Origin of the sequence: Pandoraea cepalis, from assembly GCF_902459625.1 — a bacterium.
In the GTDB taxonomy this organism is placed as follows: Bacteria; Pseudomonadota; Gammaproteobacteria; order Burkholderiales; family Burkholderiaceae; genus Pandoraea; species Pandoraea cepalis.
In genome coordinates, this window is the sequence record NZ_CABPRY010000001.1 from 230,687 (window position 1) to 288,357 (window position 57,671).

Here is a 57,671-nt window from a genome sequence, read left to right on the forward strand (position 1 = left end):
CCGGGCAACGCCAGAATGACTTCGGCCTGTCCCGCGTCGTCGGCGATGGCGTCCACCGTGCCTGAAAGGCGGTTCGCGGTGGCCAAACCCGCGAGATCGGCGCCGCGCGCGATTTCGATCCACGGGGCCTTGATAAGTGCGAACGCATCGCTGCCGGTCGCCAGCCCCAGCGTCTGCGTGCTGTGGTGCGTGAGCGACGCCGTGATCGCTTCACCGCCGGGCAACGTGAGCGTCACTTCGTCATTCACGCCGCAGCGCCGAATCGCGGTGACCGTGCCGTGCAACTGATTGCGTGCACTGGTCTGCAGTCCCAGCCGCGCGATGATGGGCCACTGCTCGTCGAAATGTTCCAGATCGGTCGCCACGCGCGCGAGGAATTGCCGTTGCGCCACCTCCACCGCCCGGAACGCCGCCACGAGCTTCGCGCCGCGTGCGGTGAGACGGGTGCCACCACCGCCACGACCGCCCGTGCTGCGCGCCACCAGCGGTTCGCCGGCGAGCTGGTTCATCGCATCCACGGCATCCCATGCGGCCTTGTAACTCATGCCGGCGGCTTTCGCGGCGGCCGTGATCGACCCGTGCGCGGCGATCTGTTCGAGCAACGCAATTCTGGCGTGACCGCCAAGCGACGCATTGCCACGATGCACCCAAAGCGATCCGCTCACTTGCAGCGCATCGTCCAGCCCATGATGTGAAACCCCGTTAGGCGTTGAAGGTGGTTCGGAAACCATAAGGATGTTTTCTATTGGACTTGGCAGGTAAGCGCATTGTAGAGGGCCGGCGGACCTGCGAACACCGACGCCGGACACGGAAGTGTTGCCGCGTGCCAACGAAGCCGACGCCGGATTTTTCATTGGGGGACGAATGGGGGACGTTGCTCCTCTACATTGAATTTCGCCGCATGCCGCCCCCTGGCCGGTGAGTCGCGCGTCAGGCCGAAGTCCACGTCTGATGCGGGTCCACCGGGAATGCGACGGTTGTCGAAGTGCCTACTCACCTGACACAACAGAAACGGGGTGAAATGATGCGCGTCAGGAATATCAAGGAAACGGTTGACGGGGCTCGATACTATCGTCTGGTTCGCATGTTGCCCAACGGCAAGCGGCATCAGATGCAAATTTCTTTCTCCGCAGGTGAAATGCGCTTCAGACATTTTGTCGCGCGACGGTTGTGGTTGCTGCGTGCCGAAATGCGTGACAGCACACGGGCGGCCGCCATGCCCACGCCACGCAGCAACATGCCGCAATTGGTCTTCTGACCGGGTTGCGGCGTGAGGCAAGCGCCGGGCCGATGGTCGTCACCGGTCGGGCGCTTTCGGTACGCGCCAGGGCAATGAGCGTTTAGCCTGCCTTGAGCGGCGTGAGTGGCACGACGCTCGCCGATGCCGAGTTCACCGACGCCGGGCCTCTGCCCGCGTGGGCTATCGCAAACTGTACCAACTCGTCGAACGCGATCGGACGCGCGAACAGATATCCCTGGGCGTAGGTGACGTTGCGTTCGCGCAGATAACTCGCCTGCATCTCGTTTTCGACGCCCTCCGCCACGATTGTCATGTCCAGCCGCTCGGCCAGATGGATGATGGAATCGCAGATATTGCGCGTGACCGTATCGTCTTCGGTAACGGGCAGGAACTCCTTGTCGATCTTCAGATAATTGAAGTCGTAGCGCTTCAGATAGCCGATGGAGTTGTTTTCGGCACCGAAGTCGTCTAACGCCGTTTCCACGCCGTGACGCTGGAGTTCCGCCATCACATGGCGCGCCGCCGCGGTGTCGCGAATCACATAACGCTCGGTGATTTCCGCGATCATCGGATACGTCTCGTTGAGCGAACCGTATAGACGTTCGATGTCGTGCACGATGGTCGTGTCGCGCAAATGCCGCTCCGCAAGATTGACCGCAATGTGAAACCCCTGCGGCAGCGCGCCTCGGGAGACGTCGTTGCGAATCTGCTTCAGCAGCGAACGGGTGAGTTCGATGATCAGGCCGTTGCTTTCCGCGATCGGGATGAAGGCGTCGGGGCGCACGAGGCCGGCCTCAGGGTGATGCCAGCGCATCAGCGCTTCGGCCCCGGCGCAGCGGCCCGTGGCCAACTCCATCACCGGCTGGTAGTAGACCTTGAACTCATTGCGTTTGATGCCCAGCGCGATTTTCCGCCGCATGAACTGGGCCGGGCCGAGATGGCGGAACGTCAGGATGCCGAGCAAAATCGAGATCGCCACGCCGAATGCCAGAAAGATCGGCGCCTGCGTGGCGATCAATGAGCGCGTCAGGGTGGCGCTGCCGGCAAGCGACGTCGAGAAATGGTCCGAGTCGAGCGTGACCTGAGCCCCGCGGGTGGCGATGCCGACGGATTCGAGCCGCGGGCCTTCGGACGTCAGCGACACTTTCCCGATGGTCATCGCCGTCCAGGCAAGCTCGTTGGTCTTGACGCTATGCAACGACTCGGTGAGATACACGCTGTCAATGAAGCCCAGGACACCGTCGGTGGCCGACGTCGGGATGAACAATGCCAGTGCGGGGGAATTGCGCACATAGGGCGTGCTGTCGACAAACATTTCGGGCGTGCCGGTCAGCAACGGCACGAGTTCGGCCGGCAAGGGCATTTCGATGGCCTCGTCGGAGCGAATCACCGACGAGCAATACATCTTCCCGTGGGAGACGAGCCAGATGGAACGGAAGTAGGGGCTGAGCGTGCCCGTGGCCTGCAACGAGCTGTTGACCTCGCCGCAAGCGCGGCCGACCCAGGGGGCGGCGCCCTTGAGGGTGTCCTCGGCCGTACCGACAATGCGCTCGAGTGCCGCGCGCTGTCGTTGCGCTTCTCGTTGCAGGAACGCCTGCGACATGTGATGAACGCGCAGCCAGCCAAGGATCAGGACGACAAAGAGCGTGACCGTCACGACGAGCCCGGTCACCAGCCACTGCACGACTCTGGAGTGTTGAATCATGTTCTGCTGCCAACCAAGGAAGGAGGGGGCCCTTTCGTGTGCTTCATGTTGCACGGCACAACTCGTCAATCGACTCTACACGAATCCCTGACGGTCACCAACGCCCGATAAACCCGCACGAGCCGTTGGCGACGTGTGCCCGACATGGGCCCGGCGGATGTCCGGTGGGCGGTTCAAGGCCACCGGCAAACGTCTTTTATCGGTCTTTGTGAGACGTACCGCGGCGGGCCGGATGGCGGAATCGCGACAAAAGTTGGCGTAACCGCAATTTACGCATGCTCTACACTTCACATATTAGATTTCCGGCAAAAAATAGGCCAAGTCCCAAAGTCAGGTCTATTTGCACGAAAACGGCCGGAAGCGTGCTGATTTCCTGAAGCTTTTGACGTCAAATCCCCCTCCCATGTCGAGCCAACCTGTCACGTCCCTTCCCGGCGCCCCCTCGCCGGCCGCCAAAGGCACCGCGTTCCGTGTGCTGTCCGCGATCAGCTTCTCCCATTTGCTCAACGACATGATCCAGTCGTTGATCCTGGCCATCTATCCGCTGCTCAAGGCGAGTTTCGACCTGAGTTTCGCGCAGGTCGGTCTGATTACGCTGACCTACCAGGTCACGGCGTCGTTGCTGCAGCCCGTCGTAGGCCTATACACCGACAAACATCCGAAGCCGTATTCCTTGCCGGTCGGCATGGGCTTTACGCTGGCTGGCCTGCTGTTGCTGGCTGTCGCGCCGAATTTCGGCATGCTGCTCGTGGCCGCCGCGCTGGTCGGCATGGGCTCGTCCGTGTTCCACCCCGAGTCGTCGCGCGTGGCGCGCATGGCCTCGGGCGGACGCCACGGCCTGGCGCAATCGTTCTTCCAGGTCGGTGGCAATGTCGGTTCGTCACTCGGCCCGCTGCTTGCGGCACTTATCATTGCGCCGCACGGCCGTGGCAGCGTGGCGTGGTTTTCCGTGGCGGCGCTCGTCGCGATCTTCGTGCTGTTCCACGTCAGTCGCTGGTACGCCGGGCAGCGCGCCGCAAGCAAGGGCAAACCGGCCGCGCGCCGAGGCGGGCACGCCCACCTGTCGCGCGGCAAGGTGATGTTCGCCATCGGCATTCTGCTGGTGCTGATCTTCTCGAAGTACTTCTATCTCGCGAGCATCAGCAGCTACTTCACGTTCTATCTGATCAGCAAGTTCCATGTGTCGGTGCAAAGCGCCCAGGTGCACCTGTTCGTATTCCTGTTCGCCGTGGCGGCGGGCACGATGATCGGCGGACCGCTGGGCGACAAGATCGGTCGCAAGTATGTGATCTGGGGGTCGATCCTGGGGGCGGCGCCCTTCACGCTGATGCTGCCGTATGCGGACCTGTTCTGGACCGGCATCCTGACGGTGGTGATCGGCTTGATTCTGGCGTCGGCGTTCTCGGCGATTCTCGTCTACGCGCAGGAGTTGATTCCGGGCAAGGTCGGAACGGTGTCGGGGTTGTTCTTCGGCTTCGCATTCGGGATGGGTGGCGTGGGCGCGGCCGTGCTCGGACAACTGGCCGACTCGACGAGTATCGACTTTGTCTACCACGTCTGTGCCTATTTGCCGCTGCTCGGGATCGTGACGATCCTGTTGCCCGACGTCGAAGGCCACAAGAAGATGGCGGCGGCCTGAGGCGGCTGTCGGCACGATTCACCCGTGCCCTGCGCACGGGGGCGCAATGAAAAACCGCTGGTCCCGAAAATCTCGGGCCAGCGGTTTTTTGTCTGGAGGACGACTGAATGCTTACTGAGCGCCGCGCTTTTGCAGTTCCCATTGGCCGTTCTCGCCCTTTTTGCAGGTCGGCAGCTTGAGGGTGACTTCCTGCCCCTTTGCGCCGAGGACCACGATCAGGTCGCGGCAGGTACGGGTGTCGTCCTTCTGGGTGTTGGTCGGCGTGAGTTGCGCTGTAATGGCCACGGGGTTGCCGGTGCCCTTGTTGCTCCAGTCGACGGTTTCGTTGTCCTGCTGATGGGACAGCACGTTGCTGGCCGCTTTGGCGAGCGACGCATTGTCGGCCTTGTGCAGATAGGCCAGCGGCGAGTTGCTCATGAAGAGAAGGTTGGAGGCGGCAAACGCCGGCGCGGCCATGGTGGCACCGACGACGAGCGCCGTGCCAAGCCCGAACGAGCGGGCAAGCGACAGACGGAAAGGCGACATTCGGAGTCCTTGAGAGTGTCGACAGGGAGACGGATCCTGCGCAACGCCGCGTCGGGTCTTGCGCCGACGCCTTCGCCGCAGGCGAGCGCATCGATCATAAAATAAACCGGGGACGGCGTCATCCTGTGCGTCATCGGCGCGCGAGTGCTTTCACGACATCGGCGACCTGCTCGAGCGCGGCCTTGAGCACGGCGTCGCTCTGCGGCGTACCCAGCGCGATGCGGATGGCGGCGGGCGCCGTCTGCCCGGGCGCAGCGAACGCGTCGACAGGCGTCACCGCAATCCCCCGCATTTGCAGGGCCGCAACGACGTCGTCGCAGCGTGTCGGCGCGGGCACGGGCAACAACTGGTGAAACGCCCCGACATACCCCGTAGCGCCAAGGCCCGCGAAGCAGGCCTGCGCGATGGCCTGACGCCGCGCCGCCAACGCGCGCTTGCGCGTCGTCCAGCGATCGATCGTGCCGTCGCCGAGCCAGCGCGACGCCAATTGCGCCATCAACGGCGCCGCACTCCAGGCGCTCGCCCGCATTGCCGCGTGCACACGTGGCAGCAAGGCGGGCGGCGCAACCAGATAGGCGATACGCAGGCCCGGCGCGCCCGGCTTGGAGAGACTGCAAACCTCAACCGTACGCTCGGGCGCGAGCAGGCGAAGGGCGGGCGGGGCGTCGGCGACGAGAAAGCCGTAGGCGCTGTCGTCCACCAGCAGCAGATCGTGACGCCGCGCTACCTCCACTAGCGCCCGCCGCTGTGCGAGCGGCATCACAGCCCCCAGCGGGTTATGCAGCGTGGGCATCGTGTAGACGAGGCGCAAACGTCCCGCAAGCGCGCGACACGCCGTATCGAGTGCCCCCGGATCGAGCCCACCCGGTGTCATCGACACGGCAACGAGTGGAATATCACGCAAGGCCGCGAGCGCTTTCCAGCCGGGATACGTCAGGGCTTCGACGGCTACCGGCTCCCCCGCGCGACACAGCGCCAACTGCAGAACGTCAAGCGCGTGCTGGCCTCCGGCACAAACGACGATCTCATCGGGCGAGACGGGCGTGCCGTCGCGCCGGGATAGCCATTGCGCCGCCGCTCGCCGATCGGACGGATGCCCGTCGTGTGGCGTGTGGGCGAGCAAGGCGCTCAGATCGCCTGCCGCGGCCGTTTCTCGCAGTGCTTGACGCAACGCGTCGGTCTGCTCGGGCAAGACCGGATAGTTGAACGCCAGATCGACACCGCCGATCGCGCCCGGCGCGGGGGCCCATTGCGCGAACGCCGCCGCCGCGCCGACGGCGGGCGAGCGCACGAACGTGCCGCGCCCCACTTCGCCGACGGCTAGACCACGTCGCGCGAGTTCGGTGTAAATCCGTGTAACGGTGGAGATGGCAAGTCCGTGCGCATCGGCGTAATCGCGTTGCGGTGGCAGTCGGGCGCCCGATGCGAGTTCGCCGCCCGCAATGGCTTCGGCGAGACGTTCGACGTGTTCGAGAAAGCGGGCAGGGGCAGCCATGCGAAGCGCGGGGACGGAAATTGATATCAGGACAATTCAATAATTGCACTGGATTCGCGAGCTGGCAATACTTGAAGCCATACCGCGTCCTCCTTGGCCATTTACGGTCGCTTCATTGTTGGCTCACTGCATGTCTCATTCCTCGATCTCAGTCGACACAGACCCTCGCCAGTCACCTCAAATAACGCCGCGCTGGGCGATTCCGTTGCTGGCGCTACAGTTATTCGTCGTCACGTTCGCCGTGAATCTGCAAGCGCCGCTGGTGCCGCACTATGCCGCGGCAAGCGGGCACGGCGCGGGGGCGCAGGCGCTTGCCTTCGCGTGCTATGTCGGCGCGCTCGTGCCGACATTGCTGTTTCTCGCGGGATTGTCCGATCGTGTGGGGCACCGCGTGCCGTTGGCCATCGCGTTGCTGCTTGGTCTGGCAGGCACGGCGCTGACGCTGCACTGGCCGACACTCGTCGCACTTGGCGGCACAAGGGCGTGTTACGGACTGGCGACGGGACTCGTGGCGGGCAGCGGCACCGCGTACATGACCGAGCTATATGGCGCACGCGAAGACGCGGCCACGCGCGGGGCGGCGCTTGTCGCGGCGGCCACATCGCTGGGCTTTGGCACTGGCGCGCTCCTCACCGGCGTGTGCCTCGTGGCGGCACCGTCGACGCTGCCGCCCGTGAGTCTGTGGGCGTATCTGCCGTTCGCCTTTGTGGCGGCCGTTGCGGTGGCGGCGCTGCCCGCGCCGGTGCGTCATCGGAGCACATCGTGGTTGCGCTGGCCGGTGCTTGCGCCCGGCACCGTCCCGCTGGGCGTGGCGATACTACTCGCGTGGGCTGCGGTGGGCGTCGTCATCGGCGTGGTGCCAGCGGCGCTGGCCGCGCGCGGGCACGAGGCGTGGGCGGGATTTGCCACGTTTTTCGTGATCTCGACGGGATTGTTGTTTCAACCTGCCGCGCGACGCATGGCACCCGTGCAGGCGGTGCGCGCCGGACTTTTGCTCGTGCCGCTCGGCTTCGTGGTGCTGTCGTTCGGGGTGGGTTACGCGAATTTGCCCGTATTGCTGGCCGGTGCGGCGATCGCCAGTTCGGCGTGCTACGGCTTCACTTATCTGGGCGGGTTGGCGGCGGTCAATGCGGCGGTCGCGCCGGCCATGCGCGCACGTGCGGTGGCGGGGTACTTCCTGTTCGCGTACTTCGGCTTCTCGGTGCCGGTGGTCACGATTGGCTGGCTCGCGGACCACGTGGGCATGCTCGTCGCCTTGGCCCTGTTGGCTGCGGCGTTGATCGCGGGCAGCGCCGCGCTCGCGGTGACGCTACGCCGCCCGGCCGCTACGCTCACGCGTCCCGTTTGACGCGGGTGCCGCTTGCCGCGCTTCCCTCACTGCCCGTCGGGCTGACGTAAGCGCCAGTGCCGTGCAACTGGTCTTCGGCCAGTTCCAGGGCGCGCACCGCCCCGCGTCCCTTGCGGGCGAGCAGCATTTCCACGAGCGTCTCGACGACGGCGATCCCGGCGGTGATCGACGGAAAGAACGACGGACTCTCATGCGAGAACAGCACCGTCGCATCGGCGTCGAGGGCGAGCGGCGAGACCGTGGAGTCGGTGAGCGCGAGCACACGCGCCCCCGCCGCCCGTGCCGCTCGCGCAACGATCAGCGCTTCGTTCGAATACGGGGCGAAGCTGATGACGACCACCACATCGCGTGCCGAGAGCGCACGCAACTCCATCTCGAGCGTGCCGGCCTCGCCGCGAATCAAATGCACCGTCGGCCGGAACAGCCGATAGATGTATTGGAACGTGAACGCGATGGGAAAGCACGCCCGGAAGCCGGCGACATGCACGGTGCCCGCATTGGCAAGCAAATCGACGGCCGCTCCCAGCGACGCATTCGCGCCCGCTTCGGTCAGGTCGAGATTGTTGTGCTGCACGCGGAACATCTCGGGCACCATGCGGGCGGCATCGCCCTCACGGATGACCTGACGAGCGCGACTCGCATAGGGCTGCGGCCCAAGCCGGATCGATTCGAGAAACAGTTCGCGCAGGCCGTGCCAACCGTCGAAGCCGAGATGCTGCGCGAGTCGCACGAAGGTGGCCGGCTGCACGCCCGCCTCGGCGGCAATCGCACGCATGGAGCTGATCGGAACACGCTGCGGGTGGTCGAGCAAGAAACGCGCGCCCGCCTGAAATTGCGGGCTGAGCTGGGGATAGCGCGCGCGCAGCAACGTGTTGAGCTGTTCGAGCGTCTGCGGCAACGCGGGAGCTTCAGGCATAGGGGATGGCAACACGGCGACGAAGTAATGTAACGATTGTTGCATGAAATGCCCCGACCACGCACGCGCTTTCCCCCGTGGGCCCGGCCGATGCGTAACCGTCGGGCAAGTTCAGGCGATTGAGTAAAATGTTGCGACAACAAAACGAGTGAAACATATGTTGCAAAAACGGCGCAATGCCCCTACACTGAGCCCCATCGTTCGCGTAAATGGGTGGCTGGGCGGTCATCGCGCGACGCGCCATCTTTCCGTCAGAGGTTCAGGCATGACTCATGTGTTTCACCGCAACCCGCGCCAAACCTTGCCCGTCGCGGTCGGCGGCCAGGGCATCGAGCTGATCGACAGCACGGGCCAGCGTTATCTCGACGCGTGCGGCGGCGCCGCCGTCTCATGTCTGGGACACGGTCACCCGCGCGTGATCGAGGCGATGCAGCAGCAGGCGGCGCAACTGGCTTACGCGCATACCTCGTTCTTCACGACGGAAGTCGCCGAGCAATTGGCCGACACGCTGGCCGCGAGCGCGCCCGGCGATTTGAATCACGTGTATTTCGTCAGTGGCGGATCGGAGGGGGTGGAGGCGGCGCTCAAGCTGGCGCGGCAGTACTTCGTGGAGATCGGCCAGCCGCAGCGTCAGTACTTCATTGCGCGTCGTCAGAGCTATCACGGCAACACCCTTGGCGCGCTGGCCATCGGCGGTAACGCGTGGCGGCGTGAGCCGTTCCTGCCGCTGCTGGTGCCGGCCCACCACGTTTCGCCCTGCTTCGCGTATCGCGAGCGGCTTGAGGGCGAGGGTGATGCAGTGTATGTCCAGCGTCTGGCCGACGAACTCGAAGCGAAAATCCTCGAACTCGGTGCCGATCGGGTGATCGCGTTTGTTGCGGAAACCGTGGTGGGTGCGACGGCGGGCGCGGTGCCGCCGGTGGGCGACTATTTCAAACGCATTCGCGCCGTGTGTGACAAGTACGGCGTGCTGCTGCTGCTCGATGAAGTGATGTCGGGCATGGGGCGCACGGGCTACCTGTTCGCGTGCGAGGAAGACGGCGTGGTGCCGGACATTCTCGTCATCGCCAAGGGGCTGGGCGCTGGCTATCAGCCGATCGGGGCGATGCTGTGCACCGATAAAATCTTCGATGCCGTGGTCGGCGGCTCCGGATTCTTCCAGCATGGTCATACGTATCTGGGACACGCGATGGCCTGCGCGGCGGCGTTGGCCGTGCAGCGCACGATTGCCGAGGAGCATCTGCTGGAGAACGTGCAAGCGCGTGGCGAGCAACTGCGGGCGCGCCTGCGCGAAGTCTTCGCCGATCACCCTAACGTGGGTGATGTGCGTGGCCGGGGGCTGTTCGTCGGTGTCGAATTCGTCGCCGACCGTGCGACCAGGCAGACACTCCCGACGGCCGACAAGATGCACGCACGGCTCAAGGCGGCGGCCAAGGCGCGCGGTTTGCTGATCTACCCGATGGGGGGCACGGTCGATGGCGTGCATGGCGATCACGCGTTGATCGCACCGCCGTTCATCTGTCAGCCGGCGGACATCGACCGCATCGTGGAACGGTTGGCGTTGGCGGTGGCCGATGTCACCGGCGTGATGACGGGAGGCGCACGATGACCGGTACGACACGCGCTTTCGCGCTGGCCGTCGCGCCCAACGGCGCCCGCCGCACGCACGTCGATCATCGTGCGCTGCCCATGACGCCGAAGGAACTCGGCGCGTGCGCGAAGGCGTGTCTGGAGGCGGGCGCGGCGATGATTCACCTGCACGTTCGCAAGGCTGATGGCACGCACAGCCTCGAGGTGCCGGATTACATCGCCGGCATCGACGCGGTGCAACGTGCCGTGGGCAACGAACTCGTACTGCAAGTGACGACCGAGGCAGTCGGCTGTTATACCCCCGAGCAACAGATCGCGACGGTGCGTGCCTTGCATCCCGAAGCGATTTCGGTGGCGTTGCGCGAAGTGCTGCCCGACGCCGCGCATGCGCCCGCGGCCGAAGCGTTCTTCGCCTGGCTCTGGCAAGCCGGGATCACGACGCAGTACATCCTGTACGACACCGAGGACGTGGCGCACTACTGGCGCTTGCGAGCGAACGGGGCAATCCGTCCGGGCCGTCATTGGGTCTTGTTCGTACTGGGCCGGTACAGCAAGGGGCAGTTGTCGTCGCCGTCGGACCTGCTACCGTTTCTCGCGGCCTGGCAGACGGGGGCACAAGCGCTGGGCGAGGCGACCACGGCCACACCGTGGGCGATGTGCGCGTTCGGACCGCGCGAGGCCGAGTGCGCGCTGGCGGCCGTGTTGCATGGGGGCCACGCCCGGATCGGCTTCGAAAACAATCTCCACCTGCCGGATGGCAGCACCTCGCCCGACAACGCGGCGTCGCTTCGCGCGTTGACGTCGGCCGCGATGCCACTGGCGCTCGTGCCCATGACGGCCGACGCCCTTCGCGACCTGACCCGCTGAATGGCCGTGGCGGGCACCGCCGCGGGTGCCCGGACCGCCTCAATTCAGAAATAAACCCAAATACAAGGTCTGACCGACGTTGCCCGACCGGGCCGCTGTAATAGAATCGGCGTAACCTCAAACAGGCCCGCGTCGCCCCTTCCCCGGCACCGGGTATGCACAACGAACGGGAGCGCGGCGTGAAACACTGGTCGATCCGACATCGCATTCTGGCCAGTTTTGGCCTGATCATCGCCTTGATGGCCCTCATGGCCGGCATCGCCTTTACGCGGCTGATGGCCATCCAGCAGGAGGCGATCAGCGTGGAGACCGACTCCACGCCCGGCCTGTACTACAGCACGATGCTGCGCGGCGCCTGGTTCGAGAGCTTCCAGATGCTTCAGCAGGTCGTGTCCGTCGACGACAACGACAAGGCCCGAGCGAGCGATCTCGATGTGCTTCGCGCCGCCAATGGCAAGATCGACGAATGGCTCAAGGACTACGGCACCACGGTCAACCGCGACATCGATCGCGTCCAGTACGACGAAGTGCGCAGCGTGCGCCAGCAGTATGGCAGCGTCAGCAATCAGGTGCTCAAGCTGGTCGCCGACGGTCAGATCGCCGCGGCGCGTTCGATGGTGTCGGAGCAGCTTTACCCCGAATGGGGCCGTGGGCGCACGGCGATCCAGCATCTCATCGATACGAACAAGACCTTTGCCGACGAGTCGACTCACAACATCAGCCAGTCCGTGATCGCGGCCAAAGCGACCTTGCTCATCACGCTGGCCGTGGCGCTTGCCTGCGCCTTGTTAGCCGGCTGGCTGCTGTTCCGGGCCATCAGCGTACCGCTTGCGAGTGTCATGCAGATTCTGGAAGTGATGCGCTCGGGCGATCTGACGCAGCGTCTCGATCTGGAACGGCGCGACGAATTCGGTGCGCTGGAGGCGGGCTTCAACCGGATGACGGATGAACTCACGGGGCTGGTCGGACAGGCGCAGAAGTCGGCGTTGCAGGTAACGACGTCGGTGACCGAGATTGCCGCCACGTCGCGTCAGCAGCAAGCCACGGCCTCGGAGACGGCGGCGACGACGACGGAAATCGGCGCGACCTCGCGCGAGATCTTCGCTACGTCGCGTGATCTGGCGCGCACCATGACCGAGGTCGCGGGCGTGGCCGAACACGCGGCGTCGCTGGCGGGCACGGGGCACGTTGGCCTCACGCGCATGGAGGACGCCATGCGTCACGTCGTGGAGGCGGCGGGGTCGGTCAACGGCAAGCTCGGCATCCTCAACGAGAAGGCGGGCAACATCAATCAAGTCGTCACCACGATCACGAAGGTGGCCGACCAGACCAACCTGCTCTCGCTCAATGCGGCCATCGAGGCCGAAAAGGCGGGCGAGTACGGACGCGGCTTTGCCGTGGTGGCGACCGAGATCCGGCGGCTGGCCGACCAGACGGCGGTGGCCACCTACGACATCGAACAGATGATCAAGGAGATTCAATCGGCCGTGTCGGCCGGGGTGATGGGCATGGACAAGTTCACCGAGGAGGTGCGGCGCGGCATGGACGAGATGCGTCAGGTCGGCGATCAGCTCGCGCAGATCATCGCGCAGGTGCAAACGCTCTCGCCGCGCTTCCAGGTCGTCAACGAAGGCATGCAGGCGCAGGCGACCGGGGCCGAGCAGATCAATCAGGCGCTGGTGCAACTCTCCGAGGCGGCGCAGCAGACCGCCGAATCGCTGCAGCAATCGAGTCAGGCCATCGAAGAACTCAATCACGTCGCCAACGGACTCAAGAGCGGCGTCTCGCGCTTCAAGGTGCAGACGCTGCCGCCCGTGGGGCTGGCGTGAAGTAACGCGCCACTACGTCATTCGCGGACCTCGCCATGTTGTTCCTGCGTTTCGCCATCGCGACCGATCACTACGTCATCGAAGCCAGTCAGGTGGCTGAGGTGCTGCCGTGGCTCGCGCTCAAGCACCTGCCTGCCGCGCCGGCGTGGGTGGCCGGGGCCTTCAGCTATCGTGGCGAGCCGGTGCCCGTTATCGATCTGACGCGGCTGGCCACGGGGGTGAGCGCGCCCGAGCGCCGATCCACGCGTCTGGTGCTCGTGCATTACCCGGCGCCCGGTCCCAATGCGCGCCGTCTCGGGGTGCGCGTCGAGCGCGCGACCGACACGTTGCGCGCCGACGCTTCGGCGTTCCAATCGAGCGGTGTCGATCTGCCCGAAGGCCGTTACCTCGGCCCCGTGCTCGACACCGACGACGGTCTCGTGCAGTGGGTGCGAATCGATCAACTGTTGACCGACGAGGCGCGCGCGCTGCTCTTCGACGCCGCGCGCGACGCGTTGGCCGAGACACCGGAGGCGTCGTCATGAGCCGTGTCCACGACATCGAACGCCTGCTGCGCGAGACCATGGGGCTCGACGCGCAAACGCTCGGTGCGCATGCCATCGAGCGTGCCGTGCGCACGCGGCTCGCCGCGCTCCCACCCGAGATGCAAGACGCGCCCGCGTATTCGCAATACTGGCAATGGCTGCAGCAGTCGCCGCAGGAGCTTCAGGCGTTGATCGAAGCGGTCGTCGTGCCCGAGACCTGGTTCTTCCGGCATCGCGAGGCGTTCACGGTGCTGGCGCAACTGGCGCGCGACGAACGGGCCACGCGACGCGGCACGGTGCGTGAAGGCCAGCCGCTGCGGCTGTTGAGCCTGCCGTGTGCCACGGGCGAGGAACCCTACTCGATGGCCATGGCGATGTTCGACGCGGGGTTCGGTGCCAGCGATTTCACCGTCGACGCGCTCGATATCAGTGAACGTGGACTTGCCCTCGCGCGTGAGGGGCGCTACGGCCGCAACTCGTTTCGCGGCCCGCCCGAATCGCTGTCGTTTCGCGAGCGCTTTTTCACGCCGGATGACGACGGCTATCGCGTCATCGGGGCGCTGAGCACGCAGGTGCGCTGGCACGCGGGCAATCTGTTCGATGCCACGCTGGTCGATCGGCTGGGCACGTTCGACTTCGTGTTCTTCCGCAACGTGCTGATCTACTTCGATCGCGACGGGCAGCGCCGGGCGATCGCCGCGCTCGAACGCCTCATGCGCATGGGCGCGACCCTCTTCGCCGGGCCGGCGGAAGGCGGCACATTGACCAGCAATGGCTTGACGTCGACCGGACACGTGCAGGCGTTCGCGTTTCGCGTCGCGGGGCCGGTGCGCGACGTGGTGCCACCACCCGCCGGCGTGTCGCGCATTGCGGGAACGCTTGATCCGTTCAACGCGATGCCGCCGGTGAGTGCCGTCGACGCCGTGGCGCAGCGACGCGCCGAAGGTCGGCTCGTGGCCCATGCCGGTCTCTCGGGCTCGCCGGTCCCGTTGCAGGCGAGGCAGAACGTTGTGGCGAAGCCGCCCGGAGCGCTTCGCGCCGCTGCTGCGTCCGCTACCGCTGCTGCCGCTGCGACCAATACCGCTGCCGTCGATGCGCAACTCGAACAAGCGCGCGTGGCGGCCGACGCGGGCGATTTTGTGCGCGCCGTCGCATTGTGCCGCACCGTGCTTGCGACCGATCGCGCGAACGCGCAAGCCGAGTATCTGCTCGGCTTGGTCGAAGACGCGCGGGGCGATGCCCAGGGCGCACTCGTCCATTATCGTCGTGCGCTGTATCTCGACCCGGGACATTACGAAGCGCTTGTGCATTGCGCGGCACAACTCGACGCGCGCGGCGATGCCGCCGGCGCGCGTCGTCTGCTCGAACGTGCTGAACGTGCCGAACGCACGAATGCCACCCAACGCAAGACGACAACGTCGAGCGCATCGCCTGACAACGTGCCGCGTCACGGGACCCGACATCGATGACAAATCGCGACTTCGTGCATGAGGCCGATTCGGTGTCCGACGCACGCCACCCGAATTCCCAAGCGCCCTCGCACGCCGGTGCGTTGCATCGGCAGGCGGCCGAGCTGCTCGATCGTCTGCCGGTCGTGCCCGTTGACCCGGCCCCGTGGCGCGCGGTGGTGGGTCGCGAGGCGGCGGCGCGCGGCACGCCGCTGTTGCTCTTCCGTCTGGGCGACGAATGGCTCGCGCTACCGGCGTCGGCCATTGAATCCGTGGCGCCGATGTGCGGCTGGCATTCGGTGCCGGGACACCGTCAACCCGCCTGCCTCGGATTGGTCAACCTGCGCGGCGCGCTCGTGCCATGCGTGTCCTTGGAAGCCCTGCTCGGCGTGCAACCGGCCCCGCGCGCCGAGACGGCCCCGTCGAATACGTTGCGCGCGAGTGCGTCGCGCCTGCTGGCGCTGCGTCACGGTCACCATTTGAGCGCGTTTCCCGTGGCCGAGGTGCATGGCACGGTCACGCCTGCACGCGAAGCGCTCGGCGCGGTGCCCTCGACGGCGTTCGGTGCGAGCGACGGCCTGGCGGTCGCCGTGTTGCCCTGGCGCGAGCACGTTGTCGGTGTGCTGGATCCGTTACGTGTGGGTGCGGCATTCGACAGGAGCCTCGCATGAGCGACGACCTGCACGACGCCACGCTGCTCGATCTATTCCGCATGGAAACGCAGACGCAGGCGCAAGTGCTCGGCGACGGATTGCTGGCGCTCGAGCGCGCGCCGACCGACGCGTCGCGGCTCGAAGCCTGCATGCGGGCCGCGCATTCGCTCAAGGGGGCGGCGCGTATCGTGGGCGTCGACGCCGGCGTGGCGCTCGCCCACGTGCTCGAAGATGCCTTCGTCGCGGCACAGCGAGGCGCCCTTCTGCTCGACGCAACGCTCATCGACCGCCTGCTGCAGGGTGTCGATCTGCTCATGCGTCTGGCGCATCCGCCGGGCCGCGATCCGAACTGGGCGCAGGGCGCGGGCAAAGCGGAAATCGACGCCTTCGTCACGTCGTTCACCGGGCAGCTCGCCACGTTGACGAGTGATGCGATGCAGACGCCCGCCGATGCCACCCTCGTGAGCGCCGCGATGCCCATGCCGTCGGCCGAACCCACGGCATTCGATTACGCCAGTTACGGCATGCCGACGTCGGCGACGCCGCCCGCGCCCGACGCCATGACGATCGCCGCGCACGTATCGCCGGCGTCGCCGGCCCCGCCCGGCGCGCCCGAGCCCTACGAAGTGCGCGACAACCACGACACGACCAACGACAGTGACGTCGCTGACCCCGCGTCACGCGCGTTGCGTGTGTCGGCGGACAATCTGAACCGACTGCTGCGACTCTCCAGCGAGGGGTTGGTGGCGTCGCGCTGGACGCAGCCGTTCGCGCAGTCGTTGCAGCGGCTCAAGCGTCATCAGCATGAGGCGGGCGATGCATTGGACCGCGTGAGTTCGGCGCTTGCGCAAGTGGTGGATCGTTCCGATGAAGACCGTCAGGTGTTGCTCGCGGCGCTGGCCGATCTGCGGCGCGCACTGAGCGTCGGCGGGCAGTTGTTGGCCGAGCAGATGCACGAGCTGGACGAGTTCGACCGGCGCTCGACGCAACTGTCGCAGCGGCTGTACGACGAAGCGCTCGCGTGCCGGATGCGTCCGCTCGACGACCGGCTGGGCGGATTTGCGCGCATGGTGCGCGACCTGGGGCGCTCGCTCGGCAAACCGGCGCGGCTGGAGATTCGTGGCGCGCATACGCCGGTCGATCGCGACATTCTCGATCAGCTTGAAGCGCCACTCGGCCATTTGCTGCGCAACGCCGTCGACCACGGATTGGAGCGCCCAGCCGAGCGCGCGGCGGCGGGCAAGCCGGCCGAGGGCGTCATCACGCTCAGCGCGCGGCACAGCGCGGGGCTGTTGCTTGTGAGCGTTGCGGACGACGGTGCGGGCATCGATCTCGAACGCGTGCGACGGGCGGTGGTCGCGCGCGGGCTGGCCACACCGGACACGGCACAGCGGCTCGACGACAACGAGCTGCTCGAATTCCTGATGCTGCCTGGTTTCACGCTGCGCGATACGGTGACGGACGTCTCCGGACGCGGCGTTGGACTTGACGCGGTGCGGGCGATGGTGGCGACGGTGCGTGGCACCGTGCGCATCGAGCACACGCCGGGGCGCGGCACGAAAGTCATTCTGCAGTTGCCGCTCACGCTCTCCGTGGTGCGCAGCCTGCTCGTGGAGATCGCGGGCGAGCCGTATGCGTTGCCGCTCGCGAACCTGTCGCGCACGCTGGCGCTCCCGCAAGAGCACATTGCTGTGCTCGAAGGGCGTCCGCACTTCACGCTCGATGGCAAGCAGATCGGACTCGTGAGCGCGCAGCAAGTCCTGTGCGGCGGTGCGCCGGTCGCGGTGGCGGGGGATCAACCGGTGGTCGTGTTCGGCGACGGCGACGCGCGTTACGGGCTGGCCGTCGACAAGTTCCTGGGCGAGCGCATGCTCGTCGTGCAACCGCTCGACACCCGGCTCGGCAAGGTACCCAACATTGCCGCCGGGGCGCTCACGGAAGACGGCGCCCCGTTGCTCATCATCGATACGGCCGATCTGGTGCGCTCCATTGCCAAGGCGGTGGAGCTGGGGTCGCTCGAACGGGTGCCGGTGCGCGCCGCCCAAACGAGCGGACGTGCCAGCAAGCGCGTGCTCGTCGTCGACGATTCGTTGACCGTGCGCGAACTCGAACGCAAACTGCTGGCGGCGCGAGGCTACGAGGTGCGCGTCGCCGTCGACGGTATGGACGGTTGGAATGCCGTGCGCAGCGAGACGTTCGATATGGTGATTACCGACGTCGACATGCCACGCATGGACGGCGTGGAGCTGGTCACGCTCATCAAGCGCGACGCGCGCACGGCAGCGTTGCCGGTCATGATCGTGTCTTACAAGGATCGTGAGGAGGATCGACAGCGCGGACTCGATGCCGGCGCCGATTATTACCTCGCGAAAGGCAGTTTTCACGACGACGCGTTGTTGCGCGCCGTGGTGGACCTCATCGGGGAGCCGGGGTCATGAGGATTGGGATCGTCAACGATTCGAGCATCGCCGTCGAGGCGCTGCGTCGCACGCTCGCGCAACGCCCGGGGTTCGACGTGGCATGGGTGGCGCATGATGGGGCACAGGCGGTGTCGATGTGCACGCCCACCCCGCCGGACCTCGTGCTGATGGATCTCGTCATGCCCGTGATGGACGGCGTGGCGGCCACGCGTGAGATCATGCGACGCTCGCCCTGTCCGATTCTCATCGTGACGTCGGACGTGGGGCATCATGCGAGTCTGGTGTTCGATGCGATGGGCGCCGGTGCGCTGGATGCCGTCGATACGCCGGTGCTGGGCAGTGCGGATCGGGCGCGGCCGGCATCGTCGCTGCTGGCGAAGATCGAGGCCATCGCGGCCCAGCAGGCCGACGCGCGCCGGCCGGCGCCGAGCGCCGCACCGCGCGCGCCCGCGAGAGCCGACGCGCTGGTCGCCATCGGGGCGTCCGCCGGAGGGCCTGCGGCGCTCGCAACGTTGCTGGGGCGTTTGCCGGTGAACTTCGGCGCGGGCGTGGTCGTCGTACAGCACGTGGACGAAGCGTTTGCCCCGGGCATGGCGGACTGGCTCGATCAGCAAACGCCGCTCACCGTGCGTTTGGCGCGAGCGGGCGAGCGTCCGAGCGCCGGCGTGGTGCTGCTCGCGGGCGGCAATCGCCATCTGCGCGTGGACGCGGGTGGGCGGTGCGCGTTTGCCGACGAGCCGACGGACGCGGTGTATCGTCCGTCCATCGACGTCTTCCTGCAAAGCGTGGCCGAGAACTGGCGCGCGCGCGCGGTGGGCGTGCTGCTCACCGGCATGGGCCGCGACGGCGCGGCCGGGCTCGGCGCCATGCGCGCGCAGGGCTTTATCACCATTGCGCAGGATCGCGAGACGAGTGCGGTGTATGGCATGCCCAAAGCGGCGGCAGAGGCCGGTGCGGCGTCGCAGATTCTGCCGCTGGCGAGCATTGCGCCGCAACTGGTGACGCTATTTGGAACGGTATGACAGGACGCAAAACATGACGATAACGCCACGCCCTCCCAAGCCGGTCGCGCAAGCGGCGGGCGCCGAAAGCAGCCTGAACGAATCATCGGCGATGGTGTTGCTCGTTGATGATCAGGCGATGGTCGGTGAAGCGATTCGCCGCGCGCTCGCGGGGGAGGCGAACATCGACTTCCACTATTGTTCGAGTCCGGACGATGCGCAACGCGTGGCGGAAACCACGCGTCCGACGGTCATCCTGCAAGATCTCGTGATGCCGGGCACCGACGGTTTGTCGCTGGTGCGGCAGTATCGTGCCAGTCCGCTCACGCGCGACATTCCGATCATCGTGCTCTCGACGAAGGAAGAGTCGACCATCAAGCGTGAAGCGTTCGCGGCGGGCGCCAACGACTATCTGGTCAAGCTGCCCGACCCCATCGAACTGATCGCGCGCATTCGCTATCACTCGCGCTCCTACATGAACCTGCTGCAGCGCGACGAGGCTTACCGCGCCCTGCGCGAGAGCCAGCAGCAGTTGCTGGAGACGAATCTCGAACTGCAGCGGCTGACGCATTCCGATGGCCTGACCGGGCTGGCAAATCGCCGCTATTTCGACGAGTACTTCAGCGCGGAATGGCGCCGCGCGCTGCGCGAGCAACGCGAGATGGCGCTGCTCATGATCGACGTCGACAACTTCAAGATCTATAACGATACGTATGGCCACATCGCGGGCGACGACGTCCTGCGCCGTGTCGCCACTACGATTGCCGATGCGGCGTCGCGTCCGGCCGATCTCGCCGCGCGCTTCGGCGGCGAGGAGTTCGTGATCGTGCTGCCGAACACGACGGCGAGTGGCGCGGCCCTGATCGCCGAAAGGGTGCGCGCGCAGATCGATGCGATGGCGATTCCGCACATCGGCTCGGCCAACGGCCAGCATGTCACCGTCAGTATCGGCGGAGCGTCGTTGGTGCCGCGCACCCACATGGCGTCGACTTCATTGATCGAATCGGCGGATCTGGCGCTCTACCGCGCCAAGCAACTGGGCAAGAATCGCGTGGAGATGCAGCCGGGCGCTTCCTGAGCCTGCCGAGGAGGGTACATGACCTTCGAGCTGTTTTATTGGCCGGGCCTGCAAGGGCGCGGGGAATTTGTCCGCCTGGCCTTCGAGGCCTCCGGCACGCCGTATGTAGAGATCGTGCAGGGCGACGCGCCCGGGCAGGGCATGGATGGCCTGATGCGCACGATGGACGACGCGGCTTGCCAGGATCCGCCCTACGCACCGCCTTTCCTGCGCGTGGGCGACGAATTGATCGGGCAGACGGCAAACATTCTTGCGTATCTCGGGCCGCAGCTTGGTCTGGTGGGCGAGGCACCGCGTGCGCGACGTTGGGTCAACCAGTTGCAGCTCACACTGGCCGATCTCGTGGTCGAGGTACACGACAGCCATCATCCCATCGCTAGCCGCTTGTACTACAGTCAGCAGCGCACGGAAGCGCGCAAGCGCACGGCGGACCTCATCGAGTACCGCCTGCCTAAATACTTCGCGTACTTCGAGCGCGTGCTGGCGAACAATCCACACGCGGGCGGCTGGCTTTCAGAAGGGGCGATGTCGTACGCCGATCTCTCGCTGTTTCAGGTGATTGCCGGGCTGGACTATGCATTTCCGCGCGCGATGTCGGGATTTGCCAAGGCGTTCCCGCGTTGCCAGGCGGTACACGACGCCGTGGCGCGGGTGCCACGCGTTGCGGCCTACCTGAAGTCGCCGCGCCGCATCCCCTTCAACACCACGGGTATCTTCCGCCACTACAAGGCACTGGACCGCGCCTCGCCGTTTTGAATCGGCTGCGGGCTTACTCGGGCAAATCCGGCGGGGTCGCGTCGCCGGCCCTCAACGGCCGCTGCATGAACACGGTGTCGAGCCACCGGCCGAATTTGAAGCCGACGGACTTGAGCACGCCCGTTTGTGTGAAGCCGCAGGCCGTGTGCAGTGCCAGCGACGCCGCATTGCCGCTGTCGCCGACGTTCGCAATCAGCTGTCGCCACGGGCCGCCTTCGCAGCGGGCGATGAGTGCGAGCAGCAGCGCGCGCCCGATGCCCTGTCCCGTCGCATCCGCCGCGATGTACACCGAGTCTTCGAGCGTGAAGCGATAAGCCGAGCGCGGCCGGTAGTGCGTGGCGTACGCGTAGCCGAGGACCTTTCCTTCGCGCTCGGCAACGAGGTACGGCAGTCCGGCGTCGAGTACCTTCGTGCAGCGCGCGCGCATCTCGGCCTCGTCGGGCGGCACTTCCTCGAACGACGCCGTACCGGTACGCACGTGATGTGCATAGATGGCCGTAATGGCCGGCAGATCGTCGTCGCACGCGGGGCGCACCTTGCATGCGCAGCGCGCCGGTTCGACGCCGACGCGTTGCGGTGCGCCGGGAGCGGAAGAATGTGAGGAAGATGACGGCATACGAAAAGTTCAGGACGTTGAATTTCTACCAGCGAGCGCGTTCTTGAACGACATTCGCTCGTTAAACTTAAGCGGTGCTGCGAACGAAGGCGAGTAGCAACGTGTAGTCACCGACATCCGCAGCGCGCAACGCGGTTAAATATTGCACGCGAGCGTTGTCGGCTTCGACGAGGTCGCCTCCATCGCCCCATGTAAAAGGGGTTGCCTTCATATCTCGCAAAAGCGCGTCAGCCATCATTCGTGAGTGTCGGCCATTTCCGTTCGGAAAAGGGTGAATCCAGACTAGCTCACGATGAAATCGCGCGGCGATTTCATCCGGCGAGAAGACCTCGTTTTCTATCCAGTAACGCACATTGCCGAAAAGATCTCGCAGCTTGACGCTCACCTGTGTCCAATCGCATCCGATGTTCTTGTCGGACTTTCGGAATGTACCGTCCCAAGCCCAAGTCTTGTCGAACATCTTCTTGTGCAGCGTGCGGCAGAAATCTTCACTGAGCACGTCCGGTTGGCGGGTTCGGCGAAGCCAGCTTACCGCCGCCAGGATGTTCTCCTGCTCCCAGTCGTTAAGCTCACTCTTCGTGGCCAGATGCGTCGGTTTCAATCCAGCCACTTCGTCAGGATCGAGGGGCGTTTGCCCCTCCTGTTCGTCAAAACTTATCGCCATAGTGCGGACCATCGACCACGAAGCAACTCTTCCGCGCGCTGCTCAACCTGTCGTCGCAGGCGTTCAGCTGTCGGACGTTGGTCCTCCAAACTCATGGTGTGCGCGACCCCGCCGACCTCTTGCAGCGCGATGGCATGCGCCCGCTCCGCGACCACTTGCGTGAGTGGTTTGCGGGGTACCAAGGCGTACACCAGCTCACAATCCAACCCCTCTGCCAGCTTGCGCAATTGCCGGAGTGTGATTCGTTCATCCGATTCCGCTTGCTCGGACTTGTGCAGTGTCGGCGCAGAGATGCCGAGGCGCTCGGCCTGTTGCCGCTCGGTTAGGCCTAGTGATTCTCGAATAAGCTTCAACCAGCCTCGAGGCGGCGCGCGGCGCTTCGTTAATTCGGCATACGCTTCGGTCGATTTCTGGACTTGTTCGAGCCGGAGTTGATTCATCCTCGAGTGCATTTACTTGCCTATAAGCTAGCGAAAAATACAGGGACAGTAGCCTATAGGATAGCAAATTACAAGTGCATGCTAGCCTATAGTGAATCAGAATGCTTTTGTCTGCTGCCGTATAGGCTATCAAAATTACTTGATTTAGCCGCCTGTGAGCTACTGCGAAATGAAGGAGGAGCGTTCTCCGACGAGGGCGCATTGTTGACGGCGCAAAAAGGTTATTGCTTTACAGCGCCTCAGCATGGCTTCAGTTTTCACGCGATTCCGGATAGTCAATTTCATGGGCCGGTGTTCTGGCCCGGGACTGTCGACAGTCTGCGCTTTGTCCGTTCATAAGAAAAGCTAGTGCTGATTATGAAGCGCATAAGCAAGACTTTGAGTTGCTCAGGCGCCCTGCACACTTTCCTCGGCGCCGGCAGCGCTCGATTTCGCGTTCATGACATCGAGCCGATGCCGCACGAAGCCGATGTGCTCGCGCAGCACATAGAACTGGTCGGCGTACGCGAGTGGGATCTTCAGTCGATTGACGGCGGCCTCGATGGCGTCGAGCCGATGGCGAAGGTTCCGGTATTCGGTGTGGGCGTCGTCGGCCAGCGCTTCGCGTTCGAGCGCGATGAGCGCGCCGTACCAGCGGTACAACCGCGATTTCACGCGCCAGCTGTACAGCGACGGCACCAGCCGGAATGCCGGAATCAGCACGACGAGGATCGGCACGAGCAACACGACGATGCGATCGGCGAGACTCGCGACCCAGAACGGCAAATGCCGGTACAGAAACCCCTTGCCGGATTTGTAGTAGCGTGCGGCGTCGTCGGAGATCGGGAATTCGTGGACCTGGGCCGAAGGGAATTCCCCGGCGCGTTGCAGCAGGTTGGCCTTGCCGTGCACCTCCCGCGCGGCTTCGATCAACAGGTCGGAGAGTGCCGGATGCAGGCTGTCGCGCGCGACGAGTTCGACCGTCGGGCTGATGACGTGTACCGGTTGTGCCGGCAGGTTGCGACCGAGGTCGAAAACGCCGCGCGGCAATGTGAGTTGATTCAGATACGTGAAACGGCGCGTGTAGGCATCGGCCTGCGCGAAGTCCATCAGCCGCACACCGGGCGTGCGGATCAGCTTGCCCAATGTCGGGCCGGTGGCGGTGTCGCCGGTGAGCATGGCGGCGTCAACGCGCCCGTCGATCAAGGCCTGCGCGGCATCCTGTCCGTCATATGCCGTGAGCCGGGTCGCACCGCCCGGCTCGATGCCGTTCGCCTTGAGCAGCGCGAGCGACAGCGCGCGTGCGCCACTGCCTTCGCGACCGATGGCGATGCGCTTGCCCGTCAGGTCCGACAACTTCGTGACGCGCGCCCCACGATAGAACACGGAAATCGGCGCATAGAACACGCTGCCGAGCGAGACCAGGCCATCGACGTCGAGGCCTTGCGACACGCCCCCCTGCACCAGCCCCAGGTCGACGTTCTGCGATGCGTCGGCGAGCCGCTCCACATTCTGGCGCGAGCCTTCCGACGTGAGAACGACGAGGGTGATGCCATCGCGCGCGAGGATCGTCTTATAGCGCTGGGCGGCGTTCCAGAAGGAGCTGCCTTCAGGGCCGGCGCTGATCGTCACGGTGCGCGGCGGCGCCGGTCGTACGAGCCATACGGCGAGCCAGATGGCCGCCATCGACAAGAGGATGACCGGGCCGAAGGACACGGCGAGGTCGCGCCAGGAAATGGCGACGAAGCGGGCACGGATTCGCCGGTGGGCGGGTGAATTCGAATCGGTCGTCATCGAAAGCAGGCAGGCTTGTCCCGCATGTCCAACACCCGGCCGATCATACGCCATCTAAGCTGACTGATCGGGCCGGGTGTTTTCGTCAACGATGCGCGAGGCTCTGTGCAAGTTGCTTCCAGAGGTGATCGGCGGCGGGCGACAGACGCCGGCCCACGCGGGTCATCATCTGGCTGGAGAAGCCGGAAGCGATCGGATGATCGATGGGCACGGCGACCAGCTCGCCAAGCTCGATGCCGCGCCGCGCGGTGATCGCCGACATGAAGGCCACGCCAAGGCCCGCCGCCGCGAGCGTCTGCGCGGTGTTGAACAGATCGACGCGGTAGGCGGGCGTCACGTTCAGACGCGCGGTGTCGAGCACCGAGTGCACGAATTGCTGCACGCCGTGGGCCTCGGTCATGAAGATAAGCCGCTCGTGCGCCAATTCCGAGGGCGGCACACTCGCCATGGTTGCAAAGCGATGGGTCGGGGCGACCACGGCGCACAGGGCCTTCGCGGCGAACGGATGAATGCGCATGGCCGGGTCGTCGGCGGAGCGCGCGCATAGGCCGATGTCCACGACGTCGTCGCGCACGAGCGAGAGCACGGCGGGCGTCGGGCCGGAGCGTATTTCGACGAGGATGTCCGGATAGCTCATCGAAAAGCGTTGCAACGCCTGTGCGATCAGGCGTCCGATAAAGCCTTCCCCGACACCGATCGCCACACGCCCTCGCTTCAGATGCCGGTACTCCTCCAGCCTCGCCGACAGGTCGCGCTGCCGACGTTGGCCGTCGCGGTAATAGTCGATGAGCACCTGACCGATCTCGGTAACGCTGACATTGCGTCCGCGCCGTTCGATCAGCGGAAAGCGCAGGCGCCGCTCGAGCGCCGCAATCTGCCGGCTGACCACGGACGGATTCACGCCGAGCGACTCGGCGGCCATGCGCACGCCGCCCGTCGCGGCAATTTCGGCAAGATATTTGAGCGCCCGCTCGCCGATGTCGTCGATCCACGCCTCGTAGGTCATCCGTTTCTCAGTGTTGTGTTTGTGCGAATGCGTCGGCCTGACGCGAGACTGACCGGGGGCGGTTCAGGTCGCGTCGACGGCCCCGGGGCATCTCGTCAAGTCATTGAATCAATGCCTTTTCTTGTCGATGTCATCGCCATTCCGTCGAGATGACGCCGCGACGAATTGTTGACTTGAAAGCAACATTTTGACGTGGTTTGCGTCATGGGTGGGGATTTTCGTCGGTGCAATACTCCGCGTTATTCAACAAGAGAGGAGCCCCCGATGAGCGAGATTCGCTATTGCGAAGTGAGCGATTTGCTGGAGGCGCGCGCGCCGCTGGCCGAGATGCGTCACCACATCCATCAACACCCCGAACTGTCCTACGAGGAAGTCGACACGTCGCGCTACGTGGCGCAAAAGCTCGAAGGCTGGGGGTATCAGGTCACGCGTCACGTCGGCGGTCACGGCGTGGTGGCCTCGCTCACCGCGGGCACCAGCGGTCGCACCGTGGGCGTGCGCGCCGACATGGACGCGCTGCCGATTCACGAGCAGACCGGCCTGGCCTATGCCAGCGTGCACGACGGCAAGATGCACGCCTGCGGCCACGACGGTCACACGACCGTGCTGCTCGGCGCCGCGCAGCAACTCGCGAAGACACGCAATTTCGACGGCACCGTTCATCTGATTTTCCAGCCTGCGGAAGAAGCCGGTTCGAACAGCGGTGCCGAACAGATGATCGCCGACGGCTTGTTCGAACGCTTCCCGTGCGAGGCGATCTTCGGTCTGCACAATCACCCGGGCGTACCCACGGGCACGTTCGGCTTCCGCGCCGGCCCGATGATGGCCGCGTGCGACACCGTCAAGATTCGTATCCACGGCCGTGGCGGTCATGCGGCGCGACCGCATCTGGCGATCGATCCGGTCATGATCGGCAGCAGTCTCGTGATGGCGCTGCAAACCGTGGTCGCGCGCAACGTCGACCCGACCGAAGCCGCCGTTGTGACGGTCGGCACGTTCCACGCCGGTTTTGCACCGAACGTGATTCCCGAGGAGGCCGTGCTGGAGATAAGCGTGCGCTCGTTCTCGGCGAACGTGCGCGCCACGCTGGAGGCGCGCATTCGCGCGCTGGTGACGTCGCATACCGAGGGCTATGGCGCGAGTGCCGATATCGACTATATCCGCGGCTATCCGGTGCTCGTGAATACCGAGGCGGAGACGGCGTTCGCCTGCGGTGTGGCCGAAGAGCTGGTGGGCGCCGAGCACGTCATCTCGCCGTTCCCGCCGATCGCGGGCAGCGAAGACTTCGCGTACTACCTGCAGAAGGTGCCGGGCTGCTTTATTCGCCTGGGGAACGGCGAGGGCAAGCCGATGCTGCACAACGCCAAGTACGATTTCAACGACGACAACCTGACCATCGGCGCCGCCTTCTGGACCCGTCTGGTCGAACGCTTTCTTGCCAAGGAGCGCGCATGAGCATCGCCACTTCCACATTGACGCTTGACGGCGCACAGCCGTCGCCGATGACCGCTGCGCAACAACGCAAGATCGTGTTTGCCGCCGTCATCGGCAACCTGCTGGAGTTCTTCGACTTCACGGTCTACAGTTATTTCGCGCTGACCATCGGCAAGCAGTTCTTCCCGGCCCACGATCCCGTCACGTCGTCGCTGCTGGCGTTCGCCGTGTTCGCGGTGGGCTTCGTGATGCGCCCGCTCGGCGGTTTCGTGCTGGGCCGCTACGCGGACCGTGCCGGCCGCAAGCCGGCGCTCACGTTGACCATCGGATTGATGGCACTCGGTTCGGCGGCCATCGGCCTCGCGCCCACGTATGCGCAGATCGGTCTGGCCGCACCGTTGCTGATCGTCGCGGCGCGCCTGCTGCAAGGCTTTGCGCAAGGCGGCGAATTTGGTGCGGCGACGGCCACGTTGCTGGAAATGGGCGGTGCGAAGCGCCGCGGCTTTCGCGCGAGCTGGCAGTTGGCGAGCCAGGGCGCGGCCGCGCTGCTCGGCTCGGGCCTGGCCGCGAGCCTGGGCTTCCTGCTCTCGGACGACATCATGCACAGCTGGGGCTGGCGGATTCCGTTCCTGCTCGGCACGCTGATTGCCCCGGTCGGGATCTACCTGCGTCGTCACATTCAGGAAGAACCGCCGAAGGCGAAGACGATCGCCGGTCGCGACGACCCAAAGCGCGGCGTATACGTGCGCAACTGGTTCCTCACGATCTTCTCGATCATGGGAATGTCGGTGTCGACGTACGTGATGATGTATTACATGCCGACGTACTGCATTCAGTACCTGGGCCTACCGCCGAAAATGTCGATGCTCACGGGCGTGGCGGCCAGCACGATCTCGCTGGTGATGTGCCCGATCTATGGTGCATTGTCAGACAAGATGGGGCGACGCAAGCCGCTCACGATCATCGGCCGCGTGGCGCTCATCGTGCTGCTGTATCCGGCATTCTGGATCATGACGCACTTCCCCTCGCTGCCGGTCGTCCTGGCGGCGCTGATTGTCCTCATGCTCTGCTACACGATGGGATCGGCCCCCGCTTACGCGCTGATGCCGGAGAACTTCCCGAAACATCTGCGCGCGGGCTACATGTCGAGCGCCTATGCCATCGCGGTGTCGGTGTTCGGCGGTACGGCGCAGCTCGTGGCCGGCTGGTTGATTCGTGCGACGGGCAACAAGATGGCGCCGGCCTGGTACATGATCGTCTGCGTGATCATCTCGCTCATCGCCGTGTCGATGTTTGAAGAGACCGGCAACAAGGTGCTCGACGAGTAAGCGTCTGAGGTCGGTAGCCCAGCGCGAACGCCGTGCCAATCAGCTTCGCTGCTTGACGCCGACCTCACCGCCGATCGAGGACTTTCATGACCAGCGCGGCGGCGCTCGCGCGGGTTTCCACGTGGAGCTTTCGGAACAGGTGTTCGAGGTGCTTGTTGACGGTGCGGGGCGCCATGCCGAGGATGTCCCCGATGTCGCGATTGGCTTTGCCGCGCGACACCCACAGGAGCACTTCGGCTTCGCGTGCGGTCAGGCCGAAGCGCAGGGCAAGCGCCGTACAGTAAGCGGTGTCGTCGGCTTCCGTGAGCGTGACGATCCACTCGCCGGGCTTCGGGGCGGGGGCGGCCGTGGCGGAACGGCGAACGTTCTCGAGCACGCATTCATGGACGACGTTCGCCTGCGCGCCGTGCGCAAGCCAGGCCACGAACCAGTGCAGCAACGGCGCGGGCAAACGCGGTTTGACGACGTCCTCGTGCGTTGCCCCGTAGGCCGCGATCTGCCGCGCCGCCTGAGGACTCTGCCAGCAGATCGCGCCGTCCTCCGAGACGATAAGCGCCGCGCGCGTGCCGAGCGAAAGCGCTGCCTGTGCATAGGATTGCGCGCGCGAGCGCACCACATGCGCGCCAATGCGCGCGCACACCTCTTCCGGGCGCACGGGTTTCGTCACATAATCGATGCCCCCGACGCGAAAGCCCCGCACGACATGCTCGCTTTCCGTCAGCGACGTCATGAAGATGACCGGAAGATGCTCGTAACGTGGGTCCTGTTTGATCCGCGTGCAGGTCTCGAAGCCGTCCATCGCGGGCATCATCGCGTCGAGCAGCACGACGTCCGGCGTGACCCGCGCCAGACACTTCAATGCCGCCTCGCCGCTTAACGCGACGAGCACTGTGTAACCGTTCGCTTGCAGGGTATCGGAGAGAAAGGCGAGATTGTCGGGCGTGTCGTCCACGATCAGCACGATGGGACGGTTACCCAGCCACTCCGGCGGGTCGCTCGCCTCCGTGGGCACATCATGCACCGGTGGCGCGGGGCAGGTGGACAAGCTCATTTTCAAGTTCCCTTAGCGCAAAGCGTTCGGCAAGTGCGCGTAGCGTATCGATCTGGGCGGACAGTGCCGGGTGGACGCGCCGCGCCTCGTCGAGTTGCTCGACGACCCCCTGCACATAGCCGACGTCGAGATGCTCGCGGATACGCTGAAGGACCCCCTCGGGCAGCGCGAGCTGAATGGCGTTGGACCTCGCCGCCGATGGCTCCGTCCGCGCCGGGCTGGGCGGCGTCATCGGCTCCAACGCAATCCATTCCAGCGAAAGCAGTTGTGCGAGCTTGTCGAGCAACAGATTCACCTGCAACGGCTTGGCCAGATAGCCTGCGCAGCCGGACGCGCCGGCACGCTCGCGATCGTCGGCGAAAGCGTTGGCCGAGAGCAATACGACGGGCGCCGCCGAGAGCTGATTCTCACGAATCAGGCGGCTGGTTTCGTAGCCGTCCATCAACGGCATGGAGATGTCCATGATGATCGCGTCGGCGGTGTGAGTGCCGAGCCATCGCAACGCGTCGGGACCGCTGGCGACTTCGGTCACGTCGAAGCCCAGCGGCGTGAGCAGTTGGACGACGATCCCCCGCTGATCGGCCAGGTCGTCCACCACCAGAATCGTGCGGCGCGCACCCGCGTACCCGCGAATACCCGCCAGCTCGGTGTAGACATCGGGTGCGCTGCTCACTGCCGGTGCGAAGAGTTTCACGACGAAGTGCGTGCCGCGTCCGACCTCGCTGTGCGCGTCCAGACTGCCGCCGAGCGCATGCGTGAGCAATCGGCAGATCGTCAGCCCGAGGCCCGCGCCGTGATCGTTCGCATGGGCGGCGTCGCCACGCTCGAACGGCAGGAAGAGACGCGCCATTTCCTCCGGCGCGATGCCGGGTCCGGTATCGATCACCTCGAATTTCAGCGTGTCCAGCGCGTGACTCACGCGCAGCGTCACCGTCCCGGCAGACGTGAAGCGAATTGCGTTGCCGATCAGGTTGGTGAGAATCTGCCCGAGGTACTTCTGATCGCACTTCACCGTCCCCGGAATTCGACCGACGGCCTGGACATCGAAGGCGAGCGCCTTTTCCATCGCCAACGGACTCATCATCGACGACACGTGAGACACGAAATCGGTCAGCGACACTTTCGTGATGTTCAATTGCAGCTTGCCCGCCTCGATGCGCGCGACGTCCAGCAGTCCGTCGACCAGCGCGAGCAGATGCTCGCCGCTGCGATGGATGGTACGAACCGCGTTGTAGCGCGTGGGGGACAGCTCTTCCTTCGCCTGCAACAGAAGCTGCGCATAGCCGAGGATGCTGTTGAGCGGCGTCCGCAGTTCGTGACTGAGGCCCGATACGTAACGGCTCTTGGCCTGATTCGCCGACTCGGCGGCCGCGCTCGCGCGCTTAAGTGCCTCGTCGGTCTTCTGGTGCGCTTCGATTTCCTGCATCAGCAATTCGTTCTGCCGTTGCGATTCCTCTTCCGTGACGCGGCGGCTCTCGCGCTCCAGCACGAACCACCATGCCGCGATGCAGCCCACGAGGGCGAGCGAGAAGAAGATCTTGAGGAAGCTGCTTCCTATGACCCCGACTTCCGCCGGGCTGATCGACGCCACACTCTGCGACCAGATCAGAAACAGAACGCCGGCCAACACGGCAAGGATGGCCAGCACGAGGCTCGCATAGCGAATGAGCCGCAACGCCGCGGGCCCCAGCCGCAGGCGCGGAAACACGCAGTGTAATGCGCGGTCGGCCTGCGCGGAGAAGCGCGCGTGCGGCTTGCAGCGATCATGGCAACGGGAGTCCAGCGAGCAGCAAAGCGAGCAGATCGTACCGCCATAGGCCGGACAGTGGGCCGTGTCCTCCGGCTCGAATGCGTGCTCGCAGATCGCGCAGCGCAGCGATCTGGCGTCGCCGGTCGATTGCGGCTTGCGCGCGAGGTAGTACTTGCCGCGTGTCGCGATGGCAATGATCGGCGCGCAGACGAACGCCACGCCGAAGGCGAGGAACATCGACATCGCCTCGCCAAGCTCGCCGAAGACGCCGGCCCGAGCCGTGAGGGCCGCCACGACGCCCAGCAACATCGCGCCCAGCCCGACGGGATTCACATCATAGAGATGCGCGCGTTTGAACTCGATGTGACGCGGGCTGTATCCCAAGGGTTTGTTGATGACGAGATCGGCGCACAGCGCGCCTATCCAGGCCACGGCAACATTTGCATACAGCGAGAGCACTTTACCGATCACCTCGAAGACACCGATCTCCACGAGCAGCAGCGCGATCATCACGTTGAACACGAGCCACACCACGCGCCCCGGATGACTGTGCGTGAGACGTGCAAAGAAGTTCGACCAGGCCAGCGATCCCGCATACGCGTTCGTCACGTTGATCTTGAGTTGCGAGACGATGACGAAAAGCGTCATGGCCGGCAGCGCCCAACCGGCCAGCCCGGCCGGATCGAGGAGGATGTGATAGGCGACGAGATACATCTGCGTGGGCTGCGCGGCTTGAGCGACCCCCACTTCATTCTGGATCGCCACAAATGCGAGGAAGGCGCCGCCGAGCATCTTCAGCGCACCGGGTACGATCCAGCCCGGACCGGCGGACAGTAGCGCGAGCCACCAGCGCTTGCGGTTGCGCGCCGTCAGCGGCGGCAGGAAGCGCAGATAGTCCACCTGCTCGCCGATCTGCACGATCAGCGCGAACACGACCGTCGACGCCTGCCCGAACGCAATGAGACTGAACGCCCGGCCCTGCGGGGCGAATCCCGCGAACGTGGTCCACTCTCTTATCATCCCGGGGTGGTGCCACAGCACTGCGGCGTAAGGCAACACGAACAGCACGATCCACAGCGGCTGTGTCCAGCTTTGCAGCCGGTTGATGAGCGTGATGCCGAACATCACCAGCGGAATCACGACGAGCGAACTCACGACATACGCGAGCGCCAGCGAGATGTGGAAATAGAGCTGTAACGCCAGCGCCATGATGGCCGCTTCGAGTGCGAAGAACAGGAATGTGAAGATGGCGTAAAGGAACGACGTCACCGTCGAGCCTATGTAACCGAAGCCGGCGCCGCGCGTGAGCAGATCCATGTCCACGCCGTAGCGCGCCGCGTAATAGCTGATCGGCAGGCTCGTCAGGAAAATCAGGATCGAGACGGCGGCAATGGCCCAGAGCGCATTGGTGAAGCCGTAATTGATGACAAGGCTACCGCCGATGGCCTCCAGCACCAGAAACGATACGCCGCCGATTGCCGTGGTCGCGACGCGTAATTCCGACCAGCGGCGAAACGAGCGCGGGGTGAAGCGCAGCGCATAGTCTTCCAGCGTTTCGTCGCCGACCCAGGCGTTGTAATCCCGCCGCACCTTCACGATGCGCTGAGTGCTGGGCGCGCTGACTGAACTTTGGTGCATCTTGGCCATGAAGACGTGAAGACGATCCGGATTGGTGCAAAAGACGTTGGGTGTAAAGCCCAAAGCAAATTACATTCCACCGCCCAACCTGGGGAATACGTCAATCGACGTATTCCGATCGTCAAATTGGCTCCCTACATTGCGTTCAAACCCGTGAAACCCGCCCGCCGTGCTTCTTGCACAGGGCCTATGATCAGGAGAACGTGATGTCCGCAGACGATCGATTCGAAGATGACGAGCGCATGGCTTCGCCGTTGCGCAGGCGGCTGCTCAGCGGCCTGGCCGCGGCCCCGCTCATGGCGCTGGGCCTGCCGCGAACGTCGTTCGCACAGGTTCCGCCGACGGCCAAGGTGAACACCACCGGTCTCGCCGTGACCGACACCACGGTCACGGTCGGCCAGTTGCACTCGGCAACCGGCACGATGGCGATCTCCGAGACGGGCTCGATTCAGGCAGAGCGTCTCGCCATCGAACAGATCAATGCGATGGGCGGCGTGCTCGGACGAAAGATCAACATCATTCAGGAAGACGGTGCGTCCGACTGGCCGACTTTTGCCGAGAAATCCAAGAAGCTGCTCGAGAACGACCACGTCGCGGCCGTTTTCGGTTGCTGGACGTCGGCCTCGCGCAAGGCGGTGCTGCCGGTGTTCGAGAAGGACAACGGCTTGCTGTACTACCCGACGTTCTATGAAGGTCTGGAGCAGTCGAAGAACGTCTTCTACACCGGTCAGGAAGCCACGCAGCAGATTCTCTGGGCGCTCGACTGGGCGTCGAACACGAAGAAGGCTAAGACGTTCTTCCTGATCGGTTCCGACTACATCTGGCCGCGCACGTCGAACAAGATTGCGCGCCGTCATATCGAGCAGCATCTTCACGCCAAGGTGGTCGGCGAAGAGTATTACCCGCTCGGCACGACCGAGTTCAATTCGCTGATGAACAAGATCAAGCTCGCGCGTCCCGACTGCATTTTCGCGACGGTGGTGGGCGGCTCGAACGTGGCGTTCTACAAGCAACTCAGGGCGGCGGGCATCACGCCCCAGAAGCAGTTCCTGCTGACCCTTTCCGTGACGGAAGACGAAGTGCAGGGCATTGGCGGCGAAAACTTCGCGGGCTTCTATTCGTCGATGAAGTACTTCCAATCGCTGGATAACGACAACAACAAAAAGTTCGTCGCCGCATTCAAGGCCCGCTACGGTGCGAAATCGGTGATCGGCGACGTGACACAGGCGGCCTACCTCGGCCCCTGGATCTGGAAGACCGCGTGTGAGCGCGCGGGCAGCTTCGACGTGAACAAGGTAGTCGCTGCCTCAGCGGGCATTGAACTGCCCAACGCACCCCAGGGCTACGCGAAGGTCGATCCGAACCATCACCTGTGGAGCCGATCGCTGATCGGGCAAGGGCAGGCGGACGGACAGTTCAAGGTCGTGGCGAGTTCGCCGGAGCCGATCCACCCGGATCCGTTCCCGAAGGGCTACATGTAATTCCTCAACCCGCACAGGCGCGACGACCGGACGGTCGTTGCGCGAGGAGCGTCAGATGTCCGCCAACGACATTCTCAATATCACGCTGATGCAAGGCTTTGCGGGACTGAGCCTGTTCAGTGTTCTGCTGCTAATGGGGCTCGGACTGGCCGTGATTTTCGGGCAGATGGGCGTCATCAACATGGCGCACGGCGAATTCATGACTATCGGCGCCTATACCGTCTACATGTTCTCGTGGGTCACCCAGAACGTCTGGCCGGTATTCGCGCCGGTGTATTTCTTCTTCGCGATCGTCGCCGCCTTCGTGCTCGCCTTCGGGGCGGGATGGCTGGCGGAATGGGCGCTGATCCGACATCTGTACCGGCGTCCGCTCGACACGTTGCTCGCCACCTGGGGCCTGAGTCTGGGCATGCAGCAAGTGTTCCGTTCGACGTTCGGACCGAAAGAAGTCAGCCCGGTGCTGCCCGACTGGCTCATGGGGTCATGGGAGCCGACGTCGGGTCTCGACATTCCGGTGAGCGGCATGTTCGTGATGGCGCTCGCGCTCGTCATGACGGGCGGGCTGTTGTTGGCGCTGTACCGCTCACGCTGGGGGCTGCGTGTGCGTGCGACCGTCGCCAACCGGCCGATGGCGAATGCGGCGGGCATCAATACCCGTCGCACCGACCGGATGACATTCGCAATCGGCTGCGGCATCGCCGGCGTCGCCGGCGCGGCGTTCACGGCCATCGGGTCGACGGGGCCGACCAGCGGCTCGCTCTATATCGTCGATTCGTTCCTGGTGGTGACGTTCGGCGGCGCGGCGAGCCTGCTCGGTACGGTGGCCTCGGCCTTCGGCATTGCACAGATGCAGTCGATCAGCGAGTTTTTCCTTTCCGGCTCGATTGCCCGCGTGGTGACGCTCCTCACCGTGGTGGTCATTCTGATGTTGCGCCCGCAGGGCCTGTTCGCCTCGAAAGTCCGGCGCGTGTGATCCGCCGGTGCGCCGGTATCCCGGTCGTCGACCGATTCCTCTGTATGGAGAGATGTACATGGAACCCATCCAAACCTCGGCGGGCGGCGTCTCCCTCCGCTCCGAGGCCCCCGTCCCGCCCGTCGGCTGGCGCGCCATGCTGGCGCGCTTCGACGCTTCAGGCTACGCGGGCATCGTGATTCTGGCCGTGCTCATCGTTGTCGTGTTTCCGCTCGTGCTCGACGCGTTTCGCCTGAACCTCATGGGCAAGTACCTGACGTATGCGTTCGTCGCCGTCGGACTGGTGATCGCATGGGGTTACGGCGGCGTGCTCAGTCTCGGGCAGGGCGTCTTCTTCGGGCTTGGCGGCTATGCGATGGCCATGTTTCTCAAGCTCGAATCGTCGAGTGCCGCGGCCACGAGTACACAGACCACTCCGGGCATTCCGGACTTCATGGACTGGAATCAGGTTACCGCGCTGCCGGATATGTGGAAGCCGTTTCACTCTCTGCCGTTCTCGATTGTCGCGGTGCTTGTCGTGCCGACGGCGCTTGCCTTCGTGATCGGTTACGCGATGTTCAAACGGCGGGTCGGCGGTGTGTATTTCGCGATCATCACGCAGGCCGTGGCGCTGATTCTGTCGGTGCTCATCATCGGCCAACAGGGATATACCGGCGGGGTGAACGGCATCACCGATCTGCGCACGCTGCTCGGCTGGGACATTCGCACGGACCACGCGAAGCTCGTTCTTTACTTCGTCAACGCGGCGTTGCTGATCGCCGCGTTGCTGCTATGCCGGTGGGTGCAGCGCGGCAAGCTCGGTACGCTGCTGCTGGCCATGCGAGACAAGGAAGACCGCGTGCGGTTCTCGGGCTACGACGTCTCGATGTTCAAGGTGTTCTCATTCTGCTTCGCCGCGTTGCTCGCTGCGATCGGCGGCGCGATGTTCACGCTTCAGGTCGGTTTCATGTCGCCGTCGTTCGTGGGCATCGTGCCGTCCATCGAGATGGTGATTTATGCGGCGGTTGGCGGACGTATGTCGCTTGTCGGCGCGGTGTACGGCGCGATTCTCGTCAATCTGGGCAAGAGCTGGTTTTCCGAGAGCTTCCCCAATCTCTGGCTGTATCTGATGGCGGCCATGTTCATCGGCGTGGTGATGGCTTTCCCGAACGGTCTGGCGGGTCTTTTCGAGGCGCATGTGCGCCCGCGAATTCGCCGTTTTCTCGGCGCCGGGAGCACGACAGACAAGGAGCGAAAAGCATGAGCAACACCGACTTTCTTCTGGCGATAGAAGACCTCAGCGTTTCATTCGACGGATTCAAGGCCATCGATTCCCTGAATCTGTATCTGGAGCGTGGTGAGTTGCGCGTCGTGATCGGTCCGAACGGCGCCGGCAAGACGACGCTGCTTGATCTTATCTGCGGCAAGACGAAGGAGACGGCGGGCAGCATCAAGTTCCGCAACGAGGAAATCACGCGGCTGGCCGAGTTCAGACGCGTGCACAGGGGCATAGGCCGCAAGTTTCAGACGCCGTCGATCTACGAAAACCTGAGCGTCGCGCAAAACCTCGAAGTGTCGTTCCCGCGTGGGCGCGGCGTGTTCGGCGCGCTTTTCTACCGCACGGATAGCGAGGTTGCGGACCGTGTCCGATCCGTTGCCGAAGAGATCGGTCTGTCGGCCTCGCTCGACCTCGAAGCCGGTTTGCTGTCGCACGGACAGAAGCAGTGGCTGGAAATTGGTATGCTTCTTATGCAGGATCCCGAACTTTTGATGCTGGATGAGCCGATTGCCGGCATGAGCGTGCGCGAGCGCGAACTGACGGCTGATCTGCTCGATCGAATCTGTCGCAACCGCTCGATGATCGTCATCGAGCACGACATGGCTTTCGTTGAGCGGATCGCGCACAAGGTCACCGTGATGCACCAGGGAAAGATTCTCGCCGAGGGCCCGATGGCCAAAGTGCAATCCGACCCGCGTGTGATCGATGTTTATCTCGGACACTGATCGGAGGACACATCATGTTGGAAGTCGATGATCTTGTCGTCAGCTATGGCCAGAGCGAGGTGCTGCACGGCATCGGCTTTTCTGTCGCCAGTGGCGAAAGCGTTGCGGTGATGGGCCGCAACGGGATGGGCAAAACAACATTGTTCAAGTCGTTGATCGGCATGTTGCCCGCGAATCGCGGCACCGTTCGTGTGGGCGGTGTCGACGTGTCGAGGGAAGAGAGCTTCCGGCGCGTGTCCAAGGGAATCGGCTACGTTCCGCAGGGGCGCCAGATCTTTGCATCGCTCACCGTCGAAGAGAACATCCAGACCGGGCTCGAGAATGCGGCGAGCCAGTCCGTGCCCGACGATCTCTACGCGTTGTTTCCCGTGCTGTTCGACATGCGCCGCCGCAAGGGCGGCAATCTCTCCGGCGGACAGCAGCAACAACTCGCCATTGCGCGCGCGCTCGCGACCAATCCCAAGGTACTGCTGCTAGACGAGCCGACCGAGGGGATTCAGCCGTCCGTCATCAAGGACATTGCCCGGGCGCTCAATCACATTCGTGCGACGCGCAACATCGCCGTCGTCGTTTCCGAGCAGGTACTGAGTTTCGCGATGGACGTGGCGGACCGATTGTTCGTTATCGAGGGCGGGCGCTTCGTTCATCAGAGCACGCGCGACGCTGGCGATGCCGGGCGCATACGCGAATACCTCTCCGTGTAATCCGACGCCGCGTGGCGTCATTGATCGCCGGTGTCTGGCGCCGGCATTTGAAACCAGGAGCGAATGCAATGGCCGAAACTCTCATCAAGGTCGACCTGAACCAATCCGCGTACGAAAACGAGCAGGTGCACAACCGTTGGCATCCGGATATTCCGATGGCGTGCTGGGTGAATCCCGGCGACGACTTCGTTCTTGAGACGTACGACTGGACCGGTGGCTTCATCAAGAATAACGACAGCGCCGACGATGTTCGCGATATCGACCTGTCGATCGTGCATTTCCTGTCGGGGCCGGTGGGCGTGCATGGCGCGCAGCCCGGCGATTTGCTGGTCGTCGATCTGCTCGACATCGGCGCGAAGCAGGACAGTCAGTGGGGCTTCAACGGCTTCTTCTCGAAGACGAACGGCGGTGGCTTTCTGACCGATCATTTTCCGCACGCGCAGAAGTCGATCTGGGATTTCCACGGGCTTTACACGAGCTCGCGGCATATTCCGGGCGTGAATTTCGCCGGACTGATTCACCCGGGATTGATCGGCTGTCTGCCGGATCCAAAATTGCTTCAGACATGGAATGAGCGCGAGGTCGGACTGATCGCGACGGAGCCGGACCGCGTGCCGCCGCTTGCCAACCCGCCGTTCGCCGCAACGGCGCACATGGGCAAGCTGACGGGCGACGCGCGCAACAAGGCGGCCGCCGAAGGCGCGCGCACGGTGCCGCCGCGCGAACATGGTGGGAACTGCGACATCAAGGATCTCTCGCGCGGCTCGAAGGTCTTCTTCCCGGTGTATGTCGATGGCGCAGGGCTGTCTGTGGGCGACCTTCACTTCAGCCAGGGGGACGGCGAGATCACGTTCTGCGGCGCCATCGAGATGGCGGGGTGGGTGCACATGCGTGTCAACGTGATCAAGGGCGGCATGGAAAAGTACGGCATTCGCAATCCGGTGTTCCAGCCGAGTCCCATTACGCCGGCGTACAACGACTATCTGATCTTCGAGGGTATTTCGGTCGACGAGCAGGGCGGGCAGCACTATCTGGATGTCGGGGTCGCCTATCGTCAGGCCTGCCTGAACGCCATCGAGTATCTGAAGAAGTTCGGTTACTCGGGAGCGCAGGCGTACTCGTTGCTCGGTTGTGCGCCGGTGCAGGGGCATATCAGCGGCGTGGTCGACATTCCGAATGCGTGTGCGACGCTGTGGTTGCCCACGCAGATCTTCGACTTCGACATCCGTCCGAATGCCGACGGACCGATTCGTCACGTGACCGGTAGCGTCGACATGCCGTGTTCGCCGGATCTGGTGAAGAGCTGACGCGGTGTGCGCCACGAGCATCACTCACGAAATAGGACAACAGGAGGCGGAGATGCCGATTTATGACTTCGAATGTGCGGCGTGCGGACCGTTCGCTGTCATGCGGCGCATGGCGGATCGCGACACGCCGTGCCATTGCCCGGATTGCGGGGGTGAGGGCACGCGCGTGATGACGGCGCCATCGCTTGCGTTGATGGGAGGTGCGAGTCGGGCCGCGCACGCCACGAACGAGCGGGCTGCCCATGCACCGCGACATTCGGGCGACGGGCCGTCGTCGCGCCATCGACCGGGGTGCAGTTGCTGCGCCGGCGGCAAGGTGTCGCTCGCGGGGGCAAGTGGGCAGACGTCCACGGCAACGGGCGGGCTGAAGCGGCCGACGGGACGGCCCTGGATGATCAGCCATTGATTTTCTTGGAAGGGTTCGGCACGGCCCGGGGTCTCCGGGCCGTGCGTCGGGACCGCGAGTTTTGAAGGAGTAGCGATTCATGCGACATGGAGATATTTCGAGTAGCCGCGACGGGGTGGGTGTTGCGGTCGTCAACTACAAGATGCCGCGTTTGCATACGAAGGCGGAGGTATTGGAGAACGCGCGCAAGATCGCCGACATGGTCGTCGGCATGAAGCAGGGGTTGCCCGGTATGGATCTCGTGATCTTTCCCGAGTACTCGACGCACGGGATCATGTACGACCGTCAGGAGATGTTCGACACCGCAGCGATGGTGCCGGGCGAAGAAACGGATATTTTCTCGGCGGCATGTCGCAAGGCGAATGTGTGGGGGGTGTTTTCGCTCACGGGTGAGCGGCACGAAGATCATCCGAACAAGGTGCCTTACAACACGCTGGTGCTGATCGACAATCGCGGGGAGATCGTGCAGAAGTATCGCAAGATTATGCCGTGGACACCCATCGAAGGCTGGTACCCCGGCGACCGCACTTACGTGACGGAGGGACCGAAGGGGCTGAAGATCAGTCTGATCATCTGCGATGACGGCAACTATCCGGAGATCTGGCGGGATTGCACGATGAACGGTGCGGAGCTGGTGGTGCGTTGTCAGGGATATATGTATCCGGCCAAGGATCAGCAGGTGCTTGTGGCGAAGGCGATGGCGTGGATGAACAACACATATGTGGCTGTCGCGAACGCGACGGGCTGGGACGGTGTGTATTCGTACTTCGGCCACTCGGCGATCGTCGGCTTCGACGGCCGCACACTCGGTGAGTGCGGCGAGGAAGAGATGGGCGTGCAATACGCGGAACTGTCCGTGAGCGCGATTCGCGACGCGCGCAAGAACATGCAGTCCCAAAACCATCTGTATAAGCTGCTTCACCGCGGATACACCGGGACGATCCATTCCGGCGAAAGCGCGAACGGCGTTGCCGATTGCCCGTTCGGGTTCTACCGCGATTGGGTCTCCGACCCGGAAGGCACACAGCGGAAAGTCGAGGCTATCACCCGTTCGACACCCGGAACTGAAGAGTGCCCGATTGACGGGATCCCTTGTGGAGGAGGTTGAGAGGGGGCGGGCCGTAAAGGCCCGCCACCGCATACTCATCCGCCGAACTTCACCTCCCGATCCAGCGGATACATCGGACGGTTCACGCGCGAGAACGGGAAAAGCGCGAAATTTGAACTCGTCACGCCGTCGCTGTCGCATTCGACCAGCCCTGCCGAGATCGGCACGAACACCGGTCGACAGTACATGCGCGACTTGAGCAGCAGGAAGCGCTCGCTGCGCGGGTCGAGGCCGACGCACGTGAACACACCGTGATCCCACGGCTCGTGCGTGCGCTCGGTCACCACGATGCGAGCCGGCCCGATATCGAACAGCACCGTGCGGCCCATGTAGCAGCGTTGCCCCGTGTAAGTCGGGCCGCTCACGACATACTCGCCATCGCTGATCTTGCGCACGATGCCCGTGAGGACCGGCGGTGTCTTGGCGATGCCCAACTGCGTCAGCGGCCGTTTGTTGCCGACGGCGAGCGTCACCTCGGCGCCCTCGCCCGCGGCGATCAACGTCGCGACCGCTTCCGGATCGCACAGCGGGCCGACGCCGATACCGGTGAGCCCGGCCGCGAGCGCTGCTTCGAGCACGTCCATCGTGTCGCACGTGCCGCCGGACATGCAGTTGTCGCTGTGATCGAGCAGCAGCACCGGCTTGTCGGCGCCGTCGGCCAGACGCTTCGCTTCGGCGATCGACTCGCCGAGCGGCGCGCTGCGGTAAACGAACTCGTCGCGGGCCTCCCATATCTGCGCGGCGATACGGTCAGCGACGGCCTGGGCACGTGCCACGCCGTCCTCCCCGTCGCCAGCCGTCACGACCACGCTGATGCAAGGCGCGGGGATGTCCGCGAGCGAAAAACCCGAAAACACCGACACGGCCGGAATACCCTCCTCGGCTTCGGCACGCCGCGCGGCGTCGAGCGCGCGCTTCATCGCACCCCCGTGGCTCGTGCTGCGCAGCGTGTGCACCATCAACGGCGGTTGTTGCCACACCACGCGAGGGCGGCGTTTGCCCTTCAACATCTCGAAGAGCAGGCGGCCCGCGTGCTCGCCGGTCTCGTACATGTCGATGTGCGGATACGTCTTGAATCCCACGACGATATCGGCGTTCGCGACGATCTTTTGCGTGACGTTGGCATGCAGGTCGAGCGCGACGGCAATCGGCGTATCGGGTGCGACGGCGCGCACGCGCTCGAGCAGATCGCCCTCGCCATCGTCGCTGTTTTCCGCGACCATCGCGCCATGCAGATCGAGCAGGATCGCATCGACGCCGCTCGCCGCAGCCACAATCCGGTCACACAGGGCGTCGTAGGCGCTCGCCGCCACCGGGCCGCTCGGGTTGGCGGCAGCGCAGACGGGTGTCACGATCTGCGCCCCGGCGGCCTCGGCGAGATCGATGAACGCGGCCATGGCCGTGCGCATGCCCTTGTTATCGCGATAGGCCGCTTCGTCATACGTGGGTCCGTGAGGGCCGAAGGCGTCGAGCGGTGTGGGCACCGGCGAGAATGTATTCGTCTCGTGATTCATCCGCGCAATCATCACTTTCATGCGACACCTCCCGCACGTTGCAACATCGCTTGCAACAACACGTTGCAACCGGCTTCGAGATGCACCGGATCGGCATCTTCGATTTCGTTGTGACTGATGCCGTCCTTGCACGGCACGAAGATCATCGCCGTCGGCGCGACGCGCGCCAGATAGACCGCATCGTGCCCCGCACCGCTGATGGCATCCATCGACGACAGCCCGAGTGCCTGCGCGCCCGAGCGAATCGCGTCGACCAGTACCGGTGCAAACGGCTGCGGCGGGAAGTACACGACCGGCTCGATGGCGACGTCGATGCCGTTCGTGCGCAACGCGTCGCACTCGGCGCGCAGCTTGGCGTCGAGCGCGTCGAGCGTGGCGTCGTCGGCCGCGCGCAGATCGACGGAGAGCGTCACGCGGCCCGGAATCACGTTGCGCGAATTCGGATAGTTGTCGACCCAGCCCACGGTGCCGCGCGCATGGGGCGCGTGCTCGCAGGCGATGCGGTTCACCGCCTGGATCAGCTGCGCGGCGGCGAGCAGCGCGTCGCGACGTAGTTCCATCGGCGTGGGGCCCGCGTGAGCCTCCATGCCCGTGACGGTCACGTCGTACCAGCGCTGACCGAGGGCGCCCTGCACTACACCGATCGTCTTCCCATGCGCTTCGAGGACCGGGCCTTGCTCGATGTGCGCTTCGAAGTACGCGCCGACCGCGCCCGCTTGACCTACCGCCGGCGCGCAGCCCGCGTAGCCGATGGCGCGCAACGCGTCGGCGACGGTGACGCCCTCTCGATCTTTCTGCGCGAGCGCGTGATCCAGCGTGAAGGCGCCGGCGTAGACACCGGACCCCATCATCACGGGCACGAAACGCGACCCCTCCTCGTTGGTCCAGACGGCGACTTCGAGCGGGGCCTCGGTCACGATGCCGTTGTCGTTGAGCGTGCGCAGCACTTCAAGCCCGGCGAGTACGCCATAGTTGCCGTCGAACTTGCCGCCGGTTGGCTGGGTGTCGATGTGGCTGCCGGTCATGACGGGCGGCAACGCGTCGTTGCGGCCGGCGCGTCGCGCGAAGATGTTGCCGATCGCGTCGACACGCACCGTGCAGCCGATCTCCTTGGCCCACGTGACAAATCGATCGCGGCCCTGCCGGTCGAGATCGGTCAGCGCGAGACGGCATACGCCCCCCTTCTCGGTCGCGCCGATTTGCGCGAGTTGCATGAGGCTGTCCCACAGGCGCGCGCCGTCGACGCGTACTGCGGGTGACGGCTGATCGAGACGTTCCATGTTCATCAGTCCTTCAGGGCAGACGCCGCGACGCTCGCGCTGGCGCCTGCGTTGGCAGAGTGGCGCGCTCACCCCGTCGCATGGGGGCGTGGCGGCGCGCTTCGGGGAAAATCGGGGCCACGCGGCTCAGGCCACGCCTACACCGAGGTAACGGTCCTTGACGACCTCGTCGGCGAGAAACGCGGCGTTGTCCGCGCCATACACGATCACGCCTTGCTCGACGATGTAATGCCGGTCGGCGAGTTGTGTGCAGACCTCCAGATTCTGTTCGACGAGCAGGATCGCGACGCCCGCTTGCTTGATGAGCTTCAACTGCGCCACGATCTCCTCGACGATCACCGGGGCGAGTCCTTCGACCGGCTCGTCGAGCATGAGCAGACGCGGGTGATTCATCAGCGCGCGTCCGATGGCCAGCATCTGCTGCTCGCCGCCGGAGAGTTGCGCGCCACCGTTCTTGCGACGCTCCTGCAACCGCGGAAAGATGCGGTAGATGTCGGCAAGCTGCCAGGGCGAATCGCGTCGCGCCCCGAGCTTGAGGTTCTCCTCGACGGTGAGCAGTTTGAAGATGCCGCGATGCTCGGGCACGAAGCACACGCCGCGCGCGGCGATTCGGTGCGCCGGTTGTCCGGCGACGGGCTTGCCCAGGAACGAGATGCTGCCGGCCTTGGGCGGTACGACGCCCGCGATGGTCTTGAGCGTGGTCGACTTGCCCGCGCCGTTGCGACCGAGCAGCGTGACGAGTTCGCCGTCGCCAACGCTCAGCGTTACGCCTTGCAGGATGTGGCTCTTGCCGTAATAGCTGTGAATGCCTGCGACGTCGAGGATCATGCGCGGCCTCCGGTAATCATGTTGCCGAGATAGGCGGCGCGCACGCGTTCGTCGGCGCGAATGGCATCCGGCTTGCCTTCGACCAGCACGCGGCCTTGCTGCATGACGGTGATCGTGTCGGAGATGTCCATCACGATGTTCATGTTGTGCTCGATGAGCACGACCGTGTGATCGTCGCGCAGACCGCGAATGAGCTGCTTCATGTCGTCGAGATCGTCGATGCCCATGCCCGACGTCGGCTCGTCGAGGAAGATCGCCTTGGGACGCGCCGCGAGCGCCATGCCCACTTCGAGACGGCGTTGCTGCCCGTGCGAGAGCGCACCCGCCGCGGTGCCGGCATGACGCGTGAGCGCGAGGCGCGTGAGCACATCATCGACGACGGACGCACAGGCGCGCGGGCCGTCGGCCTTGCGCCAGCACGAGAGCGCACGGCGCGGCGTCACCCCCAGCGCAGCCAGCCGCAGGTTCTCGCGCACCGACAGGTTCTGGAAGAGCGCCGTCACCTGGAACGAACGTGCAATGCCGCGCTGGACACGCCGGAAATCGGCTTCGGTGGTCACGTCGTGACCGTCGAACAGGATGCGCCCGCCAGAGACTGGCACCGTGCCGGTGAGCATGTGGAACAGCGTGGTTTTGCCCGCGCCGTTCGGCCCGATGACCGAGTGCACTGTGCGGGGGGCCACTCGCAGATCGACGCCATGCAACGCGGTGAACTTGCCGTAGCGTTTGACGATGCCGGTGGCTTCGATGAGAGCATCGCTCATGTCGGGTCTCCCTGCGTATCCAACTTGCCATCTGAATCGCCGCGCTTGCCGGTGATGCGACACCACAGCGATTCGCCCACGCCCCACAGACCGCGATGCATGAACAGGCTCACGGCGATGAGCAGCAGGCCGAGCAACAGCAGCCAGCGCGGCCAGAGCGTGGAGAGCCAATCGGCGGCGAGCACGTAGAACGCCGCGCCCAGCACTGACGCGAAGAGATTGCCCGTGCCGCCGATCACCGTCATCACAAGGATCATTTCGCTTGAGTGGTACTCGATATTGGACAGCGGTGCGATGCCCGTCATGAGTGCGTGCAACGCACCCGCCAACGCCGTGACGGCACCCGAGATGGCGAAGGCCACGAGTTTGAAGGTCTTCACGTGATAGCCGACGGCGGCCGCGCGGGCCTCGTTGTCGCGAATGGCGAGCAGCGTGCGGCCGAACACGGAATCGGCCACGCGCAAAAGCCCCGCGAAGACGATCAGGAAGACGACGGCGACGAAGGTGTAGTACTGCCAGGGCGTCTCGAGCGGGATCAGCGTCTTGCCGCCCAATGCGAGCGACTGGCGCGGGATGTCGAGCAGCCCGTTGTCGCCGCCCGTCCAGTCCGTCGCCGTGTAGGCGAGGAAGTAGAACATCTGCGCGCACGCCAGTGTGAGCATCACGAAGTAGGTGCCCTTCTGTCGGATCGCAAAGCTGCCGACGATGGCGGCGACCGCGGCGCCCAAGACGATCGCCGCGACGACGGCGAGCGGCATGGGCAGCGCCCAGCGCGTGAGCAGGATGCCCAGCGTGTAGCTGCCCAGGCCGAAGAAGATGCCCTGGCCGAACGAGAGCAGACCGGTGTAGCCGAGCAGAAGATTGCAACCGAGCGCGGCCAGCGCATAGACGAGCACTTCAGTCGCGAGCGTGCCCGAGGACAGCGTGACCGGCAGGATCAGCGTGACGGCGGCGGCGAGCAGCCAAAAGCGGTAACGTACCAGCATCATCCCCTCCCGAGCAGGCCGTGCGGGCGCATGAGCAGCACCGCCGCCATCGCCACATAAATCATCAGTCGCGCGCCTTCCGGCCAGATCGTGCTCATCAGGCTTTGCACGATACCGATCACGAGGCCGCCCACGAGCGCCCCGGCGAAACTGCCCATGCCACCGATGACGACCACCACGAACGCGATGCCCAGCGCCTCGATCCCCATGAACGGGTCGACACCGCGCACCGGCGCCGCCAATACCCCCGCCAGCGCGGCGGTGCCCGCGCCGAGCGCGAACGCAAGGCTGAACACCCGGAACACGTTGATGCCGAGCAGCGACACCATCTCGGACGACTCGCTGCCCGCGCGCACCGCGCTGCCCAGGCGCGTGCCTTCGAGCAGCCACCAGAGCACGGCGGCGAACACGACGGTGAAGCCGATGAGGAAGAGCCGGTACTTCGGATAGATGAAGCTGCCCCACATCACCACGCCGTCGAGCGCCGCAGGCACGGCGACGTTATCGCCGAGCGGGCCCCAGATGATGATGACCAGTTCCTGGACGACGAGCGCCAGGCCGACCGTGACGAGGATGTGGAATTCGTGCGCTTTCTCGTAGATGCGCGAAAGCAGCAGCTTCTCGGCGATCCAGGCGAGGGCGCCGACGACGATCGGGCAGACGATCAGCGCAAGCCAGAACGACAGGCCCCATTGCATCGCCTGGTAGCAGCAATACGCGCCGAGCACATAGAAGGCGCCGTGCGCGAAATTCACGAAGCGCAGCAGGCCGAAGATGATGGATAACCCGACGGCGAGCAGGAAGTACAACATGCCGATCCCGACGCCGTTGATGACCTGCAGAAAATAGACGTTCATGCGCGTCCCGAAGAGCTTGGGTGGACGTGGAGCACCGTGTGCCGTCCGGCTTTCGCCGCGCGGCACAGACGACACTTGCGGGGACGGCCAGGCGTCCCCGCGAGCGACACGGCGTGAGCGTTCGCGCAGCGGCGGCGCGCCGCGCTACCGGCTCAGGCCAGCTTGCACTCGGTCTTGTCGAGCGGCAGGAACGATTTCCCGGCGCTGACAATGTCGGCGAAATCGTCGGCGTTGCGCATCTTCGATTTGGCCTTGCCCTTGAGCAGATAGTAGTTCTTGAGCACCTGGTGGTCACCCTTGCGGATCTCTTCCGGCCCGGTGAGCCCGTCGTACTTCATGCCTTCCATCGCGGCGATGACGGCCTTCGGATCGGCGCTGCCGGCCTTGATCATGCCGTCGAGCATGAGCTTCGTGCAGATATACGAGCCCGCGAGGCTGTAGTTCGGATTCTGCTTGAAGCGTGCCTGCGTGCGCTTGACGAGATCGAGGTTCAGCGGCGAGGCCACTGCGTGCCAGTACTGCGCACCGAAGTACACCCCCTCGCACAGATCGGCGCCGAGCGTCTCGAACTGCTCCAGGCCGGAGGCCCACGCCATCAGGATCGTGCAGTTGTTCTTCATGCCGAAGCTCACTGCCTGACGCAACGTGTCGGACGATTGCGAGCCGAAGTTCAGGAGCAGCAGCACGTCGGGCTTGGCGGCGACGGCGTTGGTGAGATAGCCCGAGAACTCCTTCTCCGACAGCGAGTGGTAGCTGTTGCCAACGTGCTCGATGCCTTTTTCCTTGAAGACGTTCTTCGCGGCCGTGAGCAAGCCTTCGCCGAACACGTATTGCGGCGTAATCGTGTACCAGCGCTTGGCCTTGGGCATCGATTCGATGAGCGGGCGCACCGTTTGCTCGATGGCGCCGAAGGTCGGCACCGACCAGCGGAACGTGGCGCTGTTGCAGTCCTTGCCTGTGATTTCGTCGGCGCCGGCCGTGGTGATGAATATGCCGCCGGCCTTCTCGACTTCCTTACCCATGGCGAGTGCTTCGGACGACAGAATGCCGCCCGCGAAGAAGCGCGCGCCCTTCTGTTGCGCGATTTCCTGCACGCGACGGATGGCCGTGGCGGGCTTGCCTTCGGTATCGAGGGTGGTATAGGCGAGCGGTCGGCCAACCACCTTGCCGTACTGCTCGACAACGAGCTTCATGCCCAGATCGGCAAACTTGCCGTTGGCCGCGAACGGCCCCGACATCGGTACCGGACACGCCAACTGGATGGCGCCGGTGGTCTGCGCGAACACGTCGCGCGCGGAGATCAAGGAGGCAGGCAGAGACGCCGCAGCGGCGAGCTTCAACAGTTCACGACGATTCAATTGGGTCTCCAGGGAAGGGAGCAATCGTTCATGGGATGCAAACGTGCAGCGCGTCACACGCCGACCGGCCGGCGATCCGAGAATCGATCTGCGGCAGCGACCTGAGCGTGACAGCTGGCAACGTCCGGGGCCTTATCCCTATCCGTCATATTTATTATGATAAATAGGATGAATTTGATCGTAGGTATAATATTTCGGGGTGTCAATCGGAAAAAATTCTCATCCGGCACCGCCGGTAGAACACGTTCGCAAGCCGGCAAGCCACGTGAACGGACCCTTGTGAGGCGCCTTATGGCACGAGATGCGCAGACGGTGAGAGAGCCGTTGGAAATCAAACAACAAAAACGTGGCGATCTGGTCGCCGAAGCCATCAAGCGCCTGATTACCGAGGGCAACCTGCTGCCTGGCGATCGTCTGCCGCGCGAAGTGGAATTGCAGCAGATGTTCGCGGTGTCGAAGAGCACCATTCGCGAAGCGCTCAAGTCGCTCGAAGTTCAGGGTCTCATCAAGGTGAGCACCGGCCCGTCGGGCGGCGGCATGGTGGTGGAGGTACCGCTCGATCGCACCTTCCAGCTCATGCAGAACTACCTGTTCTTCAAGGAAGTAAGCATCGACGACATTTACACGGTGCGCCAACTGCTCGAGCCGGAGCTGGCCGCGGGTGCGGTGCCGCATCTGACCGAGGCCGACTTCGACGCGCTGGAGCACAACATGGCGTGTTGCAGTCCCGCTTCGCACGACCGGCGCGAATTGCTGCGCCAGCGTCAGGCCGATATGGACTTCCACGACATTCTCGCGGCGGCCAATCCCAACAGCTTTCTGCGGTTCACGTGCGAACTCGTCAACGAGATGATTCGCCAACTGATTGTGTTCGGCAACGAGACGCCGCGACGCGAGCACGAGAAGTTCGGTACGGCGAACGTCGATATCCATCGTCGGATTACCGACGCGGCGCGCGCAGGGGATTCGCAACGCGTGCGTGAACTCATGCAGGTTCACATGCAGGAAGCGCGCACCTATATCAAACGGATGAACGGGAAACTGCGCGGTCGTCTCATTCTCGATTCGGACATCGTCGACATGCAGCAGCGCGTGCGCTCGCAACTCGCGACGAACGCGCCGCGTGCACCGGCGGGCGAGGGAAAGCGTTTGGCGAAGCCGGCGACGAAGCCTGTCGTGAAGCCCGCCGAGATGCCGACGACGAAGCCAACGACGAAGGCCGTCGCGAAGCCGTCAGCAAAGCCGAAGACCCCCGGCACGAAGGCCGACGCGGCGACGAAGACCGCGCCCGCGCGCAAACGTCGTACGGCGTCGAGTTAAGGCGGGCCGGGGCGGACGCGGGGCGGCGCGCGCCGACAGCTCAAGGCGAGATCGACGCCGGTTGTTGTTGCGTGCAGCAATGAATCCCGCCGCCGCGCCGCGCAATGCCACGCAGCGGCACCTGCGCGATGCGTCGGTCGGGGAACGCCTGCTGCACAATGTCTCGCGCCTGCGCGTCGGCCGCCGAATCGCCGAACGATGCCATCACTACGCCACCGTTTGGCAAATAGAAATTCACATACTCCGGCGCGAAGTCGGGATCGTCCGAGACGGCGGCGGGCAGCGCGTCGAAGTCGATGCAGGGCAGCAGGCCGATCTCGAAGGGCCGTCCGCGGGCATCGCGCGCCAGGCGCAGCGCTCGCAGGTTTTCCCTCGCTTCACGTGCCCATTCGTCATTGCCGTCGGCCCCGGTGGCGAGCAACACGCCAGGCCGCACGAAGCTCGCGATGCCGTCGACGTGACCGTCGGTGATCGTATCGAGCCGCGAGCCGGGCAACCACACGACGTGCGTCACGCCCAGCCAATGACGGAACACGTCTTCTGCCTCACGACGCGTCAGTCCGGGGTTGCGATTCGGATTGAGCACCGACGTCTGCGTCACGATCAGCGTGCCCTCGCCGTCCACATGCCACGACCCGCCCTCGGCCACGAGCGGCATCGACGTCGTAGCCACGTCGAGCGCCAGCGCGACGCGTTCCGCAAGCGTCGGATCGGCGTGCGGCATCGGCCGGATCTTCTGGCCCCAACCGTTGAAGTTCCAGCGCAGCGCGTGCAGCGCCCCGGCGTCGTCGAGCACGAAGGTAGGGCCGGTGTCGCGCATCCAGTGATCGTCGACGGGCATCGGGTGAAGGGTGGCGCTGGCCGGCAGGAGGCGGCGCGCTTCGTCGAGATGATGCGGATCCACCGCCACATGCAGCGGCTCGAAGCGCGCGATCGCGTGGGCCATGCGTCCCAGCTCACCGACGACCTCATGTCGGCGGGCGCCCGACATGACCGTGTGGCTCGGCCACGCCATCCAGCAGGCGGCATGCGGATGCCACTCGGGTGGCATGCGCCAGGGGCCGGCGGCGTTCGCGTGCGTCGCGACTAGTGGGGGGTGAGGTGGCGTCATCGTTCGCGTGACCGTGAGAAAAGTGCCACCAGTGTAAGTGGCTCACGCTCGGCGCGGGGCCCGTCAACGGGGAGGGGAATCGGCCAAATGGACGGAAAGCCGCTTGAGTGCACGTACCTGGCGTAGCGCCACGCGAAAATCGCCCGTCGAGATTAGGCCAATGCCGCCTTCGTCATCGTCAAGCGGCTGTCCGTCGCGTTCATAGACCACGAGTGCGCCGATGCCCACCGGCGTGTTGTACAGCTCGTGCCACGAGAACATGACGGTGTAGCCGTCGGCACCCTGCGCCAATACGAAGGCTCGCGTGAAGTCGCGTGCGTGCGGTAGGCGCAGTTGCGCGATGTCGAGCAGTGCGCTCAGCCTGACGCCTTTGTATTCGCTCGCGCTGCGCACCATTCTGCCCGACAGGCAGACGACGTCGAGCGGCCCGGTCAGTTGCGTCGGCAGGCGCATCAGCGCGCAGAGATCGAAGGAGTAACGACGCTTGACGCAGCCGGAGACGACCACCTCCCGCGATACCAATGCGTCAGGCGCCGCGGGTTCGACGTGCGTGAGAGGCAGGGGACTCACCGAAGCGGGCGGTGCGCCGCTGGCGGTGAGGCGAGTGTCTGGCGAGGCGCCGGCGGGCGCGCGCATGGAGTCGAGAGACATGTCGGTTCGGTGGTTGGGCGTGGGGGCACCGGTCGCCGCAATATAGCGGCCGGGCCCCGCACGGACATACGTCGTGCCTGATAGCCGCTATTCGCTTGCCCGTGCCCGATCAGCTACCGTAGCGGGCGGTGCGCAGGACGGGCCGGCGCGCGAAAACGTCGGCGATCACCGCACGCGCCTCCTGCACGTCGGCAAGGGTCTCGCCGCCTTGCAGTGCGTCGAGCGCCCCACGCAGTACGGCCACGTACTCGGCATCGCCCGGCGCGTTGCCGCCGCCCAGGCGCAACAGACTGACGGACGCGCGCAAGGTGAGCATTGGCGACGCCTGCGCCTGCGCGATCTGCAGTGCATGCTCGAGCCAAGGACGCACGGCGTCGTCGGGATGATGACCGGCGCGCAGAAAACTCCCCTTCTGGCGCAGGAATTCCGCTTGCCAATGGGCGTCGCTGCGGCGCGCGGTCACATGGGTGCCGCGCTCGGTTGCATGCAGTCCGAGCGCAATGTCGCCCGTGCCGGCACAGGCTTCCACGAGCAGCCCGAAGAAGATGCCCTCGACGCCGCCCATGATTTCGCTTAGGCGTCCTACGCTGTCGGTAATGCGCTCGAGGCCGCTCACGTCGCCGCGCGAGGCGAGCGCCCAGCCGCGAATCGTCTGCCCGGCGAGTGCCCAGAGCGCCACGCCGGTCTCCGACGCGACTTCGATGGCCTCGCTCGCCAGCGCTTCGGCGGAGGCGACCTCGCGACGCAGGCGGCGCAGCATCGCGGCAAACACCAGAGCGAACGAAAAGGAATAGCGGCGGCCTTGCTGACGTCCCATTGCCAGCGCGGCTTCGCTGGCCGCGAGCGACGCGTCGTGCCGTCCGACGAACCAATACGCCCACGAGAGGAACGAGAGTGCGGTGATGCGAGCGTCTTCGCCCAGGCCGGTATCGGCGTGCTCGGGACGATAGTGGGCCAGGCTGCTTTCCAGCGCCGTGACCGCGCCGCCGAAGTCGCCGTGGCAGCACAGGCTGTTGCCCAGTGCGTAGTACGCATGGGCGAGCAACGGTGCCGCACCGGCCTGTTCCGCGATGAGGATGAGCTTGCGTGCGAGCTCGATGCTGCGCTCGAAGCCGCTCCAGGAGCTCGAGCCGAGCCACAGTCCCCAGAAGACCGGGAACAGCGCGACGTCGTCGCCCATTGGCTGCGCGAGCGCGAGGGCCGTCTCGAAGTTGTGGCGCGCCGGCTCCGAGCCATAGCCGTGCAGCGAGACGAGCGGCACGCCGAGCGCCATGCGCAGTTGCAGCTCGCGCTGCGCGGTCTGAGCACCGGTGCCGGTCTGACGCAGCACGTCGAGCGCGCTCTGGTAGTGCGCGCACGCCTCGCGGAACGCCTGGCGTCCGGTCGCATATTCGCCCGCGAGACGGTAGTGCTCGATGGCGGCGTCCGGTTCGTCGGCCTGACGGAAATGCCAGGCGAGTACTTCGGGTTCGGTCTGCGCGGCGGCGGCGTGCTCGCGCATGGCGAGCGCGATTCGGCGGTGCGCGTCCTGGCGGCGTTCCTGCGGCTGAGCGTCGTAGGCGGCCTTGTGCAGCAGCGCGTGGCGGAAGACGTAGCGGCCATTGTCCTGCCGCTGCACCAGTGCGCAGGCGACGAGCGTGTCGAGCGCGCGCTCGACGAGCGCCATCGAACGTCCGCTCGCGGCGGCGAGCAGGTCGGCTTGAAATGCCGGGCCGAGACACGAGGCGAAGTGGGCGACCGGCTTGGCGCTGCCTGCCGCGTCGATACGCGCCATCATCAGTTCCTGAAGGCTCGCGGGCATGGGCATGGCGCCGGCGGCGGTGCGGGCGCCCTGTTGGGCCGCCGTGGCCCGCGCCAGTTCTTGCAGGAACAGCGGCACGCCCTCGGCCAGATGCACGATGCGCTCGCGCAGGGCGGCGGGCAGGGCCACGCGCGGGGTCGCCGCGCGCACGATCGACGCGGCGGCGCCTGCATCGAGCGGTGCCAGGTCGATCCGGCGCATGCCCACGTGATGACGCCACGGTTGCTCGAATTCGGGCCGGGCGCACACCATCAACAGGCGGCCGCGCGGCGGATTCTCCGCCATGAGCGCGAGCCATTCCAGCGTGGATGGATCGGCCCAGTGGGCATCGTCGAGCACCAGCACGCCGCCATCGGGCAGCAGGGCGGAGAGCAGGGCGGGCGTCTCGTCGAGTACCGCCTGTTTCCATGCGTGCGGCACGTTGGCGTCGGCATGCCGGTCAAACAGGGCGCACAGGCGGCGATGCGCCAGCAGGGCGGGTTGTGGGAGTTCCGCAGCGTCGTCGACGGATCGCGCGCGCAGCCAGCGCGCGATCGGGTGGAAGGGCGTGCCTGCACCGTCCGGCGCACAGGCCAGTTCGATCGCGCGCAGGCCGCGCGTCTCCACGAAATGCCGCACCAGCGCCGATTTGCCGATACCGGCTTCGCCGATCACGAGTGCCAGCACGCCGTGTCCGGCGCTGGCGTCGCGCATGGCCGTGTGCGCGGCGGTGAGTTCCGCCAGGGTGGCATCGCGGCCGAAGAGCATCGCCGCGCGACGGCGCGAACGGCGTTCCGGCGTCGGGTCGGGATTGACGCGAAACACCGGAATCTCGCGATGGGCGTGGCGCTCGCGCACGCTGCCGTGCGACGTGGTGGGGATGGCCACGCCAATGAGACGTTGCGTGGCGTCGCAGATCAACACTTCGCCGGGGAGCGCCATGTCGGCAAGCTGTGTGGCCGAGCGCGAGACGCGTCCGCCAGTGTCGGGGCTGTCGTCCGCCACCGAGCTGATGACCAGCCCGGTGTGAATGCCCACACCGATGCCAACGCGCGCGGAGCTTGCCTGCACGCAGCGCATGGCGGCTTCGACGGCGTGCCGCCCGGCGCCCTCGAGGGCGGTGGGATAGCCGAAATAGCCGAGCAGGCCGCCTGTCGGCGTGCGCACCGTGTAGCCCCACGATTGGCGCAGGATCGTCTCGCACTGCACGAGCGGCGGGCGCATCGCGCCCACGAGCTGGTCAGGATCGTCAATGCCGTTCGGCGCGAGTTCGATGGCCACGACCGTCAGTTGGCGGCGCTCCGGGCCCGTCGCGCGCTGTTCCATGCGCGCGGGCGGCGTCTCCAGCAACTGGGTGAGCGCCTCGCCGGGCAACTCACCGAGTTCTTCGTCGAGGATGTCGCGCAGACGGCGGTATTCGGTCTCGGCTTCGTCGCGGCGTCCGGCGCGCAGCAGCAGCGCGAGCAGGCAGTGCCAGCCCGATTCGTCGAACGGGGCGAGCGCGACGAGCTGGCGTGCATGCGCGAGTGCCTGATCGAGATCGCCCAGACGGGCGTAACCGTCGGCGAGCAGCCGCTCGCCAAAGACACGGCGGCGCTGATATTCGTCGCGTTGGAGCTCGATCCACTGTTCGAGATCGGGGGTGTCGCGTACCGACAGTCCGTGCAGGAACGGGCCTTGGTAGAGCGCGACGGCGTCGGCGAGATGTTGTAGATGCGCGGCCAGATCCAGGCCCGTCACGGCGTCGAGCGTGCGATTCGCCTGCTCGATCATGCTCGCGAAGACATGCGCGTCGATCCAGAGGCCGGTCTCGGGGCGCAGACGCACAACCTGACGATCGGATTCGAAGAGTTCGTCGCCGAGGGTGTCGCGCAGATGGAAGAGCATGCGCTTGAGCTTGTCGCGGCCCCCCTGGCCATCTTCATCGGGCCAGAACAGGTCGGCGAGTGCGCCGCGCGTATGGAAGCCCGGTTGCAGGGCGAGGTAGGCCAACAGGCCCCGCGCTTTCGTGTATTTCACGGCGCAGGCTTGTTTGCCTTGTTCGACCCGCATCGGTCCCAGCAGGTAGAGCGATCTGGTGGCTTGCATTGTCCCTGGACGGCAAATAGGCAACACCGGCGCGCACCCCAGGGGAGTGGCACCGGCGCGGCGAATTCAAGATGTCGTCGTGCCCGACCGACGGATCCGGCGCGCGGCATGGGCTGCCATCGGGACCGGCGCATCGGCAATCTGGCGAAACGTCAAGGCCGTTCCGGGGGGGCTCCGGCCGAATGCTTTCAGTACTGCAACCCAAAGTATAAACACGAGACTCAATTTCTTCGGCAATACCCGAGGAATTCACATGTCATTGCGAGCGTCGCGCCGTCCCTGCGCTCACATGCCGCGATCGATCGGGCGGTCGGTCGCGCTGCCAAGGTGTTGCCGGACGCGAGATGACTGTCGGAGATTTACGTCAATCGTCGTAAAGCGATTGTAATGTAAATCATTCTCATTTATATTCGCGCTCCATATCGAGGACATCGATCGCGGATGAGACGTCAGCGTGGGGCTCGGCGCGACCCATCGGTGTTCTTCCTCCTTATTCCGACCACGACGCCTTTCGAAACCGATCGATCATGATGCAACGCAAGCCTCTGACGGTGGCCATGATGGCCCTCTTCGCCACGCCGTTTGCCGTCGCTTATGGCTCGCCCGCCATGGCACAGAGCACGGTTGCCGCCCCGACCCAGGGCACGACCCAAAGCACGACGCAGACCACGACGCAAGGCGCGGCGCCGGCCGCCACGTTGCCGCAGACCGAAGTGTCCGGCACGTCGATTCGTGATGACTACCAGCGCGACATCTCGACCGTCGGCGGCAAGGTGCCCACGGCGATCCGCGACATCCCGCAATCGGTCACCGTGATCGACAAGGCGGTCATGCAGGCGCAGGGCGCCACGTCGTTCGCCGACGCGCTGCGCAATTCGCCGGCCATTACGCTCGGCGGCGCGGAGGGCGGGCAGATCGGCAACAACATCAATCTGCGCGGTTTCGCGGCACGCACCGATATCTATCTCGACGGCTTGCGCGATCGCGGCCAGTACTATCGCGACACGTTCGATCTCGAGGCCATCGAGGTGCTCGAAGGCCCGTCGTCCATGCTGTTCGGCCGGGGTTCGACCGGTGGCGTCATCAACCAGGTGAGCAAGCAGGCCAATCTCAAGCCGCTGAATGAAGTCTCCGGAACGCTTGGCACGAACGACCAGTACCGCACCTCGTTCGACGTCAATCATCCGCTCTCGGATACTGCGGCGTTCCGGATCAACGGCTTTGCGCAAAATATCCATACGACGCGCGACGTCATGAACAATCGGGATTGGGGCGTTGCGCCCACGCTCAAGCTTGGTATCGGTACGCCCACACAGATCACGCTTTCCGCGCTCGTCCAACATAACCGCGATATGGCGGACTACGGCACCGTGGGCTACAACGGCAGTCCTCTGCCGGTGTCGAAGCAACAGTTCTACGGCCTGACGACCGACCGCACGGTGCAGGACGTGATGAGCCTCTCGGCCAAGATCGAGCATAGGGTCGACGACAGTCTGAAGATCACGAACCAGACGCAATACAGCCGCTACGTCATCGACGCCATCGAAACGTCGCCGCATGCCGTGGGCGTCGCCAACGGCACCGGGGGATTCACGTCGTTGCCGGCCCGTCCGACGGCGGGACTTCCGTCGTATTCGCTCGATCAGCTCTGGGTGCAGTTGCAGAGTCACGATCGCAAGATCACCGACTCGTCGCTGTACAACCAGACCGATGTCGTGAAGACATTCGCGACCGGTCCGGTCAAGCATACCCTGATCGCCGGTGCGGAGTTCGGGCAGGACACCTATGAAAATCAGGCGTATTCGCGCACCGGCGCCGGACAGTCGACGGGCTTCCTCGGCTGGATTCCCGCCAACAGTACGGCGTACTATGCCAATCTGCCGAATGTCACGACGACCGCCGGTAACCTGGCGCAGGGAACGGCGCAGACCGTCGCGTTCTACGCGAACGATACCGTCGAACTGACCCGCCACTGGAAGATTGTGGGCGGCCTGCGCTGGGATCGCTTCAAGGCGCAGCTTTCGAACACCGTCAGTTCTCCGGGCTACGCGACGCAAACGGTCAACCATACGAGCGTGCGCACGGGCGTGATCTATCAGCCGAGCGAGGCACAGTCGTATTACTTCTCGTACGGCACGTCGTTCAACCCCTCGCTTGAAACGCTCACCGTCACCAACAACACGCAGGCCCTGCCGCCCGCGACGAACGAATCGTTCGAAGTCGGCAGCAAGTGGAGTCTGTTCGACGACAATCTGGCGATCAACACCGCGCTGTTTCAGGTCACGCAGGACAATGCGCGCACGCAGACCGGCACGTCGGGCGAATACACGAACGCGGGCAAGGTGCGCATTCGCGGTGCGCAGGTGAGCGCCACGGGCCGTATCACGTCGAACTGGCAGGTGATGGGCGGCTATATGTTCCTGAACTCGGAAGTGGTG

At 64.9% G+C, this 57,671-nt stretch carries 46 protein-coding genes and 1 pseudogene (2 of these 47 running past the window's edge); 25 read left to right on the forward strand and 22 right to left on the reverse strand.

What is annotated here, in order from left to right:
- Positions 1–731: the 5' portion of a TOBE domain-containing protein gene (locus tag PCE31107_RS00985; protein WP_150561976.1), read on the reverse strand. Its footprint begins 121 nt before the window's first position; only the first 731 of its 852 coding nucleotides appear in the window; it begins with the start codon at positions 729–731; the stop codon falls past the left edge of the window.
- A 254-nt stretch (positions 732–985) separates the two neighbouring features.
- Here PCE31107_RS00985 and PCE31107_RS00990 point away from each other — a divergent pair, with 254 nt between their 5' ends.
- Entirely contained in the window at positions 986–1,258 is a 273-nt protein-coding gene (locus PCE31107_RS00990) for a hypothetical protein (RefSeq protein WP_150605946.1), read from the forward strand.
- Between the two features lie 82 nt (positions 1,259–1,340).
- Here PCE31107_RS00990 and PCE31107_RS00995 read toward each other — a convergent pair whose 3' ends face one another.
- Positions 1,341–2,945, reverse strand: coding sequence for an EAL domain-containing protein (locus tag PCE31107_RS00995; RefSeq protein WP_130024467.1), 1,605 nt, complete (start codon positions 2,943–2,945; stop codon positions 1,341–1,343).
- A 403-nt stretch (positions 2,946–3,348) separates the two neighbouring features.
- Here PCE31107_RS00995 and PCE31107_RS01000 point away from each other — a divergent pair, with 403 nt between their 5' ends.
- Positions 3,349–4,584 carry an MFS transporter gene (locus tag PCE31107_RS01000; protein WP_150605948.1) on the forward strand — a complete coding sequence of 412 codons (1,236 nt, stop codon included), beginning with the start codon at positions 3,349–3,351 and terminating at the stop codon, positions 4,582–4,584.
- Positions 4,585–4,695: 111 nt separating this feature from the next.
- Here the strand turns inward: PCE31107_RS01000 and PCE31107_RS01005 are convergent, their stop codons facing one another.
- Both PCE31107_RS01005 and PCE31107_RS01010 read right to left on the reverse strand, forming a co-directional pair.
- A complete protein-coding gene (locus PCE31107_RS01005) occupies positions 4,696–5,109 on the reverse strand; it encodes an RT0821/Lpp0805 family surface protein (protein ID WP_130024468.1) in 414 nt (137 codons plus the stop codon).
- A gap of 130 nt (positions 5,110–5,239) precedes the next feature.
- A complete protein-coding gene (locus tag PCE31107_RS01010) occupies positions 5,240–6,604 on the reverse strand; it encodes an aminotransferase-like domain-containing protein (protein ID WP_150605950.1) in 1,365 nt (454 codons plus the stop codon).
- Positions 6,605–6,734: 130 nt separating this feature from the next.
- Between PCE31107_RS01010 and PCE31107_RS01015 the strand changes: the two genes are divergently transcribed.
- Complete coding sequence (locus PCE31107_RS01015) at positions 6,735–7,952, forward strand: MFS transporter (protein ID WP_217425175.1); 1,218 nt, start codon at positions 6,735–6,737, stop codon at positions 7,950–7,952.
- Here PCE31107_RS01015 and PCE31107_RS01020 read toward each other — a convergent pair.
- Entirely contained in the window at positions 7,936–8,868 is a 933-nt protein-coding gene (locus tag PCE31107_RS01020) for a MurR/RpiR family transcriptional regulator (RefSeq protein WP_150606832.1), read from the reverse strand. The genes PCE31107_RS01015 and PCE31107_RS01020 overlap by 17 nt on opposite strands.
- Positions 8,869–9,133: 265 nt before the next feature.
- On the opposite strand from PCE31107_RS01020, the gene PCE31107_RS01025 reads away from it, so the two are divergent.
- The 10 genes from PCE31107_RS01025 to PCE31107_RS01070 all read left to right on the forward strand — a co-directional run bounded on the left by PCE31107_RS01025 (position 9,134) and on the right by PCE31107_RS01070 (position 21,034).
- Positions 9,134–10,477: an aspartate aminotransferase family protein gene (locus PCE31107_RS01025; protein WP_150605952.1), complete on the forward strand. Its 1,344-nt coding sequence runs from the start codon at positions 9,134–9,136 to the stop codon at positions 10,475–10,477.
- Positions 10,474–11,325 (forward strand): beta-keto acid cleavage family enzyme, encoded by an 852-nt coding sequence (locus tag PCE31107_RS01030; protein WP_150605954.1) that lies wholly within the window; start codon positions 10,474–10,476, stop codon positions 11,323–11,325. The genes PCE31107_RS01025 and PCE31107_RS01030 overlap by 4 nt, the downstream gene beginning before the upstream one ends.
- 155 nt (positions 11,326–11,480) lie before the next feature.
- Positions 11,481–13,154 carry a methyl-accepting chemotaxis protein gene (locus tag PCE31107_RS01035; protein WP_281352545.1) on the forward strand — a complete coding sequence of 558 codons (1,674 nt, stop codon included), beginning with the start codon at positions 11,481–11,483 and terminating at the stop codon, positions 13,152–13,154.
- 35 nt (positions 13,155–13,189) lie between these two features.
- Positions 13,190–13,678 carry a chemotaxis protein CheW gene (locus PCE31107_RS01040; protein ID WP_150605956.1) on the forward strand — a complete coding sequence of 163 codons (489 nt, stop codon included), beginning with the start codon at positions 13,190–13,192 and terminating at the stop codon, positions 13,676–13,678.
- A complete protein-coding gene (locus tag PCE31107_RS01045; protein ID WP_150605958.1) occupies positions 13,675–15,147 on the forward strand; it encodes a CheR family methyltransferase in 1,473 nt (490 codons plus the stop codon). The genes PCE31107_RS01040 and PCE31107_RS01045 overlap by 4 nt, the downstream gene beginning before the upstream one ends.
- A complete protein-coding gene (locus PCE31107_RS01050; RefSeq protein WP_150605960.1) occupies positions 15,144–15,797 on the forward strand; it encodes a chemotaxis protein CheW in 654 nt (217 codons plus the stop codon). Before PCE31107_RS01045 ends, PCE31107_RS01050 begins: the two co-directional genes overlap by 4 nt.
- Entirely contained in the window at positions 15,794–18,217 is a 2,424-nt protein-coding gene (locus PCE31107_RS01055; RefSeq protein ID WP_150605962.1) for a hybrid sensor histidine kinase/response regulator, read from the forward strand. Before PCE31107_RS01050 ends, PCE31107_RS01055 begins: the two co-directional genes overlap by 4 nt.
- The gene (gene cheB / locus PCE31107_RS01060; protein WP_130024475.1) at positions 18,214–19,221 is read left to right on the forward strand and encodes a chemotaxis response regulator protein-glutamate methylesterase; all 1,008 of its coding nucleotides are present in this window, start codon (positions 18,214–18,216) and stop codon (positions 19,219–19,221) included. Before PCE31107_RS01055 ends, cheB begins: the two co-directional genes overlap by 4 nt.
- A 13-nt stretch (positions 19,222–19,234) precedes the next feature.
- On the forward strand, positions 19,235–20,278 hold the full coding sequence (locus PCE31107_RS01065) for a diguanylate cyclase (protein ID WP_484549306.1): 1,044 nt from the start codon (positions 19,235–19,237) through the stop codon (positions 20,276–20,278).
- Between the two features lie 18 nt (positions 20,279–20,296).
- Positions 20,297–21,034 carry a glutathione S-transferase gene (locus PCE31107_RS01070; protein WP_150605965.1) on the forward strand — a complete coding sequence of 246 codons (738 nt, stop codon included), beginning with the start codon at positions 20,297–20,299 and terminating at the stop codon, positions 21,032–21,034.
- A gap of 13 nt (positions 21,035–21,047) precedes the next feature.
- On the opposite strand, the gene PCE31107_RS01075 is transcribed toward PCE31107_RS01070, so the two are convergent.
- From PCE31107_RS01075 to PCE31107_RS01095, 5 genes are all read right to left on the reverse strand, one after another.
- Entirely contained in the window at positions 21,048–21,650 is a 603-nt protein-coding gene (locus tag PCE31107_RS01075) for a GNAT family N-acetyltransferase (protein ID WP_150605967.1), read from the reverse strand.
- Between the two features lie 67 nt (positions 21,651–21,717).
- Complete coding sequence (locus tag PCE31107_RS01080; RefSeq protein ID WP_246181675.1) at positions 21,718–22,326, reverse strand: mobile mystery protein B; 609 nt, start codon at positions 22,324–22,326, stop codon at positions 21,718–21,720.
- Positions 22,305–22,754, reverse strand: coding sequence for a mobile mystery protein A (locus tag PCE31107_RS01085; RefSeq protein WP_246181676.1), 450 nt, complete (start codon positions 22,752–22,754; stop codon positions 22,305–22,307). The genes PCE31107_RS01080 and PCE31107_RS01085 overlap by 22 nt, the downstream gene beginning before the upstream one ends.
- A gap of 387 nt (positions 22,755–23,141) precedes the next feature.
- Entirely contained in the window at positions 23,142–24,527 is a 1,386-nt protein-coding gene (locus PCE31107_RS01090; protein WP_150605973.1) for a TAXI family TRAP transporter solute-binding subunit, read from the reverse strand.
- 85 nt (positions 24,528–24,612) lie between these two features.
- Complete coding sequence (locus tag PCE31107_RS01095) at positions 24,613–25,533, reverse strand: LysR family transcriptional regulator (protein ID WP_130024480.1); 921 nt, start codon at positions 25,531–25,533, stop codon at positions 24,613–24,615.
- 264 nt (positions 25,534–25,797) lie between these two features.
- Between PCE31107_RS01095 and PCE31107_RS01100 the strand changes: the two genes are divergently transcribed.
- Both PCE31107_RS01100 and PCE31107_RS01105 read left to right on the forward strand, forming a co-directional pair.
- A complete protein-coding gene (locus PCE31107_RS01100; RefSeq protein ID WP_130024481.1) occupies positions 25,798–26,988 on the forward strand; it encodes a M20 aminoacylase family protein in 1,191 nt (396 codons plus the stop codon).
- Positions 26,985–28,295: an MFS transporter gene (locus tag PCE31107_RS01105; RefSeq protein WP_150551167.1), complete on the forward strand. Its 1,311-nt coding sequence runs from the start codon at positions 26,985–26,987 to the stop codon at positions 28,293–28,295. The genes PCE31107_RS01100 and PCE31107_RS01105 overlap by 4 nt, the downstream gene beginning before the upstream one ends.
- Positions 28,296–28,359: 64 nt before the next feature.
- Here PCE31107_RS01105 and PCE31107_RS01110 read toward each other — a convergent pair whose 3' ends face one another.
- Positions 28,360–29,259: a response regulator transcription factor gene (locus PCE31107_RS01110; RefSeq protein ID WP_130027644.1), complete on the reverse strand. Its 900-nt coding sequence runs from the start codon at positions 29,257–29,259 to the stop codon at positions 28,360–28,362.
- Positions 29,260–29,308: 49 nt separating this feature from the next.
- Positions 29,309–32,734 carry a hybrid sensor histidine kinase/response regulator gene (locus tag PCE31107_RS01115; RefSeq protein ID WP_425494705.1) on the reverse strand — a complete coding sequence of 1,142 codons (3,426 nt, stop codon included), beginning with the start codon at positions 32,732–32,734 and terminating at the stop codon, positions 29,309–29,311.
- A gap of 206 nt (positions 32,735–32,940) precedes the next feature.
- Here PCE31107_RS01115 and urtA point away from each other — a divergent pair, with 206 nt between their 5' ends.
- From urtA to PCE31107_RS01155, 8 genes are all read left to right on the forward strand, one after another.
- On the forward strand, positions 32,941–34,215 hold the full coding sequence (gene urtA / locus PCE31107_RS01120; protein ID WP_130024483.1) for an urea ABC transporter substrate-binding protein: 1,275 nt from the start codon (positions 32,941–32,943) through the stop codon (positions 34,213–34,215).
- Between the two features lie 55 nt (positions 34,216–34,270).
- Positions 34,271–35,188 carry an urea ABC transporter permease subunit UrtB gene (urtB, locus tag PCE31107_RS01125; protein WP_150605977.1) on the forward strand — a complete coding sequence of 306 codons (918 nt, stop codon included), beginning with the start codon at positions 34,271–34,273 and terminating at the stop codon, positions 35,186–35,188.
- A gap of 58 nt (positions 35,189–35,246) precedes the next feature.
- Positions 35,247–36,431 carry an urea ABC transporter permease subunit UrtC gene (gene urtC / locus PCE31107_RS01130; RefSeq protein ID WP_150605979.1) on the forward strand — a complete coding sequence of 395 codons (1,185 nt, stop codon included), beginning with the start codon at positions 35,247–35,249 and terminating at the stop codon, positions 36,429–36,431.
- Positions 36,428–37,171: an urea ABC transporter ATP-binding protein UrtD gene (urtD, locus tag PCE31107_RS01135; RefSeq protein ID WP_130024485.1), complete on the forward strand. Its 744-nt coding sequence runs from the start codon at positions 36,428–36,430 to the stop codon at positions 37,169–37,171. The genes urtC and urtD overlap by 4 nt, the downstream gene beginning before the upstream one ends.
- Positions 37,172–37,185: 14 nt before the next feature.
- Positions 37,186–37,875 (forward strand): urea ABC transporter ATP-binding subunit UrtE, encoded by a 690-nt coding sequence (gene urtE / locus PCE31107_RS01140; RefSeq protein ID WP_130024486.1) that lies wholly within the window; start codon positions 37,186–37,188, stop codon positions 37,873–37,875.
- 68 nt (positions 37,876–37,943) lie between these two features.
- Positions 37,944–39,182 carry a formamidase gene (gene fmdA / locus PCE31107_RS01145; RefSeq protein ID WP_150605981.1) on the forward strand — a complete coding sequence of 413 codons (1,239 nt, stop codon included), beginning with the start codon at positions 37,944–37,946 and terminating at the stop codon, positions 39,180–39,182.
- 52 nt (positions 39,183–39,234) lie between these two features.
- On the forward strand, positions 39,235–39,588 hold the full coding sequence (locus PCE31107_RS01150; protein WP_130024488.1) for an FmdB family zinc ribbon protein: 354 nt from the start codon (positions 39,235–39,237) through the stop codon (positions 39,586–39,588).
- A 79-nt stretch (positions 39,589–39,667) separates the two neighbouring features.
- Positions 39,668–40,696 carry an aliphatic amidase gene (locus tag PCE31107_RS01155; protein WP_150605983.1) on the forward strand — a complete coding sequence of 343 codons (1,029 nt, stop codon included), beginning with the start codon at positions 39,668–39,670 and terminating at the stop codon, positions 40,694–40,696.
- A 35-nt stretch (positions 40,697–40,731) separates the two neighbouring features.
- Here PCE31107_RS01155 and PCE31107_RS01160 read toward each other — a convergent pair whose 3' ends face one another.
- From PCE31107_RS01160 to PCE31107_RS01190, 7 genes are all read right to left on the reverse strand, one after another.
- Complete coding sequence (locus PCE31107_RS01160) at positions 40,732–42,231, reverse strand: M81 family metallopeptidase (RefSeq protein WP_150605985.1); 1,500 nt, start codon at positions 42,229–42,231, stop codon at positions 40,732–40,734.
- A complete protein-coding gene (locus PCE31107_RS01165) occupies positions 42,228–43,490 on the reverse strand; it encodes a Zn-dependent hydrolase (protein WP_150605987.1) in 1,263 nt (420 codons plus the stop codon). Before PCE31107_RS01165 ends, PCE31107_RS01160 begins: the two co-directional genes overlap by 4 nt.
- A gap of 126 nt (positions 43,491–43,616) precedes the next feature.
- Complete coding sequence (locus PCE31107_RS01170) at positions 43,617–44,318, reverse strand: ABC transporter ATP-binding protein (protein WP_150561999.1); 702 nt, start codon at positions 44,316–44,318, stop codon at positions 43,617–43,619.
- Positions 44,315–45,082, reverse strand: coding sequence for an ABC transporter ATP-binding protein (locus tag PCE31107_RS01175; RefSeq protein WP_130024493.1), 768 nt, complete (start codon positions 45,080–45,082; stop codon positions 44,315–44,317). The genes PCE31107_RS01170 and PCE31107_RS01175 overlap by 4 nt, the downstream gene beginning before the upstream one ends.
- Positions 45,079–46,068, reverse strand: a complete 990-nt coding sequence (locus PCE31107_RS01180; RefSeq protein WP_150606836.1) for a branched-chain amino acid ABC transporter permease — start codon at positions 46,066–46,068, stop codon at positions 45,079–45,081. Before PCE31107_RS01180 ends, PCE31107_RS01175 begins: the two co-directional genes overlap by 4 nt.
- The gene (locus PCE31107_RS01185; RefSeq protein ID WP_150605989.1) at positions 46,068–46,925 is read right to left on the reverse strand and encodes a branched-chain amino acid ABC transporter permease; all 858 of its coding nucleotides are present in this window, start codon (positions 46,923–46,925) and stop codon (positions 46,068–46,070) included. Before PCE31107_RS01185 ends, PCE31107_RS01180 begins: the two co-directional genes overlap by 1 nt.
- Before the next feature lie 152 nt (positions 46,926–47,077).
- Positions 47,078–48,283 carry an ABC transporter substrate-binding protein gene (locus tag PCE31107_RS01190; RefSeq protein ID WP_130024495.1) on the reverse strand — a complete coding sequence of 402 codons (1,206 nt, stop codon included), beginning with the start codon at positions 48,281–48,283 and terminating at the stop codon, positions 47,078–47,080.
- Positions 48,284–48,574: 291 nt separating this feature from the next.
- Between PCE31107_RS01190 and PCE31107_RS01195 the strand changes: the two are divergent.
- Positions 48,575–49,417, forward strand: a pseudogene (locus PCE31107_RS01195) (FadR/GntR family transcriptional regulator); the annotation flags it as partial.
- 226 nt (positions 49,418–49,643) lie between these two features.
- Here PCE31107_RS01195 and PCE31107_RS01200 read toward each other — a convergent pair.
- The 3 genes from PCE31107_RS01200 to PCE31107_RS01210 all read right to left on the reverse strand — a co-directional run bounded on the left by PCE31107_RS01200 (position 49,644) and on the right by PCE31107_RS01210 (position 55,233).
- The gene (locus PCE31107_RS01200; RefSeq protein ID WP_150605993.1) at positions 49,644–50,714 is read right to left on the reverse strand and encodes an agmatine deiminase family protein; all 1,071 of its coding nucleotides are present in this window, start codon (positions 50,712–50,714) and stop codon (positions 49,644–49,646) included.
- A 63-nt stretch (positions 50,715–50,777) separates the two neighbouring features.
- On the reverse strand, positions 50,778–51,365 hold the full coding sequence (locus PCE31107_RS01205) for a molybdopterin-dependent oxidoreductase (protein WP_150605995.1): 588 nt from the start codon (positions 51,363–51,365) through the stop codon (positions 50,778–50,780).
- A gap of 109 nt (positions 51,366–51,474) precedes the next feature.
- Complete coding sequence (locus PCE31107_RS01210) at positions 51,475–55,233, reverse strand: AfsR/SARP family transcriptional regulator (protein WP_150605997.1); 3,759 nt, start codon at positions 55,231–55,233, stop codon at positions 51,475–51,477.
- A 527-nt stretch (positions 55,234–55,760) separates the two neighbouring features.
- Here PCE31107_RS01210 and PCE31107_RS01215 point away from each other — a divergent pair.
- Positions 55,761–57,671: the 5' portion of a TonB-dependent receptor gene (locus PCE31107_RS01215; protein WP_150605999.1), read on the forward strand. The gene runs 336 nt beyond the window's last position; the window shows 1,911 of its 2,247 coding nt (coding positions 1–1,911); its start codon is at positions 55,761–55,763; the stop codon falls past the right edge of the window.

What these genes read in the sequence shown, in the direction of transcription:
- PCE31107_RS01005 (WP_130024468.1), bottom strand. Translation starts at nt 5,109, where the DNA reads ATGTCGCCTTTCCGTCTGTCGCTTGCCCGCTCGTTCGGGCTTGGCACG.
- PCE31107_RS01170 (WP_150561999.1), bottom strand. Translation starts at nt 44,318, where the DNA reads ATGATCCTCGACGTCGCAGGCATTCACAGCTATTACGGCAAGAGCCAC.
- PCE31107_RS01020 (WP_150606832.1), bottom strand. Translation starts at nt 8,868, where the DNA reads ATGCCTGAAGCTCCCGCGTTGCCGCAGACGCTCGAACAGCTCAACACG.
- PCE31107_RS01010 (WP_150605950.1), bottom strand. Translation starts at nt 6,604, where the DNA reads ATGGCTGCCCCTGCCCGCTTTCTCGAACACGTCGAACGTCTCGCCGAA.
- PCE31107_RS01070 (WP_150605965.1), top strand. Translation starts at nt 20,297, where the DNA reads ATGACCTTCGAGCTGTTTTATTGGCCGGGCCTGCAAGGGCGCGGGGAA.
- PCE31107_RS01055 (WP_150605962.1), top strand. Translation starts at nt 15,794, where the DNA reads ATGAGCGACGACCTGCACGACGCCACGCTGCTCGATCTATTCCGCATG.
- PCE31107_RS01065 (WP_484549306.1), top strand. Translation starts at nt 19,235, where the DNA reads ATGACGATAACGCCACGCCCTCCCAAGCCGGTCGCGCAAGCGGCGGGC.
- PCE31107_RS00995 (WP_130024467.1), bottom strand. Translation starts at nt 2,945, where the DNA reads ATGATTCAACACTCCAGAGTCGTGCAGTGGCTGGTGACCGGGCTCGTC.
- PCE31107_RS01165 (WP_150605987.1), bottom strand. Translation starts at nt 43,490, where the DNA reads ATGGAACGTCTCGATCAGCCGTCACCCGCAGTACGCGTCGACGGCGCG.
- PCE31107_RS01080 (WP_246181675.1), bottom strand. Translation starts at nt 22,326, where the DNA reads ATGGTCCGCACTATGGCGATAAGTTTTGACGAACAGGAGGGGCAAACG.
- PCE31107_RS01075 (WP_150605967.1), bottom strand. Translation starts at nt 21,650, where the DNA reads ATGCCGTCATCTTCCTCACATTCTTCCGCTCCCGGCGCACCGCAACGC.
- PCE31107_RS01100 (WP_130024481.1), top strand. Translation starts at nt 25,798, where the DNA reads ATGAGCGAGATTCGCTATTGCGAAGTGAGCGATTTGCTGGAGGCGCGC.
- urtA (WP_130024483.1), top strand. Translation starts at nt 32,941, where the DNA reads ATGTCCGCAGACGATCGATTCGAAGATGACGAGCGCATGGCTTCGCCG.
- urtD (WP_130024485.1), top strand. Translation starts at nt 36,428, where the DNA reads ATGAGCAACACCGACTTTCTTCTGGCGATAGAAGACCTCAGCGTTTCA.
- PCE31107_RS01155 (WP_150605983.1), top strand. Translation starts at nt 39,668, where the DNA reads ATGCGACATGGAGATATTTCGAGTAGCCGCGACGGGGTGGGTGTTGCG.
- PCE31107_RS01205 (WP_150605995.1), bottom strand. Translation starts at nt 51,365, where the DNA reads ATGTCTCTCGACTCCATGCGCGCGCCCGCCGGCGCCTCGCCAGACACT.
- PCE31107_RS01035 (WP_281352545.1), top strand. Translation starts at nt 11,481, where the DNA reads ATGCACAACGAACGGGAGCGCGGCGTGAAACACTGGTCGATCCGACAT.
- PCE31107_RS01050 (WP_150605960.1), top strand. Translation starts at nt 15,144, where the DNA reads ATGACAAATCGCGACTTCGTGCATGAGGCCGATTCGGTGTCCGACGCA.
- fmdA (WP_150605981.1), top strand. Translation starts at nt 37,944, where the DNA reads ATGGCCGAAACTCTCATCAAGGTCGACCTGAACCAATCCGCGTACGAA.
- PCE31107_RS01025 (WP_150605952.1), top strand. Translation starts at nt 9,134, where the DNA reads ATGACTCATGTGTTTCACCGCAACCCGCGCCAAACCTTGCCCGTCGCG.
- PCE31107_RS01200 (WP_150605993.1), bottom strand. Translation starts at nt 50,714, where the DNA reads ATGACGCCACCTCACCCCCCACTAGTCGCGACGCACGCGAACGCCGCC.
- PCE31107_RS01180 (WP_150606836.1), bottom strand. Translation starts at nt 46,068, where the DNA reads ATGCTGGTACGTTACCGCTTTTGGCTGCTCGCCGCCGCCGTCACGCTG.
- PCE31107_RS01040 (WP_150605956.1), top strand. Translation starts at nt 13,190, where the DNA reads ATGTTGTTCCTGCGTTTCGCCATCGCGACCGATCACTACGTCATCGAA.
- PCE31107_RS01185 (WP_150605989.1), bottom strand. Translation starts at nt 46,925, where the DNA reads ATGAACGTCTATTTTCTGCAGGTCATCAACGGCGTCGGGATCGGCATG.
- urtC (WP_150605979.1), top strand. Translation starts at nt 35,247, where the DNA reads ATGGAACCCATCCAAACCTCGGCGGGCGGCGTCTCCCTCCGCTCCGAG.
- urtE (WP_130024486.1), top strand. Translation starts at nt 37,186, where the DNA reads ATGTTGGAAGTCGATGATCTTGTCGTCAGCTATGGCCAGAGCGAGGTG.
- PCE31107_RS01150 (WP_130024488.1), top strand. Translation starts at nt 39,235, where the DNA reads ATGCCGATTTATGACTTCGAATGTGCGGCGTGCGGACCGTTCGCTGTC.
- PCE31107_RS01090 (WP_150605973.1), bottom strand. Translation starts at nt 24,527, where the DNA reads ATGACGACCGATTCGAATTCACCCGCCCACCGGCGAATCCGTGCCCGC.
- cheB (WP_130024475.1), top strand. Translation starts at nt 18,214, where the DNA reads ATGAGGATTGGGATCGTCAACGATTCGAGCATCGCCGTCGAGGCGCTG.
- PCE31107_RS01045 (WP_150605958.1), top strand. Translation starts at nt 13,675, where the DNA reads ATGAGCCGTGTCCACGACATCGAACGCCTGCTGCGCGAGACCATGGGG.
- PCE31107_RS01085 (WP_246181676.1), bottom strand. Translation starts at nt 22,754, where the DNA reads ATGAATCAACTCCGGCTCGAACAAGTCCAGAAATCGACCGAAGCGTAT.
- PCE31107_RS01015 (WP_217425175.1), top strand. Translation starts at nt 6,735, where the DNA reads ATGTCTCATTCCTCGATCTCAGTCGACACAGACCCTCGCCAGTCACCT.
- PCE31107_RS01030 (WP_150605954.1), top strand. Translation starts at nt 10,474, where the DNA reads ATGACCGGTACGACACGCGCTTTCGCGCTGGCCGTCGCGCCCAACGGC.
- PCE31107_RS01000 (WP_150605948.1), top strand. Translation starts at nt 3,349, where the DNA reads ATGTCGAGCCAACCTGTCACGTCCCTTCCCGGCGCCCCCTCGCCGGCC.
- PCE31107_RS01115 (WP_425494705.1), bottom strand. Translation starts at nt 32,734, where the DNA reads ATGCACCAAAGTTCAGTCAGCGCGCCCAGCACTCAGCGCATCGTGAAG.
- urtB (WP_150605977.1), top strand. Translation starts at nt 34,271, where the DNA reads ATGTCCGCCAACGACATTCTCAATATCACGCTGATGCAAGGCTTTGCG.
- PCE31107_RS01210 (WP_150605997.1), bottom strand. Translation starts at nt 55,233, where the DNA reads ATGCAAGCCACCAGATCGCTCTACCTGCTGGGACCGATGCGGGTCGAA.
- PCE31107_RS01160 (WP_150605985.1), bottom strand. Translation starts at nt 42,231, where the DNA reads ATGAAAGTGATGATTGCGCGGATGAATCACGAGACGAATACATTCTCG.
- PCE31107_RS01175 (WP_130024493.1), bottom strand. Translation starts at nt 45,082, where the DNA reads ATGAGCGATGCTCTCATCGAAGCCACCGGCATCGTCAAACGCTACGGC.
- PCE31107_RS01095 (WP_130024480.1), bottom strand. Translation starts at nt 25,533, where the DNA reads ATGACCTACGAGGCGTGGATCGACGACATCGGCGAGCGGGCGCTCAAA.
- PCE31107_RS01105 (WP_150551167.1), top strand. Translation starts at nt 26,985, where the DNA reads ATGAGCATCGCCACTTCCACATTGACGCTTGACGGCGCACAGCCGTCG.